The sequence below is a fragment of the Streptomyces sp. NBC_01520 genome (assembly GCF_045040375.1).
GTDB lineage: Bacteria > Actinomycetota > Actinomycetes > Streptomycetales > Streptomycetaceae > Streptomyces.
In genome coordinates this window covers 1201578-1259248 of sequence record NZ_CP109404.1, presented here as the reverse complement: position 1 = coordinate 1259248, position 57671 = coordinate 1201578, and the positions used below count along the sequence as shown (strand labels likewise).

Annotated in this window: 47 protein-coding genes (2 of these 47 cut by a window edge); 26 read left to right on the top strand and 21 right to left on the bottom strand. The window is 70.2% G+C overall.

The features are described 5' to 3' along the window. A protein-coding gene (locus OG524_RS05735; RefSeq protein ID WP_405809342.1) for a polysaccharide deacetylase family protein crosses the window boundary here: on the top strand, positions 1–1088 show its 3' portion. It extends 1 nt beyond the left edge of the window; the window shows 1088 of its 1089 coding nt (coding positions 2–1089); its start codon straddles the left edge of the window (only 2 of its three bases are visible, at positions 1–2); the stop codon is at positions 1086–1088. A 53-nt stretch (positions 1089–1141) separates the two neighbouring features. On the opposite strand, the gene OG524_RS05730 is transcribed toward OG524_RS05735, so the two are convergent. Next, positions 1142–2401 carry an FAD-binding protein gene (locus tag OG524_RS05730; RefSeq protein WP_405809340.1) on the bottom strand — a complete coding sequence of 420 codons (1260 nt, stop codon included), beginning with the start codon at positions 2399–2401 and terminating at the stop codon, positions 1142–1144. A 518-nt stretch (positions 2402–2919) separates the two neighbouring features. On the opposite strand from OG524_RS05730, the gene OG524_RS05725 reads away from it, so the two are divergent. The 10 genes from OG524_RS05725 to OG524_RS05680 all read left to right on the top strand — a co-directional run bounded on the left by OG524_RS05725 (position 2920) and on the right by OG524_RS05680 (position 19889). After that, positions 2920–3690, top strand: coding sequence for a phytanoyl-CoA dioxygenase family protein (locus tag OG524_RS05725; RefSeq protein ID WP_405392023.1), 771 nt, complete (start codon positions 2920–2922; stop codon positions 3688–3690). 179 nt (positions 3691–3869) lie between these two features. Continuing rightward, a complete protein-coding gene (locus tag OG524_RS05720; RefSeq protein WP_405393311.1) occupies positions 3870–4760 on the top strand; it encodes an aminoglycoside phosphotransferase family protein in 891 nt (296 codons plus the stop codon). Further along, entirely contained in the window at positions 4760–6769 is a 2010-nt protein-coding gene (locus OG524_RS05715) for a S9 family peptidase (RefSeq protein WP_405392024.1), read from the top strand. Before OG524_RS05720 ends, OG524_RS05715 begins: the two co-directional genes overlap by 1 nt. 104 nt (positions 6770–6873) lie before the next feature. After that, positions 6874–8490 carry an MBL fold metallo-hydrolase gene (locus OG524_RS05710; protein ID WP_405392025.1) on the top strand — a complete coding sequence of 539 codons (1617 nt, stop codon included), beginning with the start codon at positions 6874–6876 and terminating at the stop codon, positions 8488–8490. A gap of 38 nt (positions 8491–8528) precedes the next feature. Then, positions 8529–9818 (top strand): acetyl-CoA carboxylase biotin carboxylase subunit family protein, encoded by a 1290-nt coding sequence (locus OG524_RS05705; protein WP_405392026.1) that lies wholly within the window; start codon positions 8529–8531, stop codon positions 9816–9818. Then, complete coding sequence (locus OG524_RS05700) at positions 9815–13024, top strand: non-ribosomal peptide synthetase (protein ID WP_405809337.1); 3210 nt, start codon at positions 9815–9817, stop codon at positions 13022–13024. Before OG524_RS05705 ends, OG524_RS05700 begins: the two co-directional genes overlap by 4 nt. Beyond that, complete coding sequence (locus OG524_RS05695) at positions 13021–15999, top strand: type I polyketide synthase (RefSeq protein WP_405392029.1); 2979 nt, start codon at positions 13021–13023, stop codon at positions 15997–15999. The genes OG524_RS05700 and OG524_RS05695 overlap by 4 nt, the downstream gene beginning before the upstream one ends. Beyond that, positions 15992–17809, top strand: coding sequence for an amino acid adenylation domain-containing protein (locus OG524_RS05690; RefSeq protein WP_405392030.1), 1818 nt, complete (start codon positions 15992–15994; stop codon positions 17807–17809). The genes OG524_RS05695 and OG524_RS05690 overlap by 8 nt, the downstream gene beginning before the upstream one ends. Continuing rightward, a complete protein-coding gene (locus tag OG524_RS05685) occupies positions 17806–18573 on the top strand; it encodes a thioesterase II family protein (RefSeq protein WP_405392031.1) in 768 nt (255 codons plus the stop codon). The genes OG524_RS05690 and OG524_RS05685 overlap by 4 nt, the downstream gene beginning before the upstream one ends. Before the next feature lie 29 nt (positions 18574–18602). Beyond that, positions 18603–19889 (top strand): condensation domain-containing protein, encoded by a 1287-nt coding sequence (locus OG524_RS05680; protein ID WP_405392032.1) that lies wholly within the window; start codon positions 18603–18605, stop codon positions 19887–19889. Between the two features lie 79 nt (positions 19890–19968). Here OG524_RS05680 and OG524_RS05675 read toward each other — a convergent pair whose 3' ends face one another. The 3 genes from OG524_RS05675 to OG524_RS05665 are packed head-to-tail and all read right to left on the bottom strand — an operon-like array spanning position 19969 to position 23011. Beyond that, entirely contained in the window at positions 19969–21243 is a 1275-nt protein-coding gene (locus OG524_RS05675; RefSeq protein WP_405809334.1) for an ATP-grasp domain-containing protein, read from the bottom strand. Next, positions 21243–22730, bottom strand: coding sequence for an AMP-binding protein (locus tag OG524_RS05670; protein WP_405809332.1), 1488 nt, complete (start codon positions 22728–22730; stop codon positions 21243–21245). Before OG524_RS05670 ends, OG524_RS05675 begins: the two co-directional genes overlap by 1 nt. A gap of 26 nt (positions 22731–22756) precedes the next feature. After that, positions 22757–23011, bottom strand: coding sequence for an acyl carrier protein (locus OG524_RS05665; protein WP_405392035.1), 255 nt, complete (start codon positions 23009–23011; stop codon positions 22757–22759). Positions 23012–23413: 402 nt separating this feature from the next. On the opposite strand from OG524_RS05665, the gene OG524_RS05660 reads away from it, so the two are divergent. Next, a complete protein-coding gene (locus OG524_RS05660; RefSeq protein ID WP_405392036.1) occupies positions 23414–24328 on the top strand; it encodes an aminoglycoside phosphotransferase family protein in 915 nt (304 codons plus the stop codon). Between the two features lie 88 nt (positions 24329–24416). Here OG524_RS05660 and OG524_RS05655 read toward each other — a convergent pair whose 3' ends face one another. Continuing rightward, positions 24417–25223: an LLM class F420-dependent oxidoreductase gene (locus OG524_RS05655; protein ID WP_405392037.1), complete on the bottom strand. Its 807-nt coding sequence runs from the start codon at positions 25221–25223 to the stop codon at positions 24417–24419. Positions 25224–25500: 277 nt separating this feature from the next. Between OG524_RS05655 and OG524_RS05650 the strand changes: the two genes are divergently transcribed. Further along, positions 25501–26415, top strand: coding sequence for a class I SAM-dependent methyltransferase (locus OG524_RS05650; protein ID WP_405392038.1), 915 nt, complete (start codon positions 25501–25503; stop codon positions 26413–26415). A gap of 69 nt (positions 26416–26484) precedes the next feature. Here OG524_RS05650 and OG524_RS05645 read toward each other — a convergent pair whose 3' ends face one another. From OG524_RS05645 to OG524_RS05630, 4 genes are read right to left on the bottom strand one after another with little or no spacing between them, the layout of a single operon-like run. Next, positions 26485–27429, bottom strand: a complete 945-nt coding sequence (locus OG524_RS05645; RefSeq protein ID WP_405392039.1) for a hypothetical protein — start codon at positions 27427–27429, stop codon at positions 26485–26487. A gap of 9 nt (positions 27430–27438) precedes the next feature. Beyond that, entirely contained in the window at positions 27439–28224 is a 786-nt protein-coding gene (locus tag OG524_RS05640) for an ABC transporter permease (protein ID WP_405392040.1), read from the bottom strand. Positions 28225–28231: 7 nt separating this feature from the next. After that, on the bottom strand, positions 28232–29023 hold the full coding sequence (locus tag OG524_RS05635; RefSeq protein WP_405392041.1) for an ABC transporter permease: 792 nt from the start codon (positions 29021–29023) through the stop codon (positions 28232–28234). Beyond that, a complete protein-coding gene (locus OG524_RS05630; protein ID WP_405809328.1) occupies positions 29020–29988 on the bottom strand; it encodes an ATP-binding cassette domain-containing protein in 969 nt (322 codons plus the stop codon). Before OG524_RS05630 ends, OG524_RS05635 begins: the two co-directional genes overlap by 4 nt. A gap of 193 nt (positions 29989–30181) precedes the next feature. On the opposite strand from OG524_RS05630, the gene OG524_RS05625 reads away from it, so the two are divergent. From OG524_RS05625 to OG524_RS05615, 3 genes are read left to right on the top strand one after another with little or no spacing between them, the layout of a single operon-like run. Then, positions 30182–30904 carry an HAD family hydrolase gene (locus tag OG524_RS05625; RefSeq protein WP_405392044.1) on the top strand — a complete coding sequence of 241 codons (723 nt, stop codon included), beginning with the start codon at positions 30182–30184 and terminating at the stop codon, positions 30902–30904. A gap of 47 nt (positions 30905–30951) precedes the next feature. Further along, entirely contained in the window at positions 30952–31944 is a 993-nt protein-coding gene (locus OG524_RS05620; protein ID WP_405392045.1) for an aldo/keto reductase, read from the top strand. Between the two features lie 55 nt (positions 31945–31999). Then, complete coding sequence (locus tag OG524_RS05615; protein WP_405392046.1) at positions 32000–33319, top strand: valine--pyruvate transaminase; 1320 nt, start codon at positions 32000–32002, stop codon at positions 33317–33319. Between the two features lie 321 nt (positions 33320–33640). Here OG524_RS05615 and OG524_RS05610 read toward each other — a convergent pair whose 3' ends face one another. The 4 genes from OG524_RS05610 to OG524_RS05595 form a co-directional block, all read right to left on the bottom strand. Beyond that, entirely contained in the window at positions 33641–34999 is a 1359-nt protein-coding gene (locus OG524_RS05610) for a glutamate decarboxylase (protein ID WP_405812430.1), read from the bottom strand. A gap of 504 nt (positions 35000–35503) precedes the next feature. Next, entirely contained in the window at positions 35504–36898 is a 1395-nt protein-coding gene (locus OG524_RS05605; protein ID WP_405809325.1) for an alpha-amylase family protein, read from the bottom strand. Between the two features lie 308 nt (positions 36899–37206). Continuing rightward, the gene (locus OG524_RS05600) at positions 37207–37899 is read right to left on the bottom strand and encodes a sigma-70 family RNA polymerase sigma factor (RefSeq protein ID WP_405809323.1); all 693 of its coding nucleotides are present in this window, start codon (positions 37897–37899) and stop codon (positions 37207–37209) included. Between the two features lie 139 nt (positions 37900–38038). Then, positions 38039–38716: a hypothetical protein gene (locus OG524_RS05595; RefSeq protein ID WP_405392050.1), complete on the bottom strand. Its 678-nt coding sequence runs from the start codon at positions 38714–38716 to the stop codon at positions 38039–38041. Between the two features lie 522 nt (positions 38717–39238). Here OG524_RS05595 and OG524_RS05590 point away from each other — a divergent pair. Then, positions 39239–39388 carry an SCO1431 family membrane protein gene (locus OG524_RS05590; RefSeq protein WP_405392051.1) on the top strand — a complete coding sequence of 50 codons (150 nt, stop codon included), beginning with the start codon at positions 39239–39241 and terminating at the stop codon, positions 39386–39388. A gap of 121 nt (positions 39389–39509) precedes the next feature. On the opposite strand, the gene OG524_RS05585 is transcribed toward OG524_RS05590, so the two are convergent. After that, on the bottom strand, positions 39510–40775 hold the full coding sequence (locus OG524_RS05585; RefSeq protein ID WP_405809321.1) for a glycoside hydrolase family 18 protein: 1266 nt from the start codon (positions 40773–40775) through the stop codon (positions 39510–39512). Positions 40776–41120: 345 nt separating this feature from the next. Between OG524_RS05585 and OG524_RS05580 the strand changes: the two genes are divergently transcribed. Beyond that, a complete protein-coding gene (locus tag OG524_RS05580) occupies positions 41121–42329 on the top strand; it encodes an acyl-CoA dehydrogenase family protein (RefSeq protein ID WP_405392053.1) in 1209 nt (402 codons plus the stop codon). 407 nt (positions 42330–42736) lie between these two features. Here OG524_RS05580 and OG524_RS05575 read toward each other — a convergent pair whose 3' ends face one another. After that, complete coding sequence (locus OG524_RS05575; RefSeq protein ID WP_405392054.1) at positions 42737–43138, bottom strand: hypothetical protein; 402 nt, start codon at positions 43136–43138, stop codon at positions 42737–42739. A 203-nt stretch (positions 43139–43341) separates the two neighbouring features. On the opposite strand from OG524_RS05575, the gene OG524_RS05570 reads away from it, so the two are divergent. The 4 genes from OG524_RS05570 to fxsA all read left to right on the top strand — a co-directional run bounded on the left by OG524_RS05570 (position 43342) and on the right by fxsA (position 47499). Beyond that, positions 43342–43782, top strand: coding sequence for an Lrp/AsnC family transcriptional regulator (locus tag OG524_RS05570; RefSeq protein ID WP_056787292.1), 441 nt, complete (start codon positions 43342–43344; stop codon positions 43780–43782). Between the two features lie 88 nt (positions 43783–43870). Then, complete coding sequence (locus tag OG524_RS05565) at positions 43871–45511, top strand: amidohydrolase (RefSeq protein ID WP_405809319.1); 1641 nt, start codon at positions 43871–43873, stop codon at positions 45509–45511. A 536-nt stretch (positions 45512–46047) separates the two neighbouring features. Continuing rightward, the gene (locus tag OG524_RS05560; protein WP_405809317.1) at positions 46048–46815 is read left to right on the top strand and encodes a polyprenol monophosphomannose synthase; all 768 of its coding nucleotides are present in this window, start codon (positions 46048–46050) and stop codon (positions 46813–46815) included. Positions 46816–46896: 81 nt separating this feature from the next. Then, a complete protein-coding gene (gene fxsA / locus OG524_RS05555) occupies positions 46897–47499 on the top strand; it encodes an FxsA family membrane protein (RefSeq protein WP_405392057.1) in 603 nt (200 codons plus the stop codon). 171 nt (positions 47500–47670) lie between these two features. On the opposite strand, the gene OG524_RS05550 is transcribed toward fxsA, so the two are convergent. The 4 genes from OG524_RS05550 to OG524_RS05535 all read right to left on the bottom strand — a co-directional run bounded on the left by OG524_RS05550 (position 47671) and on the right by OG524_RS05535 (position 51159). Then, a complete protein-coding gene (locus OG524_RS05550; RefSeq protein ID WP_078598328.1) occupies positions 47671–48045 on the bottom strand; it encodes an RNA polymerase-binding protein RbpA in 375 nt (124 codons plus the stop codon). 265 nt (positions 48046–48310) lie between these two features. Further along, positions 48311–49675 carry an MFS transporter gene (locus OG524_RS05545; RefSeq protein ID WP_405392058.1) on the bottom strand — a complete coding sequence of 455 codons (1365 nt, stop codon included), beginning with the start codon at positions 49673–49675 and terminating at the stop codon, positions 48311–48313. Between the two features lie 45 nt (positions 49676–49720). Continuing rightward, on the bottom strand, positions 49721–50494 hold the full coding sequence (locus OG524_RS05540) for a glycerophosphodiester phosphodiesterase family protein (protein WP_405392059.1): 774 nt from the start codon (positions 50492–50494) through the stop codon (positions 49721–49723). Continuing rightward, positions 50491–51159 carry a YitT family protein gene (locus OG524_RS05535; protein WP_405392060.1) on the bottom strand — a complete coding sequence of 223 codons (669 nt, stop codon included), beginning with the start codon at positions 51157–51159 and terminating at the stop codon, positions 50491–50493. Before OG524_RS05535 ends, OG524_RS05540 begins: the two co-directional genes overlap by 4 nt. A gap of 103 nt (positions 51160–51262) precedes the next feature. Here OG524_RS05535 and OG524_RS05530 point away from each other — a divergent pair, with 103 nt between their 5' ends. Next, positions 51263–52759 (top strand): PLP-dependent aminotransferase family protein, encoded by a 1497-nt coding sequence (locus tag OG524_RS05530; protein WP_405392061.1) that lies wholly within the window; start codon positions 51263–51265, stop codon positions 52757–52759. Between the two features lie 12 nt (positions 52760–52771). Here OG524_RS05530 and OG524_RS05525 read toward each other — a convergent pair whose 3' ends face one another. Then, positions 52772–54364: a hypothetical protein gene (locus OG524_RS05525; RefSeq protein WP_405392062.1), complete on the bottom strand. Its 1593-nt coding sequence runs from the start codon at positions 54362–54364 to the stop codon at positions 52772–52774. Between the two features lie 37 nt (positions 54365–54401). After that, positions 54402–54596, bottom strand: coding sequence for a hypothetical protein (locus tag OG524_RS05520; protein WP_014044751.1), 195 nt, complete (start codon positions 54594–54596; stop codon positions 54402–54404). A 318-nt stretch (positions 54597–54914) separates the two neighbouring features. Between OG524_RS05520 and OG524_RS05515 the strand changes: the two genes are divergently transcribed. From OG524_RS05515 to OG524_RS05505, 3 genes are all read left to right on the top strand, one after another. Then, positions 54915–55307: an ankyrin repeat domain-containing protein gene (locus OG524_RS05515; RefSeq protein WP_405392063.1), complete on the top strand. Its 393-nt coding sequence runs from the start codon at positions 54915–54917 to the stop codon at positions 55305–55307. Between the two features lie 237 nt (positions 55308–55544). Further along, positions 55545–56963, top strand: a complete 1419-nt coding sequence (locus tag OG524_RS05510) for a HEAT repeat domain-containing protein (protein ID WP_405392064.1) — start codon at positions 55545–55547, stop codon at positions 56961–56963. Between the two features lie 156 nt (positions 56964–57119). Next, positions 57120–57671, top strand: partial view of a glycosyltransferase family 4 protein gene (locus tag OG524_RS05505; RefSeq protein WP_405392065.1) — the start only. It continues 612 nt past the right edge of the window; 552 of the gene's 1164 nt are visible here — the first part of the coding sequence; the start codon lies at positions 57120–57122; the stop codon falls past the right edge of the window.

Sequence of the window (57671 nt, the reverse complement as noted above, 5' to 3'; positions counted from 1 at the left end):
TGGCGGCTGTCCGCCAGAAAGGACGAGATTTGATGCTGTACTCCGGAGTTTCCTGGGGAGCCACCGGTTACGAAGTCGAGGTGCTGGATCACGAGGGGAACCACGCGGCGGCACCCGCCCGCTTCAGTGTGAGCGAGACGGACGCGATGATCGTCTATCTGCGGGACCTCGGCGGGAAGGCCGCCCACGTGGTGGACAGCACGAACGGCCTTCTCGACGGCCGCATGATGGCAGCCGGACTTGCCGTGTACCGAGCGGATCCCCACGTACTACCCGAACGCCCGCTCTTCGGCTCGGTCGAGGCTGCCGACCTCGCCCGGGCGGCGCAGCGGGACCTGTCCGCCCTTACTCTCCTGGAACGTGACCGGGGCACGCAGACCGGCCGGGAGGACGACCTCGAAGCCGGCATCGCAGCGAGCACCCTGGCCATCGACGCCCTTACCGGGGCAGGCCGTTGTCTGGGAGCTGGCACGCGGGACCGGCTGGAAGTTGCACTCACCTTCGACGACGGCCCCAACCCGCCCTACACCGGGCAGATCATGGACGTGCTCGAGCAGTACGGCATACCGGCGACGTTCTTCTGCATAGGGCTGAATGCCGGTGGCCAGGCCGAGGAAATCTCACGGATGCGGGACCAGGGGCACGGACTGGGCAATCACACCTGGTCGCATCCCTTTCTGCCGGAGCTCTCCCGCAAGCAACTGGAAGAGCAGATCACCCGCACCGGCGACACCATCGCGCAGGCCGGCGGGGGGGCTGCGCCGACGCTGTTCCGGCCGCCGTACGGATCACGGACTCCGGACGTGACGCGCTGGCTCGGAGATCTGGACTCGACGATCGTGTTGTGGGACGTGGACCCGTCCGATTGGTCGATGCCCGGCGCGGGCGTCATCGCCCGTACGGTGCTTGAGCAGACGCGTCCCGGATCCATCATTCTCCTCCACGACGGCGGCGGCGACCGCTCGCAAACCGTCGCCGCGCTGCCGATGATCATCGAGGGTCTGCTGGCGCGCGGCTACAGCTTCGCTCTCGTGGATGATCTGGTCACCCCCACCGGCAGGACGGTGCGCGCGGGGAACAGGATCTGACGGCCCGCGGCGCGGGTGCCGCTGCGCAGAGGGCGGCGGCACCCGCACGTGGCTCATCGAATCGGGAACAGGGCGTCCACATAGGAGTTGGCGAATTTCCGGGCGGGATCGCACTCGGCCATCAGTCGGGCGAAGTGGCCGGCGCGGTCGTAGCGTCCGACGACCTGCGCGGGGGCGGAGGCGGTCAGCTTCCCCCAGTGAGGGCGGGCCCCGAGCGGCATCAGGGCCTCCTCGACTGCCGCCATGGCCGGACGTATCTCCGTCTCGGAGTTGATCCAGGTGAAGTGAAAGGTGATGCTGTCCTGCCCGTACGCGGGGCTGAGCCACAGATCGTCCCCGCGAACGCTGCGCACCTCCGAAATGTGGATGACCGGCGCGATCACCGAACCGATGCGGCCGAGCGCCTCAAAGGCCGCCCGAGCTGCCGCACGCGGTACGAAGTACTCGGACTGCAGCTCCTCCCCCGCGCCCGGAATGAACTCCGCCTTGAAATGGGGCAGCCGCTCGTGCCACCACCCGGCGACTCCGAGCTGTTCGGTGCAGAAGTCCGTGGGCATGCCGGGGCAGGGGTGAACCGGCTCTGCCGCCTCCCGGCCACCCGCCCAGGAGGAGATGGGACGGTCGGTGCGATCCTTGAGGTACACATGACACTCGCCGTCGAGCCAATCCGTGAACAGGCTGACGCTGTAGGCCGCGCCGAACACGTCGTCCAGTCGTTCGGCGGCCTCGTCGAGCCCCACTCCGACCCGCACCCGCTGGGTCATCTTGTATGCGGATTCGATCCCCAGGGTGAGTTTCGTTACAACCCCCAGTGCGCCGAGCGATATGACCGAACCTGCGAAGCGCTCCCCATCGGCGTCTCGCCGCACCTCGAAGACATCGCCTTCCGGGCCCACGAACTCCATCGCCTGGACCGTGGCGGCGAGGCTCCGAAGGGTGTCGCCGGAGCCGTGAGTGCCGGTGGCGACGGAGCCGGCGACGGAGATGTGTGGCAGTGAGGCCATGTTCGGCAGGGCGAAGCCCGCCTGATGCAGCCCCTCGACCACGTGGGCGTACTTCATCCCGGCCGCGACCGTGACGGTGCCGGCCACAGGGTCCAGTTCCATGCGCCGCGGCAGACCGTCCAGCAGCACCAACTCGCCAGTCGTGTCCGCGATGCGACTGAAGGAGTGTCCGCTGCCCAGCGCCCGGATGTGCCGACTGCCGGCCACCAGGCGGCGGAGTTCATCGACGGAGCGTGGACGGTGGATGCGTGAGGTGCCGAATGTGACGTTGCCCGCCCAGTTCGTCGTGGGAGTGGGTGCTGTCGGCATGGTTGCTCCGATCACTGATGTCTAACCTGACAGAGGGACTCGAACAGCGGTTCTGAGACAAAGCAAGATGGCTTGATCTGGCGGCCGTCGGCTCCACAGATCGCCTCGCGAGGCCGGTCGGCCCGTACGGTGCAACCGGAATAAATTCCTCCGAATTCGCTTGAGCAACGACCGTGACGCCCTGCGAGGTTCAATGTGTAGCCCATTCCTGTCCGGCAATCGGACGTCTGTTCCGTGCCGGTAAGGAGGCTTCCGACGCTTTGCCGCCGAAAATTCACCTTGATCCATCTTTTCTGTCGGAACCGTGCGTCAATTGAACACCGCCTCATCGCAGGAGAGTTAGCCCCGGTCAGGGCTATGGGGAAACTTGATCGACAACGTCGAGAAGCCTTGCCAGACTCCGAAACGTTGTGTCAGAGTCTGGCGATCCCAAGATGCGCGAAGCGGAGTGAGTACTCTTGACGTCCATATCCTCCTCCACACTCGAAAATCAACGGGAGTTGTGCGCGGCGCAGCCGGTGCTGCCCGAGAGCGACCTGCGCAACTTCGTGGAGCGTGGATTCCTGGTATTTCCGAGTTTCCTTCCCGATAACCTTGTCCGCCAGCTCAGACTGGAGACGGATAAGTGGGTTGACGCAGGGCTGCGTGCACAGTCCATCGCGTGCGCCGTCGATCCGGAGGTCAATGGAGTGCCGGACCTGCTGGAGTTCGAGATGGGCGCTCACGGTGAACTCCTCGCATATCCGCCGCTGATGGACATCCTGGCCCAGGTGATGGGGCCGTCTTTCGTGTTCCATCACATGCACAGTGACCGGCAGGCGCCCGAAGTGCCCGGTAAGGCCTGGCATCACGACTACGAGCAGAGTCCGCAGGGTGAGCGGAAGTTCGCGATGGTCCACGCCCTCCACTACCTTGACGGGCTCGACGAGGAGACCTCCGCCCTTGTGGTTCTGCCCGGATCGCACAAGGAGGTGGCGGGAAAGCTGAGCCGGGCACACCTGGCGGAAGACGTTCTGCCGGGCGAGGTGGTCTTCGGTGAACTGCCGCCCGGATCCATGGTCCTGTTGCACTCGGCGCTGTTCCACACCCGCCGCGCCCGGCCTGACGGCGTGGGCAAGAACCGCTACTTCCTGGATGTCTCGTACTGCCAGACGGGCACCCTCTGGCCACCGGTCAAGCCCTATTGGCGGCACATGCTCCAGCGGGGTCGGGAGCTCGGGCTCGGCGGCGACAAGTGGCCCGAACTGTTCGCCGAGGAACACTTCTTGGAGTACGGGCAGTCGTCCTGACGTGCCACTTCACCTGTTGATTTTCGGTCACGGCCGCCGGTAGCGTGCCGGACGAAGCGCTTGTGCAGGCAGAGGGTGCAACTCACCTTCGGCCACGGAGAGTCTGCGTTCCAAGAACAACGCGGCAGGTCCCGCAGGAGCGCTCCACACAGAGGGGGATCGCCTTGTCCACTACGAAGATGCACGCCGACGAGATCGACATCGATGAGCCGCTTGTAGGACGGCTGATCGCAGCTCAGTTCCCGCAGTGGGCTCACCTTCCCGTTTCCAAGGTGGCCTCCGCCGGCACCGACAACGCCATGTACCGGCTGGGTGACGACATGGCCGTGCGGCTGCCGCGCATTCCGGGGGCGGCCCGACAGGTCGACAAGGAGCAGCGCTGGCTGCCCCACCTGGGCCCGCACCTGCCGATCGCCGTTCCGGTGCCTCTCGGCCTGGGTGTACCGGGTGAGGGTTTCGACCTGCCCTGGTCCGTGTACGGGTGGCTCGAGGGAGCCAACCTTTTCGACGAGCCCGTCACCGAACTCGCCGACGCGGCCGCGGAGCTGGGCCGCTTCGTCGCCGCCCTGCGCAAGGTCGACGCCACGGGCGGGCCGACCTCTTTCCGCGGCGGCCCGGTCGCCACCCGTGACACCGATGTCCGTGCGGCGATCCGCGACTTGGGTGCCGACGGCACCGTGAACGCGGATGCGGCCACGGAGGCGTGGGAGTCCGCCCTGCGGCTCCCGCAGTGGCAGGGTGACCCGGTCTGGATCCACAGCGACCTGCTTCCGGGGAACATGCTGGCCAGCAAGGGCCGGCTGACCGCCGTCATCGACTTCGGCGGGCTCGGTGTGGGTGATCCCGCCGTCGACGTGATGGTCGCCTGGAACCTGTTCACCGCCGAGACGCGGGGACTGTTCCGCGAGGCGGCCGAGGTGGACGACGACACCTGGGCCAGGGGACGCGGCTGGGCCCTGGCCTTCGGGCTCATGGCCGAGCACTACTACCACGTCAAGAACCCGGTACTTGCGAGCGTCGGCCGACGTTCGATGTACGAGGCCCTGGCCGACTTCCACGGCACGTCCTGATGTCCGTGCACAGAGGAGACCGGGGGCGAACGGCTGCCGCGTACGGCACATGGCGGTCGGCGATCACCGCGGACGACATGGTCCACGGGGTGAGCGACCTGGGATACGTGAGCTGCGCGGGGGAGCGCACCTACTGGGTCGAGACGTCGCGGTCGACCCCTTCGGACCCGCGGCTGGTGTACGCGGACCCCGACGGCGTGGTGCACCAGGCGCTGCCGCCCGGTCATCCGGTCCGCTCCGGCATGAACGGCTACGGGGCGCTGCCCTACGCGGTGCACGGGGCTGCAGTCTTCTTCGTGAACGCTGCCGACCAGGGCCTCTACCGGTACGAACCCGGTGGTGACGCCCTGCTGCTGGCCGCGGCGGCGGACGGGCGGACCACCCGCTACGGCGCCCCGGTCCCCGGCCCCCGGGGCGAGCAGGTCTACTGCGTCCGCGAGCGGGACTTGGGTTCGCAGACCGTGCACGACCTGGTCGTGGTGCCCGCCGACGGTTCGGGACGGGTCCGTGTGCTGTCGAGCGGCCACGACTTCTACGGGGCTCCCGCCCTGCACCCGGACGGCGGCCGGATCGCTTTCACCGCGTGGGACCATCCCCACATGGCGTGGGACCAGAGTGTCCTGAGGGAGATCCGCCTGGACGCGTCGGGCGCGGTCGCCGAGGACCGGATGGTCGCCGGAACGCCCGAAGAATCGATAACCCAGCCCCGGTACAGCCGCGACGGCCGACTGCACTTCGTGGGCGACCGCACCGGATGGTGGAACCTCTACGCCGAGGACAGCGACGGTCGGCACGTGCCGCAACTGCCCATCGCCGCGGAGTTCGGCCGCCCCGACTGGTCCATCGGCCTGCAGACGTACGGATTTCTGGGCGACGGAACCCTGATCGCGGCATGCCGCCGACGGGGCAAGGACACCCTGATGCGGATTCCCGCAGAGGGCTCCGCCTCGGCGCTCCCGGGTCCGTACGACGTACTCGACGTCCTCTCGGTCTCGACCGACGGCATCGCGGCCGTGGCGGGATCCACCAGCACGGCGCCCGCCGTCGTGCGCATCGCCGGGCACGGCCGTAGCGCCGCGACGGTGGTCAGGGAGAGCCGCACGGATCCCGTCGGAGCCGAGTGGATCAGCGTCCCGCGGCCGTTCGCCTTCCCCACCACGGGCGGGCTGACGGCACACGCCTTCCACTACCCGCCGGTCAACCCCCACTTCACCGGCCCGGCCGGCACCCCGCCTCCGCTCATCGTGTTCTGCCACGGCGGTCCCACCACCGTCGCCAGCGCTGCTCTGAACTACCAGATCCAGTACTGGACCAGCCGCGGGTTGGCGGTCGTCGAGGTGAACTACGGCGGCAGCTCCGGTCACGGGCGTGCCTACCGTGAGCGCATCCGCGGGCAATGGGGCGTCACCGACATCGCGGACTGCGTGAATGCCGCACGGCACCTGGTGTCCTTGGGCGCAGCCGATCCCGGACGCCTCGCGATCCGCGGACTGAGTTCGGGCGGGCTTACCGCCCTGGGAGCCACTGCTGTCGCAGCCTCCGAATTCACCGCGGTCATCAGCTACTTCGGCGTTACCGACCTCACCGAGATTCCGGCGCGCACGCACAAGATGGAGTCCCGCTACCTTGACGGGCTCATCGGCCCGTGGCCCGAGCGGCGAGACGTCTACGAGGCCAGGTCCCCGCTGCACAACGTGGCCCGCATGCGCACTCCCGCCCTGCTCTTCCACGGGCGAGGGGACAGCGTGGTGCCGGTGGAGCAGACCGAACGTCTGGCCCGGTCGCTGATCCGCGCCGACGTGCCGGTGTGTCAGGTCACGTATGAGGACGAAGGGCACGGATTCTCCTGTCCGGAGAATGTGATAAATGCGGCATCGATGGAACTTCTCTTTCTGGGTAGAATTCTGGGATTCGAGCCGGACTTGGCAGACCGTGATCTGTCCGTCGAAATTGCCAACAGTGGTCGGATTCGATGTGTCAGTCATCATCCGACCCTGAGCGGCGTATGAATTCCTTGCTCGACCAAGGCGCCTTGTAATAGCGTGTAATTGTTCGCTCGACCTGGCAACAAGCTGTCAAGAACCAGTACTCTGGCAGCAGCGTGGAGGCCTGCATGTGCGCTTATCTTTCCCCGTCCACCGTCGTGCAGCCGCTCATACACAGGTGGTATGCCGTTCCCTATGTGGCGGCACCGCACACGGGTGCATTGAATCTCACCAAGAGGCATTTGCCCGCATTGCGCGCCTATTTGGACGGCCCGGAAAAGCACGCCCGTGCTCTGGCCAACCCTTCCATGTTCGGCGCACCGTTCATCGACCCGGGCCACGCCGGCCCGCGGGACGTCGAGGATCTGCTCCAGCAAACGCTGGAGACCGGTGAGCCTCGGATACGGATGGCCGAGGACATCGAGACGATGCGCGCGATGCTCGCCAAGTTCGCTGACGGCCGTGCCCTGAGCCCTCTCTACAACGAACTGCCCGCCTCGCTGCGCGGCACCAGCGAGCTCGTGTACGACACGGCGAACCACCCGAGCCTGCGCTTCTTCGAGAGCCTTCTGTACCGGACGCCGGCCACCCAGCCCGAGGCCCAGGTCGTCTCACTGCTGGAGCGTCACGACCCGCAGCAGCCCTTCATCTACAGCTCCCCGGTACTCCCCGGAGCCCCGGACCGTACCGATCTGGAAGTGCCCTTCGCGTCCGAGCTGCTGGACGAACTGTTCGCCGCACGGCTGCACCCGGTTGACGTCGAGGAGCTCGCCGACCGGTTCGGCCTCACCGAGGAGCAGCGCGTCGGGTTCCGCCGGCTGTTCACGGAGGAGGAGCCGCGTTGCTACGCGCCCAACCTCACCGGCGACGTCCGCATGCAGTTCTTCGGCCACGCCTCGGTGCTGCTGGACTTCGGCGGGTTCACGGTCATGACCGACCCGACCGTCGGCTACGACGACGGCTTCGAGCAGCACTACAGCATCGCCGACCTGCCCGAGACGATCGACGTCGTCATCCTCAGCCACGGCCACTCCGACCACTTCTCCCTGGAGACACTGCTCCAGCTGCGCCGCCGGATCGGCACCATCATCGTCCCGCAGGCCTCCGGCGGCAGCCTGGCGGACATCGGCCTGCGCGCGATGCTGGAGCACTATGGCTTCCGTAACGTGGTCGAACTCGCCGACATGCAGGTGCTGGAGACCGGACCGGCGACCATCACCGCGCTGCCCTTCCTCGGCGAGCACGGTGAGCTCGATATCCGGGCGAAGATGGTCCCGATGGTGCGCATGGGCGGCCGAGGCTTCATGTTCGCCACCGACACCTCACCGCTGGACCCCACGATCTACGACCTCGTCGCCGAGGAGATCGGCACGGTGGACGCGCTGTTCATCGGCCTGGAATGCGTCGGGGCGCCGATGAGCTGGCTCTACGGGCCGCTCCTCGACGAGCCGATCAGCCGGGAGCACAGCGTGGACCGTGGCCTCAAGGGCTCCTTCGCAGCCCCCGCGGACCGCATCGCGGAGCAGCTGGGCGCTCAGCAGATCTTCGTGTACGCGCTGGGCATCGAGCCGTGGCTCAAGCACCTGACGGGCTGCTGGTACGACCCGGAGGCCGAGCAGCTCAAGCAGGAGGTCATCCTGCGTGGGCTCGCGGGAGCGCGCGGTGTGCCCTCGGAGCTGCTGTACATCACCGCGGAGCGGTTCTGGCCGGCCTGTGACGAGCAGTCGACTCCGGCCAAGCGGTAGACCGCACCACCGCACACGGACGGCCCACACTGCGACGGATGGATCGTATGCCCGAAGGACTGAGCGCCCCGCCGCGCCTAGGTGTCTTCTACGACGAGGGGGCGGCCGGGCCGGGCGAGATCGCGGCTGCGGCCCGTGCCTGCGGTGTCGCGCTCTTTCTGATTGTCGATCAGATATCCCCGCACGTCAGGCGGTTGCTGCCAGGTCTGCGCAACCGGTTCGACCTGTGTGACATCACCGGGCTCACGCCCGAGGGGGCCGAGGCTGCGGTGTCGGACAGGAGGCCGGACGGCCTGGTCACCTTCAGCGAGCCGTGCCTGACCACGACCGGCAGGCTGGCGGCCGCGGCCGGTGTCCGGCACTGGCATTCTCCCCGGGCCTGCCTGGCGCTGACGGACAAACACCGTCAGCGCCGAGCGCTGGCGGACGCGGGGATCGACGCCACGGCCTGCGCCGTGGTGAGGGACGACACGGAGATCGCGCGCGCCGTCGAAGCCGTCGGTCTGCCCCTTGTGCTCAAGCCGTGTACAGGCACCGGCAGCAGTTCGGTGCGGCGGGCGAACTCGGCCGCGGAGGCGGAGGCCGCCGCACGGGAGTACTTCCGGGACGGCACCGGGGGCGCCGTCCCCCTTCTCGTGGAGCGCCTGCTTGTGGGAGATCCCGGCCAGGCCGGCGCGGCCTGGGGGGACTACGTGTCGGTCGAGACCGCCGTGCACGACGGTGTGTGCCGGGCGCTGTGCATCACGGGCAAGTTCCCGTTGGTCGAGCCGTTCCGGGAACGGGGCTCATTCGTCCCGCACACGCTCGACCAGCCCTCGGCAGCCGCGGTCAACTCGATGGCCGAGGCCGCGATACGGGCCCTCGGCGTGCGGGACGGCATCGTCCACACCGAGGTGAAACTGACGGCGCAGGGCCCCAGGATCATCGAGGTGAACGGGCGCGTGGGCGGTCTCGTGGCCGATCTGCTGCGCCGCGGCGCCGGTTTCGACCTGGTCGAGGCCGCGATGCGGCTGGCGCTCGGGTCGCCCGTGGAGACGGCGCCCGTCTTCGACGGAGTCACCTATCAATACACGCTGGTGCCGCCCGCGGATGCGCGGAGCCTGGTGCGGGTCGCCGGAATCGACCGCCTCCGAGCACTGCCCGGCATCGACCTGGCCGACGTACGGACCACCCCAGGGCAGGCGCTCGACTGGCGGTCGGGCGCGGCCGGCCGGCTGGGCCGGCTGTACGGCCAAGTGGCGGACCACTCAGAGCTCGAACGGCTCGCCAAGGCGATCGAGGGCGCCTACGAGCCCACGTACGTGTACACGGAGGGAACAGAGAAGTGAACGCGGAGCAGGTACACAACGGAACCGGACGGATGCTTTCGTCCGCCCAGCTGAGGCTTTGGTTCGCCGGCAAAGTCGAGTCGGGCAGCGCGGAGTTCACTGCGCCGTGGGTCGGCAGGCTCAGCGGGCGGCTCGACGTCGACACCCTCGCCAGGGCCTGGCGGACCGTGGTCGCGCGGCACGCCGAGCTGCGACTGCGACTCTACGAGACCGGAGGCGAGCCCAGGCGTTCCACCTGGCCCGTCGAGGACTTCCCTCTCACGACACGGGTCGTCGCACCGGAAGAACTGGACGACGAGCTCGCGGCGGCCGTCACACGTGTCTTCGATCTGGTCGAGGGCCGCCTCGTCGCCGCCGAGCTGCTGACCCTCGGCCCCTCGGAACACGTCCTGGTGCTGAACGCGCACCACGCGGTCGTCGACGGGCGCGCCATGTCGGTCATCGTCAAGGACCTCTGTGCGGCCTATGCCGGACGGGACCTGGGTGCCCCCTCACGGCCCTACCTGGAGTACGTCGAGCAAGAGGGAGCCGCAGGGTACGCCTCGGACCGTTTCCACGCGTGGATCGAGGAACTGCGCATTCCCGAGATCGCCGAGCCCCTCGGTCTCGAGGCCCGCAAGCGGTCCGCCGACAAGCAGGGTGCGCTCGTCCGGGTGCCGTTGCCGCAGGCGACGTGGGAGGCGCTGCGCGCCTTCGGGCGTGAGCACCGCACCACGCCCCAGGTCCTGGGCCTGAGCGCCCTCGCCCTGACCCTGGGCCGCTACACCGACACCGACGACCTGGTGATCGGCGGCACGATGGACACCCGGTCCGGTGAATTCGCCGACACCGTGGGCATGTTCGTCAATCCGACGCCGGTGCGGGTGCGTATCACGCAGGACCAGCCGGTCCGGGAGTTCTGCCAGGCGACGCAGCGCAGCCTGCTACGCTCCTTCAGCCATCGCGGCGTCCCCTTCGAGGAGGTCGTCCGCCGGCTCCAGGTCACCCCCGACGTGACGCGCACGCCGGTCTTCCAGGTGCTGTTCAACTTCGAGGCCGCCCCGCCCGAGAGCGAGGTCCCCGGCCTGGAGATCGACAGTCTCGACCTGCCGGTGCGGGTCTCGAAGTACGACCTCACGCTCGTGCTGCGTGACAACGGCACCACCGGTGAGCTGCTGGCGACGTACCGTACCGCCCGGTACGACCACGCACAGATCGCGCAGCTCACGGCGCACGTCGCCGTGATGCTCGAGCGTTTGCTCGCCGACGGCGAGGCCGCGGTGGGTTCGCTCGAGCTCCTCTCCGAGGAGGAGAAGGCACGGCAGCTGGCCACCAGCCGTGGCCCCGCCGTCACCGAGGCCTTCCGTCCCGTCCACGACGTGGTCGCCGAGATCGCCGCCACCGATCCCGACCGCACCGCCGTCGTCTCGGGTTCCACCACCCTGACCTACGCGGAACTCATAGCGGGGGCCGACGCCCTCGCCGCGGAACTGGCGGGCCGAGGTGTGACCCCGGGTACGCCGGTGGCCGTCCTCATGGAGCCGTCGGCAGACACGGCTGTCGCGGTCCTGGGCATTCTGCGCGCGGGCGGCTACTACGTCCCCCTCAACCCTGGTCACCCGGTGGCACGGCTGGCTTCCGTCCTGGCGGACGCCGGGGTGGAGATCCTGGTGGGCGACGACGGCTGGCAGGAGCGGCTCGCCGTGCCGGTCCTCTCCCCGTGCCAGGCCGTGGGTGACGGGTCGGTGCCCTTCGCGCCGCACGCCGCCGCGCACGGCGACGCGGCGTACGTGATCTACACCTCCGGAACCGCCGGCGAACCCAAGGGTGTGGTGGTCGAGCACGGTTCCCTGGCTGCCTCGACCGCGGCCCGGCGCATGACGTACGGAGGCTACGACACCTTCCTGCTCGTCTCGCCGTTGTCGTTCGACTCCTCCGTCGCCGGCCTCTGGGGCACGCTGACCACCGGCGGACGGCTCGTGGTCGCCCAGACGGACGACATCCTCGACCCCGAGCGCACGGTGCAGTTGATCGAGAAGCACGGAGTCTCCGCCCTCCTGTGTGTTCCCGCCCTCTACGCCGGCCTGCTGGACCTGGCCATGCGCACCGCCCCGGAGCGCCTCGGCACGCTCGAGGTCGTCATCACGGCGGGCGAGGCACTGCCCGAGACGCTGCTGACCCGCCACTTCGACCTGCTCGGCCCGACGCGGCTGGTGAACGAGTACGGGCCGACGGAGACGACGGTCTGGTGTACCCACCGCCCCTTCGACCGGCCGGAACCGGTCGGCATCGGAGGGCCCGTCCCGGGCGCTGCCCTCTACGTCCTGGACCGGCAGGGCCGTGTCATGCCGCACCGCACCGGCGGTGAGCTCTACGTCGGCGGCGCCGGTGTCGCCCGCGGCTACCTGGGCCGTTCCGACATGACGGCCCAGGCGTTCCTGCCCGACCCGTTCAGCGCGGACGAGGACGCCCGGATGTACCGGACCGGCGACTGGGTGCGCTGGGACGATGACGGCTCCCTGAGGTTCCTCGGCCGGCGCGACCAGCTGGTCAAGGTCCGCGGCCACCGCGTGGAACTGGGCGCGGTGGAGGCCGCGCTGCGGTCCGCGGAGGCCGTTCTGGACGCGGCGGTGCTGCTCACACCGGGTGACGCGAGCCTGACGGCCTTCCTCGTCGTCGGCCCCGGGTTCGACGCTTCGACGGTTCGGGCCCAGCTGACGCAGATGCTGCCGCCGCCGGCGGTGCCGGGTGTACTGCGGGTGGTTCCGCAATTGCCGCGCAGTGCGCACGGCAAGGTCGACAAGGACGCCCTGCTGGCCCTCGGCCCGGCGGCCGACGAGTCCACCGCCGAGCCGGGTCCGGCGCAGGCAGCTGCCGGTCCCGCCGGTGAGCCGGCCTCGGTGACCGCTCTGCGGGCCGCGGTGGTGGCGGCGTGGTGCGACGTACTGGCCGTCTCCTCCGTGCCCTCGGACGTCAACTTCTTCGACGCGGGCGGCCATTCCCTGCTCGTGCCCTCGCTGCAGGCGGAGATCGAGGACCGGGCCCAGGCCAAGGTGGCCATCGTCGACCTCTTCACCGCCACGACAGTCGACGCGCAGGTGGCACTGCTCGCCACGGACGCCGCCCCTGCGGCGCCGGCTGTGGCCGCACAGCCGGCCGACGCGCGCCGTGCCCGGCTCGCGGCGGGCCGCTCCCGCCGGGTGACCACGGCGGAGGACGGCTCGTGAGGGACCAGTCCCTCGACGTCGCCGTCACCGGGGTGCACGCCCGGCTGCCGGGTCCTGAGGACACCGAGAAGTGGTGGGCGGCCGTCTGTGCCGGAGAAGTGCTGACCAGCCGCGTCGATCTGCGGGAGCTCGAGGCGGCGGGCGTACCCCGGCGCGTCCTGGAGTCTGCGTCCTACGTGCCGGTCCGCGGCCGGATCCCGGACAGCGAGCGCTTTGACGCCGAGCTGTTCGGGATCAGCCCGCGGGAGGCGGAGCTCATGGACCCGCAGCACCGGCTGATGCTCGAGGCGAGCTGGGCGGCGCTGGAGGACGCGGGCCGCAGTCCCCTGGTGGACACGCTCCGTACGGCGGTCTTCGCGTCGTCCAGCACCAGCAAGTACATGGCACGGATCCTGGGCAACCCGGAGGAGGTCTCCTCCGACGCCATGGAGGCCCTGACCGTCGGCACCGGCCGGGACTTCATGGCCAGCCGCGTTGCGTACAAGCTCGGCCTGCAGGGCCCCGCGGTCAGCGTGCTGACGGCGTGTTCGTCCTCGCTCGTCGCGGTCCACCTGGCCGTACAGGCGCTCAACAACGGTGACTGCGACCAAGCCGTCGTCGTCGCCGCGTCGGTCGGATTCCCGCAGGGCGGCTACACCTACGTCCGTGGCGGGATCATGGCGGCCGACGGCCGCTGTCGGCCGTTCGACGCCCAGGCCGGCGGCACCGTCGGCGGGTCGGGTGTCGTCGCGGTGGTCCTGCGCCGCCTGGAGGAAGCCGCTGCGGACGCCCCGGCGTACGGAGTGATCATCGGCTCGGCCGTCAACAACGACGGCTCCAGCAAGGCGGGCTTCAGTGCTCCCTCGGCAGCGGGCCAAGCCGCCGCCATCCAGGCCGCCTTGCAGGCGGGCGACGTTCCGGCCGACTCCCTCGGGTACATCGAGACCCACGGCACCGGCACCTTCATCGGTGACCCCATCGAGTGGACCTCCACGTCCAAAGCCCTGCGGGCGGCCGGGGCGGGCGACGCCCGGATCGCCGTGGGCGCGGTGAAGGCGAACATAGGCCACCTCGACGCTGCGGCCGGGCTGGCCTCCCTCTTCAAGGCCCTCCAGGTGGTCGGCCGCGGCCAGGTGCCGCCGGTCGCGAACTTCGGCGCGCTCAACCCCCACCTGGTGGACATCGACTCCCCGCTTTACGTCCCGACGCAGACGCAGGAGTGGCGCGGTCCCGAACCGCGCCGGGCGGGCATCAGCTCGTTCGGCATCGGCGGCACCAACGCCCACGTCGTCATCGAGGCGTCGCCGACTCCGGCTCAGCCGCTGCCGTCCGCGGCGGACCGAACCCCCGTCGTGCTGCTCTCCGCTGTCCGCCCCGAAGCGCTCGAGCGCAGCGCGGCCGGCCTCGCCGAACATCTGCAGGGCCACGAGTTGGCCGTCGCGGACGTGGCGCACACGCTGTCGGTCGGGCGGGCCCCCCTGCGGGAGCGGCTCGCCGTGACCGGCAGTACCCGTGGCGAGATCGCCGAGGCCCTGCGGGGCGATGGCCGGCAGGCGGTCCGCGGCCGGGTACCGCTGACGGGCGCGAGGCCCCTGGTCTTCGTGCTGCCCGGCCAGGGATCCCAGCGACCGGGCATGGCGCTGCCGTTCCGGGAGCGGCTGCCCGGATTCGACACCGCCATGCGTGAGTGCCTGGATGCCATGGAGCCGGCTCTGGCCCAGGCGGTGCGCAGCGCCCTGCTCGACCGGGACTTCCCCGCCTCCCGGCTTCAGCAGACCGACCTGGCACAGCCCGCGCTCTTCACCGTGGAATACGCCGCCGTGCGGGCCCTCGCCGGAGTCGGACTGCGGCCGGTGGCCCTCGCCGGTCACAGCCTCGGTGAGGTGACGGCGGCCTGCCTGGCCGGGGTCATGGACCTGCGCACCGCGATCGAGTTCGTCGCCCTGCGGGCCCGGTCCATGCACGACTGCCCACCCGGCGCGATGCTTGCCGTCGCGTGCTCGGAGGACGGTGCGCGCGCCCTTATGAGGGAGGCGGACACCACCGGTGCCGTCGGGCTGGGGATCGCTGCGGTCAACGGTCCGGAGAACTGTGTGATCAGCGGTCCGGTCGATGCCGTGGACGCCTTCGCGCAGCTGATCCGGGACCGGGTTGTGAGCCGCAGGCTGCACACTGCGCACGCCTTCCACTCGGCCGCCATGGAGCCGGCGGCTGCCGCGCTCCGCGCCTGCCTCCCGAGCGGTGCGGCCGGGGTGTCGCTCCTGCCCTTCGTCACCAACGTCGACGGATCGGTGGTCCCGCAGGGCACGGAGGTGCCGCTGACGCGGTTCGCCGACAGTGTCCGGGCCCCGGTCCGCTTCGGCGACGGCCTGGCCGCCCTGCTCGCGGTCTTCCCGGACGCCCTCGCGGTCGAGGCGGGGCCCGGCCAGGCGCTGTCCGCGATGGCCGTCGCCACCGGGATGGACGCGATGGCGCTGTCGCCGGGCAAGGACCCGCGGCCCGGGGACGAGTTCGCCATGGCGCTCGCCACCCTGTGGAGCCAGGGGCAGCCGCTCGACCCGGCCGTGCTCGTCCCGGCAGGGCGCCGCCTCCACCTGCCCGGCACCGTCTTCGGCGGCGCCCGGCACATCGCCCCCGAGACCAAGTGGCCCGCCGCGGGGGCGGCCCCCGTCCCGGAACCGGGCGCACCCGCCGTGCCCACCCCGGAATCCGCGCCCGCGGCAGAGGCAGGGTCCGGCGCAGCGCCGGTGCCCGCCGAGGAGGTCGCGGCCGCCTGGCGCGACCTGCTGGGGCACACCCACCTTGCCGAGGACGCCGGATTCGTCGACAGCGGCGGGGATTCGCTGCTGCTGATCCGAATGGCCCGCAGCCTGGAGCAGACGTTCGCCTTGGAGATACCGCTGCGCGAACTGATGCTGGCGCAGTCCTTCGGTGACCAGGTCCGCCTCGTCGAACGGCTCGTGAAGTCGTCATCTCCGGAGGTATCGGATGAGTAACAGCAGTCATCAGCAGCATTTCGAGTGCATCGACACCGCGTTCCGGCGGCAGGTGGCCGCCCATCCCGACAAGATCGCGGCCTGGGACGCGGACGGCAGTTCCACCTTCGCCGAACTGTGGGAACAGGCGGTACGACTGGCCGGCGCCCTGCGGTTGCGGGGGGTGGATGCCGGCGATGCCGTCGGTCTCCACGGCGTCGGCGACCGCGACTCGATCGTCGCCATGCTCGGCATCCTGCTCGCCGGCGGCCATTTCGTGCCCGTGGACCCCGCGTATCCCGCCGAACGCGTGGAGCGCATGATGGCACTCTCGGGTGCGTCACTGCTGCTCCGCACGGCGGCACACCCGCCGCCGGGCACGGTCGGCCTCGGGACTCCGCACGTGCGCGAGCTCATCGCGCAGACCCTCACGGGCGAGGCGGATCCCGCCGGACTTCCCGCGGGTTCACCCGACCGGCTCGCCTATGTGCTCTTCACCTCGGGGTCGACCGGTGTCCCCAAGGCCGTGGGAGTCCCGCACGGGGCACTCACCGCGTTGTGTCTGCGGGACGGGCCGGTCCGCCGGAGTCCGGACGAGGTCTTCCTCGTCAACACCATCCTGACCTTCGACCCGTCGATGCTGGAGATATGGTCGGCGCTGCTCGTGGGCGCCTCCGTGCTGTGCGCACCGCGCACGGCGCTGAGCCTGCACGAGACCGCGGCCCTGCTGGCCGACCCCCGGGTGACCACCGCCGTCCTCACGCCCGCCGTCTTCGCGCTCGTGGCCGAAAGCCATGTGGAGGCCTTGCGCGCACTGCGCTGCCTGATCGTCGGTGGCGACGTGATGCCGTTCGAGCACGCGGTGCGGGTCCGGAACCTGTGCCCCGAGCTCGAACTCGTCAACTGCTACGGGCCCACCGAGAACACCGTCGTCAGCACGGCCTTCTCGCTCATGGACTGGGAGCCGTCCGGGACCTCGGTCCCGATCGGCGGGGCCGTCGCGGGCTCGACCTGCTACGTGCTGGACGAGGAACTGCGGCCGCTGCCGCCCGGTGAGGTCGGTGACCTCTACGTCGGAGGCGACCGGCTGGCCGTGGGGTACGTCGGTGACACCGGCCTCACACAGGAGCGCTTCGTCACCGATCCCTTCTCGGCGTCGCCCGGCGCCCGCATGTACCGGACCGGTGACCGGGCCTGCCTGAACACCGACGGAACACTGGAGTTCCGGGGCCGTGAGGACGCGGAGATCAAGGTGCGCGGCTTCCGAGTGAACCTCGCGGAGGTCGAGGCACTGGTCGTGGAGGACGAGGACGCCGCCGAGGCGGTCGCCCTTCCCATGGGCACCGGGCATGACCGCCGGGTCGTGGCCTTCGTACGCCCCCGAGTGGTCACGGCGGATGTCAAGGAGATCCGGGCGCGGGTCGCCGAGCGAGCACCACAGCATCTGGTACCGGACGACATGGTCCTGGTGGCCGGCTTCCCGCTGAAGGCATCCGGGAAGACCGACACGGCGGCTCTGGCCGCCGGATACCGCCCGGCGGAGCCGGCCGGGGCCGTAGCCGCGGCGGGCGAGGGCGCCGGAGCCGTCGGGGACGCCGACGTGAAGACGCGGCTGGCCCGGATGTGGGAGGAGCGCACGGGTGGCGCCTCCGCCCACGACGGCTACGACTTCTTCAGCGCAGGCGGTTCCTCGCTCGACCTCATCCGCCTGATCGACAACATCTCATCGGGCTTCGGCGTGTTCCTCGACTTCGAGGACGTCTACGGGCTGCGCGACTTCGATGAGCTGCTCGTGATGGTTCAGGACCGTTCGCAGCAGGAGCGCGTATGAAGTCCGTTCGTGTCCTCAAGGCCCGCCCCCAGGCCTCGCAGCGCCTCGTGTGCTTTCCGCACGCCGGCGGCTCGGCGAGCTTCTACCGTGGCTGGGGGGCCGGCCGCGAGGACATCGAGGTACTGGCGGTGCAGTACCCCGGCCGCGCGGACCGGCTTGCCGAGCCGACCCCAGGGGACCTGCTCGAACTCGCCGAGGAGAGTGCCGCCGCACTGCTGCCCCTGCTGGACGGCCGGCCGGTCACCTTCGTCGGCCACAGCATGGGCGCGATCGTCGCCTTCGAGGCCATCCGCCGGATCGAGGCGGCAGACGGCGCGGTCCGCCGCCTGGTGGCCTCGGCCGCGCGGGCACCGCACGACCCCGACCACGTCTCGGCGCCCGGAACCGAATGGGACGACGAGGCGGCGGTGCGCAGCATCGTCGCCATGGGACAGACGGACGCGGCGCTGATGGCCGACCCCCGGGTCCGGGAGCTCGTTCTTCCCTATCTCAGGGCCGACTTCGAGCTCTTCCAGCGCTACGAGTACCGGCCCGCGACCACCCTCGCCTGCGAGGTACTCGTCGTGCACGGCGTGGAGGACGACCACGTGCGCGCCCACAAGGCCGACCTGTGGCGGGAGCTCACCCAGGGCCGGTTTGCACATGTGGAAGTCCCGGGCGGGCACTTCTACCTCTCTCCCGAACCGCCGCTCGACCTGTTCCTGGGTGAACTGCCGGTCACCGCCGATAACAGCACTGTCTCATTGGAAGTTGACCTGCCTTGACCGTATTCGAGCCTGTAGGGGACTGCGGCATGACCCGGATACCCACCAGCACCACCCAGACCAAGCGCCTGGCGCTGCTGCACGGACCGGACCGCTGGTGGAAGCCGCCGCTGGTGCACGCCATGTCCTACCCGGGCCGCTTCGACGTCCCCCGGCTGCAGACGGCACTGCGCCTGCTGGCACGCCGGCACAGTGGGCTGCGCACCCACTTCCTGCCCGACGGGTCGATCGACGAGGCCGGCTGCCTGCCCGCGCAGGAGGCCTCCTGGCCGTTCACGTTCGTCGAGGCCGACCCCGACGAGACGAAGGCCGAGGCCCAGGAGGCCGAGGCGTACTCCTGGCTGCAGGCCGACTTCGACCCGTACGAGCGGCCGTTGGTCCGTGCGCTGCTGCTGCGCCGGGCCCAGGACGACGTCCTGGGCCTGTCCGTCGAGCACAGCCTCTTCGACGGTCACTCCGCCCGCATCCTGATCGACGACCTGTCCACCGTCTACGAGGGCTTGGAGAGCCGGCCCGAGTCGGCGTTCGACGTCCTGGCCTCGGACGCCGTGGCGTTCGCCCGGGACGAGCGCCGGTGGCTGGACGGCGACGAGGGCGGTGCCGCCCTCGCCTGGTGGGACGAGCACAACGCCGGTCTCGGCCCGTACCCGCGGCTCCAGATCCCGGAGACCGGGCCGTTCGACCCCGACGAGACGACCATCTACTACTCGGTCCCGCTGGCCGAGGACGAGGTGGCGAGCCTGCAAGCGCGCAGGCTCGGCCTGCGGCTGTCGCCCTTCATGCTGGCCGCCGCGGCCGTGACGGTCACGTTGCGCGAGTACGCCCCCACGGACGACGTGGCGTTCCTGTTCTCCAACTCCCGCCGCTCGTGGCCCTCCACGAAGGAGCTGGTGGCCTACTGCGCCAACCGCTCGCTGCTGCGCCTCGACGCCGCCCGGACCGATTCGGTCGCCTCGGTGGCCCGGAAGGTGCGCACCGCGTCCATGAAGGCGATACACCACAGCATGTACAGCCACGAGGAGTACATGCGCACCCGGTTCCCCGACTCGTGGGAGCGTCAGCCGCACACCCCGTACCTGCTTCTCAACGTCATGGAGCAGCGCACCGTCCCGACGATCGCCGGACTGCCCTCCCCGCGGGTGTCGCTGCCCACCCGGCCGGGCGTGTACAACCCGCCCGGCATCGGCCTCAACCTAGCCATCCACCGCGACGGTACGGGGGTACTGCTCAGCTTCCACCCGCAGGGCATGTACGACCGTTCCTTCATCGAGGAGCTCACGCGCACCGTCGCGAGGCGGTGCGTCACCGGCGAGTGAGTGGCGGCGCACCATGACGAACTGGCCGGAAGGAGCCTCTGAGCTCCTCCCGGCCAGTTCTCCGTGGTGCGCCGTGTGGTCAGCGCCGCGCGGCCGGCACCGCCGTCTCGATCACGAACCGCCGGGCAACTCGAACCCGCAGCTCCTCCAGCTCCTCGGGCGTCTCGGCCCCGAACACGACGAACAGGTACCACTCGGAGGGGTGGCTGAGCCGCACCCGGTCACCGACCTTCCTGGAACACCGCCAGCTGATCACGCCGGGGAACGAGGCGAACTCCTCGTCCGAAGGGATGGAAGTGATCACGCCCGGCTTCTCCGGCCGCAGGTGCACACCGGCGACGTAGCGGTGCTTCCGGTCCGGTGGCGGGCAGGTGCCCGTGGCGGCAGCCCGGCCCACCAGGCCCCAGATGGAGTGCCCCAGATGGGCGCTGAGCATGTCGGGGATCCAGCCGCCGCTGACCCGGGTCGCGATCTCCGAGAAGACGAGCTCGCCGTTCGGCCGGATGAAGGTCTCCATGTGCGTGGCGCCCTCCTTGATGCCCAGCACGCCGTTGATCCGCCGGTGGATCTCGCGTGCCTGGCGCACCAGGTCCGGGTGCTCCTCGGGCAGCAGCACCCGGGAACCGTCCATGCTCGCCGCGTCCTCGTCGTCCGCGATGGCGAGCCTCGGTGTGTGGTACTGGTGCAGCACGAAGGTGAGCGGTTCGCCGTCCGCCCAGATCGCGTCCACGCACAGCTCGCTGCCGGTGACGAACTCCTCCACGATCAGCTGCTTGGAGTTCAACAGCGGCTCGAAGGTGAAGTCGGCCGTCACCGCCGCGAGTTCCTCGGCGTCCTTGGCACGCACCGTGCTCATGGAGCCGTAGCCGGCCGCGGGCTTCACGATGACGGGCATGGTGAGCGCCTCGGCCACGGCCGCGACTGCCGCCCGGTCGGTCGCGTCCGGCAGCGACATGAAGCCGGTGACCGGCACTCCGGCGTCCCGCACCCGCTGCTTCATCAGACGCTTGTCCCGGTGCGAGACGGGGAACAGCGGGTCGGCCACGGTGCCCAGGAGAACCCCGAGATAGCCGGCGCCGAACTGGCACAGCTCACCGTGGCCGATCACGAGATCGACCTCCCGGTCGCGCAGCCGGATGTCGACGGCGACCCCGGACAGCTCCTCCAGGGAATCGAAGCTGCCCACGCGGTACACGCCCAGACAGCGGTCCAGCAGCTCCTCGTCGAGGTCTTCGTGCCGCAGGTCGTAGCGGTCGAGCACCATGTAGACGCCCGCGCCACAGTCCAGCAGAGAACTCAGGATCTCCGCCTGCCACTTGCAGACCACGACGGTCCGTCTGCCGTTCGCCAGCATCAATGCTCCTCTGGGGCGGTACGAAGGAGGGGAGCGCGGGGCACCCGTGAGGAGGAGGCCGTGGGCTCGTCCCCCTCGTCGAGCACAGCACGCAGTGCCCGGCGGTCCACTTTGCCGCTGGGCAGGAGGGGAAGAGAAGGGAAGGCGAGGATGCGGTCCGGCAGTTCCGTGCCCAGAACCGGCTGCAGCCTGCGGCGCAGTGCCGCCGCGGGTCCTTCGACCCCTTCGACGGCCAGCACGATCCGGCCGCTGGGGGTGAGCTGGAAGCAGCAGGCCGCGCGCACACCGTCCAGGTCGACGGCGGCCGACTCGATACGCGCGATGTCCACGAAGGTGCCGTTGCGCTTGACCAGCGTGTCCAGCCGGCCGGTGACCACGAGGTCGCCGTGCTCGTCCAACTCGCCGCGGTCCTGAGTCCGGAAGCGGGTGATCCCGTCCCTTCGTCGCAGCCGCAGCTCGTCGTCGGCCGAGCAGCTGCCGGGGAGGTACCCCAGGGAGCCGTGCGGCGTGCTGATGGTGATGCTGTGGGTCCGGACAGTCCGGTCCTGGGCCGCGACCGGTTCCAGTTCGACCTCGGTTCCGGGCAGCGGCCTGCCCACGGGCTGCAGCCCGTGGCCGGGGTCGTCCACCACCAGGTGGAAGAACTTGGCGAGCGTGGTCTCGGAAGGCCCGTACAGGTTGATGACGGCGGTGCCGGGTGCCGCCGAGCGCCACCGGGTCACGTGTTGCCCGTAGAGCGGCTCACCGGCGAACAGGGTCCAGCGCAGCTCGGGCATCCGTGTGGCGGCCGCGGAGATCCACCGGGCACTGAGACTCGGCACGAGGTGGACGACGCTCACCGCGTGCTCGGCGATCCACGGCAGCACGGCGTCGGGCCTGGAGCGGACATCGGCCTCCGCGATGTGCAGTTCGCCGCCCGCCATGAGCGGCAGCAACAGGTCCCGGAAGACCACGTCGAAGGAAGGCGAGGTCAGCATGCCGGTGCGGGTCCCCGGACGGATGCCGAGCGTTTCGATCTCCCAGTCCAGGAACTGCAACAGGCCGCTCGCCAGCCCGATGATCCCCTTGGGAGTGCCCTGGCTGCCGGAGGAGAAGACGACGTAGCCGGCCCCTTCGGGCAGGATCCGCGGCTCCACCCCGGGCACGGGCTCGACCTCGGTGCCGGGCAGGCGGATCACGGCGCTCGGACGGGCCGCGTCGATGGCGGCGGTCACCCGGGACGCCGATTGCGCGGCGTCGATCAGTACCGGTACCAGGCCGGCGGCCCGTACCCCGAGGAAGGCCCCGGGCAGTTCGGGGTGGCCGTCACAGAGGATGACGACGGGCGAGCCCGGTGGCAGACCGGGCCCGGAGCATCGGCGCCGCCATTGTTCGGCCTGCTGTCCCAGCTCTGCGTAGCTGAGGCGTTGCTGCGCGCCCACGATCGCGGTGAGACCGCTGTGCCGGGCGGCGACGTCGCGGAACCGGGTGACGATGGGACACGTCATGGTCGCTGTCACGGGACCGGCCCCTGTTACCGGGCGCCGATCTCTTCGATGCGCTGCTCCAGTATCCGGGCGAGCTCGCCCAGGGAGGTGGTCTCGAAGACGTCCTCGATCGAGCAGGTGACCCCGAGCTCCTCGCTCAGCCGGCCGGCGAGCTGGATCATCTCGATGGAGTCGAAGCCGAAGGCGATGAGGTCGGTGTCCACGGCGAGTTCGGCGTCGCAAATGCCCGAAGCGACGGACACCACCGTGTCGACCGTCCGCTCCGCACCGGTGTTGGTCATGAGGTCTCCTCGTTGTACGGACGGCTGGCGGCACTCACGGGATGGAGGCGTCGCAGGGGTCGACAGGGCGCGCGACAGGGCCGGTCGGGCCGTATGAGGGGAGAACAGCCGCTGTCTGTGCCGGCGGGTGTGGCCGGGGAACCCTTCACCGTCAGATCGCGTGTGTTTCTGGAATCTAAGAGAGGGATCGGGAGGTTGTCAATGGATCTCCACTGCGGCAAACATCGCAGCTGGCAGCGCATGTGACACATGGTCAGAGACCATTTTCGGCCGAAGTTCCCGTTGTGCCGGACAAGATCCTCATCAACCTCACAGACGTCGGCCGGACGTTGACCGGCGCGCTGTGCGTCGGCGTATCCTGCGCTCGTTCCGCACGGCCTCCGGAAATTCAGGGAGTTACCCATGTCAGGTGCCGACGCGTCCGCCGACGGAGTCGACGTAGACGCCGCTCTGGTCCGGCGGCTGCTTGCCGCACAGTTCCCGCAGTGGGCGCACCTGCCCGTGGAGCGGGTCGATTCCGCGGGAGTCGACAACGCGCTCTACCACCTGGGTGATGACAAGACCGTGCGCCTGCCCCGGTCGCCGTGGAGCGCCGAACACATTCGCAAGGAGCAGCGATGGCTGCCGGTCTTCGCCCCGCAGCTTCCGCTGGCCATACCCACTCCGCTCGGCAAGGGGACACCGGGCGAGGGCTATCCGTGGCACTGGTCGGTCTACCAGTGGCTGGACGGCCGGGACGGCATCGACACCCCGCTGGCCGACGAGCACGAGGCCGCCCGCGCGCTGGCCGGCTTCGTCGGAGCCCTGCACGGGATCCGCACCGCCGACGGCAACCGCTCGGGCCTGCACAGCGGACTGAGGGGAGTGCCGCTGCCCGTCCGAGACCCGGTCGTCCGGGAGTCCATCGCCAACCTGCGGGGCATCGTGGACGTGGACGCGGTGACGCAGGCCTGGGAGAACGCCATCGCGGTGCCCGCCTGGCGTGGCGCGCCCGTCTGGACCCACGGCGACCTGCACCCCGGCAACCTGCTCGTCCAGGACGGCCGGATCGGTGCGGTGATCGACTGGGGGCTGATGAGTGTCGGCGACCCCGCACTGGACGTGATGGTCGCGTGGACCTACCTGTCGGCCTCGGCACGCGTCACCTTCCGGGAGCACCTGGCCGTGGACGATGACACCTGGGCACGCGGACGCGGCTGGGCCCTGTGCGTCGGGGTGATCGCCTACGCGTATTACATGCGGACGAACCCGGTGCTCGCCGGATTCAGCAAGCGCGCCGTCGACGAGGTTCTCGCGGATCTCCAGCCGGCGGTGTGAGCGGCTGCGGCAGGCGCCGCAGCCCACTGCGGCCGCGCCGGGCGGCGGGGTCGGCAGGGACCGTCCCGAGCCGCTCGGCCGCGCGCCTTCAGCCCTGCTCGGCCCGGTCCCGGTCGCGCCAGGCGATCCACTTGCGCAGGACGCCGAGGTCGTAGTCCGGCCCGCCGATCCCCACGGTGAAGAGCGAGACGCCCAACTTGCGCAGGCGCGGCCCGAGCACATCGGGATCACCTACGTGGGAGGGACCGCCCCACACGCCGGTGGACACCTCGATCTCCGCGATGTCGCGGCCGATCGCGGTGCAGTGCCCTCGCAGTACGGCCAGCTTCCTCTCGATCGTGTCCGGGTCGGCGAAGCTGTGCCAGATGTCCGCGTGCCGGGCGACCAGCGGGAGGGTCTTCTTCTCCCCCTCGCCGCCGATCAGAACGGGAATCTTCCGGGTCGGTGTCGGATTCATCCGGGACATGCGCGATTCGATGCGCGGGAGTGCCTGCGCGAGATCGTCCAGCCGCTTGCCGTCCGGCGGGAAATCATATCCGTACTCGACGAAATCCCGCTCGCACCAGCCGGCGCCGACGCCGAGAATGAGCCGCCCGTCACTGATGTGGTCGACCGTCCGGGCCATATCGGCAAGGAGCTCGGGATTGCGGTAGCCGTTGCAGCTCACCAGGGGGCCGAACTCCGTTCTGCTGGTTGATTCGGCCCAGGCGGCCAGCATCGTCCAGCATTCGAAGTGCATTCCATCGGGGTCGCCGGTCAGGGGAAAGAAATGGTCCCAGTTGAAGATGACATCGACGCCGAGATCCTCCGCCTCGGCGACGGTGTCGCGGATCTTCCGGTAGTTGGCGTGCTCCGGCTGGAGCTGAAGTGCAACTCTGGCAGGCTTGGTGATCATGCAGGTCAGCGTAACTCAGAATGCGGCCCAACGGCTTCCCCCGATTTGCCGGTTGAGCATTTCGGGAGCATCCTTGACGCTCTTCACGCTCCGCGACTAGGGTCGCCATGCAGCCCTTTGGTGTCATTACCCATTTCCACGCGACGGAGATGAGACCCGGACGGCGTACGGCTCGTCAGGGATACTCTCGGCCGCGTCCGCCTTATTGCCCCTGCCGCCACGAATTTCTCGCGGCAGCGCGCGGCGCCTACGACTTCGATCAGGAGCTTCTTCGCTTATGTCTGCAATATCCGGTACCCCTCACATCGGAATCGAAGCACAGCACATATACCTGCGGTTCAACGGCAACACCGAGGCGTACGACCTGCTTGAGGACATGCTTCCGCTGTCCTACGAGCTCCACATGGGCCGGGAGGTCCGTGAACTCATCGCCGACGGGCTCGCCGCACTCCGGAAGTGCACCACCGAGGAGGAGGCCGACGCCGTCTTCGCCGCCTCCAGGGAGGCGTACGAGAGGCAGGGCTTCGCCTCGCTCCTGACGAAGGAGAAGGAAGGGGGCTGGACGCGCACGATGAGGAACGCCGGCCTGGACGCCGCCTCCGGCCACTTCGTGGACGTCGGCAACCCCAACAACAAGTTCGGCGACTTCCTCCTGCGGCACAACAGCCGGTTGGAGAAGGTGACCGGTGTCGACCACCGCATCGACCCGGGTGTGCTGACGGGCGAGCGCCTGCACTTCGCCCACCAGGAGGACGAGTCCGCCATTCCGCTGCCGGACGCCGTCGCCGATGTCGTCGGGTTCCGGCTCGCGCTGCACCACATGACGACCGACGTGCAGGAGGCACTGCTGCGCGAGGCGAGCCGGATCCTGCGTCCGGGCGGCGAGATCCTCATCATCGAGGATTCGTACACGGATGCCCCGGCCCTCAACGACAACGCACTCACGATGCGTTTCAACCGCCTCGGGGACGAGGACAAGTACGCCCTGATCGCTCTGCTCGACGCCTCGTCGTGCCTGACGACGTACGAAACCATCCCCTTCCCCTTCACCTACCGCTCCATCACGCAGTGGGAGGAGCAGCTCCGCGCTGTCGGCTGCGGGGAGGTCCGCAGCATCTACTGGGGCTTCCCGATGTTCACCCAGTACAACGCCCCCATGGGCATCATCCGCGGCTCGAAGGCGAGCGTCTGACGAAATCGCCACCGCGGAACAGGGCGGCACACACCTCGGGTGTGTGCCGCCCCGTTCCGATTCGGCCGGTCAGGGCACGAGGACGATCCGCCGGTGGTCCGGCAGCGATTCGAGCACGGCGTTGCCGGATCCAGCCGGCATCACCGAGACCAGCCGCAGGGCCTGCGCCCCGTCGATGAAGTCGGGCAGCTCCGCGTCTGGCTCCCGCGGGCCCGCGTACTCGAAGCGCAGCACCGGAAGGTCCATGTCGCGTACGTCGACCAGCCGTTCCGCGACGGTCCGGCAGGAGCTGTTGCCGAACAGGTCACCCGGTACCGGCCGGAACCCGAGCCGCAGCTTGAACGCGCACAGCCCGGGGTGGGTCACCGTCCCGTACAGGTTGATGTCGTTGCCCAGCGAGAGCCAGCGCATACCGCGCGACGCCGCCAGGTCGGCCAGCGCGAGATACATCCCGCGCGGGATCTCAGCACCGCGTCGGCCCGGCGCCACCGCGCTGAACCGGGTCACGAGTGCGGAGAGTTCGGGGTCGAAGCGGACGACGACGCCTCCGGCCAGTTCGCCGTCCTCCCGCCAGGTGACGAGCAGGAACGGCGAGTCCGGCGCCAGGGTTCCCGAGCGGTACCGGGCGGCGAAGTCGTGGCCGAGCCGCATCCCCTTCACCTGTGCCGAATAGAGCTCGGCCCATTCGTCGTAGCGTGACTCGTCGATGGGTTCGGAGATCTCCATCGTCATCCGGTCCAGCCGGCTCAGGGCCGTACGGCTGCGCCTGCGCTGCTTCGGGCTCTGCCGTTCGACGAGGGCGGCCGAGCCGCCCGACGCCGACGCCACCCAGTGCAGCCACGTCGGCCGTACGACCAGGTCCGGATCGCGCAGGGCCTCCCAGCGCCGGTCGTCATCGAGCGTGAGCTGCACCATGTTGGGCCGCTCGGGTCCGGCATGCTCAAGCTCGGCCCGGAGCTCGTCCGGGTGCGCGACCTCGGTGACCCTCAGGCCTGCGGTTTCGAAGGATGACATGGGCCGCCCTTACATCCGGTCGAGCGAGGCGGTTCGGCGGCTCTGGTCCTCGAGGAACCGCAGGGCCACGAGACCCAGCACGCAGAACACCGTGCCGATCAGCGCTTCCTTGGCCAGCAACGAGCCCACGGTGCCCAGGTCGGAGCCTGCGACGACGGCACGGGCCGCCTCGATGGCATGAGTGAGCGGAAGGACGGAGCTGATGTGCGCCATCCAGTCCGGCAGCACGTCCAGCGGCACATTCACTCCGCAGAAGATGAGGAGGATGCCGAACGTGATGTTGGAAAGCACCGAGGTTTCACGGACCCGGAGTGCCACCGCGGCGTTGAGTAGGCCGAGTCCGGTGCACGAGGCCGCAGCGACCAGCGCGATCAGCATGATCTTCGGCCATGCGGAACCGGGTACCGGCACACCGAGCAGCAGGGAGCCGACCGACAGACCGAACAAGGCGACGACCCAGCCGTTGGCCAGCGTGGGGAGGGCACGGCCGAGGAACAGGGGGATCCGGCGCGCAGGGCTCGCCAGGATGATCCCGAGTGTGCCGGTGAAACGCTCACCGGCGATGGTGTTCGCGATGCCGAACAGGCAGGGGATCGCGATGTACTGGATGGCGTTGCCGACAAGATAGAACGAGTCGGAGCCGACGTTGGCGGCACGCCCGAGGTTGACGAACAGCAGGATCTGGAAGATCGGGGCGATCAGCAGGCTCGGGATGTAGATCCACGGGCTGAGCCAACTGAACAACGCACGGAAGCTGATCAGTCCACCGACAAAGAACAGTCGGATCGAGGACACGACACTCCTAGGTGAGCGAAAGGGTGGCTTGCCGGCGGGCGGACCGCAGGATGTTCTCGGAGAGCACTGCCGCGACGATGCCGTAGACCAGGCCGAGGGCTGCGCAGATGCCGAGAGAGACCCACGGGGACTCGCCGTTCGCCGACTCGCGGATGGCCTGGACCGCCCACGTGGGCGGCAGGACCCGGGAGATGCCGGCGACCCAGTCGGGGAACATGCTGAGCGGGACCAGGAAGCCGCAGAGCAGCCAGCCCGGGTACTCCAGCACGTTGCCCAGTGCCCAGGCCGTGCGGTAGCGGACGACCGTGACGGAAAGCATGAAGCCGACCATGGAAACCGAGATGATCGAGAGCAGGACGCAGGCCACGAAGGCCACCGGGCTCGCGATGTGCAGCGGGATGTCGAAAACCAGCCAGCCCCAGAGCAGCGTCGCGCCCATGCTGTAGAGCCCGAGCGAGGCCATGGCCCCGGTGATGGGGATCAGGGTCAGTGCGAAGGGTGTCGGTGAGGAGACCATCAACTCCAGTGTTCCACCGAAGCGTTCGCGCTGCAGGGCGCTGCTGGCCGTGGTGGCGATGGCGGACCAGACACCCATCATGGACGCGCCCAGTGCGGCGTACACCATGACGTCGGGATCGGGTGAGACCCGGTAGACCAGGAAGGCCGAGGTGGCGAAGAACAGCGGCCACACCACCTGGAGGAAGCCATCGAAGGCGGAGGTTGCGATGATCTTGATCTGGATCCACCAGGCCACCATCAGGAACCGGGGGACGGCGAGCAGGGGTGAGCGGTGGTTCATGAGGCGGTCACGAGTTCCACGTAGGCGTCCTCCAGCGTGGGCTCGCGCCAGGCGACCCTTCCCACGCGTGTCGCCGTCAGGGCCGCGAGCACCTCACTCGTGATTTCGGCGTCGGCCTCTGCCTGGATGTTGAGGACCTGGGTGGTCTCCCGCTCCTCAACCGCCACGCTGCGTACGCCGGCCAGGGCACGGACGGCCTCGAGCTCGCCCTCGGCCAGGCCGAAGGTCTCCACTTCCAGCACGCGCCCCGCGGAGACGCGCTTCTTGAGTTCGTCGGGCTTGCCCTCGGCGACGATGCCACCGTTCTGGATGACGGCGATGCGGTCGCAGAGCTCGTCGGCCTCGAACATGTAGTGCGTGGTGAGCAGGATCGTCTTCCCGGACTCCTTGAGTCGGGCAATGGTGCCGCGAAGCTCGCGTGCGCCGACCGGGTCGATGCCGATCGACGGCTCGTCGAGGAAGATGAGTTCCGGGTCGTGCAGCAGGCCGCGCGCGATGTGCAGGCGCTGCTTCATACCGCGGGAGAACCCCTCGACGCGTTCCTTCTCGCGTCCGGCCAGGCCGACCAGCTCGAGCAGTTCGCCGATACGGGCACGCTGGGTGGCGGGCGGCAGCCCGTAAAGCTCCGCGAAGTAGCGAAGGTTGTCCCAGGCGGAGAGCCGGTCGTACAGACCGCGGTCACCACCGAAGACGTACCCGATGTCGCGCCGGACCTGGCGCGCCGAGGTCACGACGTCGTGGCCAAGTACCTTTGCAGATCCTTCGGTCGGAAGGAGCAGTGTGGTCAGCATCTTTATCGTCGTGGTCTTGCCTGCGCCGTTCGGGCCGAGCAAGCCGAACAACTCACCCTGCTCGATGGTGAAGTTCACGCCACGTACGGCGTCCACCACCTTGCGTTCCCGGCTGAAGATGCCGGTGCGAGTCCGATATGAGCGTTTAAGATTGTTAACTTCTACGATGGACACGGCGCGACCATATCTAGATCGACTGGCAACGTAAAGAGTCGATCCTGGATCCGACCTGCAAGATCCGCAAGGTCCCAACCGCCCTGTTTCAGAGGCTTTTCGGGCAAGTCGATGACTGTTGCCATGAAGTCCGCGGTGGCTGAGACTAGCCGCTCCGAAACGATCGCCGGACAGGGAACGGGGTTGCGTATTCATGACCACAGGCAAGTACGGCATGGTGGCGCTGGACATCGACGACACGCTCATCAACTTCGACGACGAGGCGACGAGGCCGGTCATCGAAGCAGTGCACAACGTGGTCAAATCGGGTGCGCACGTGGTGCTGGCGACCGGGCGGGGAATGTTCGCCGCCCAGAGCGTCATCCGCATGTTTGACTTGGAAACCGGCCATTGCGTGGCCAGTAATGGGGCGGTGACCTTCTCGTATCAGCCGTTCGAGGTGGCGAGAGCCCTCACGTTCGACCCCCGCCCCGTCGTCGAGGACGCCCTGCGCAAGCTTCCCGAGGCGCTCGTCGCGGTGGAGGTCGTAGGCCGCGGCTATCGGGTCAACCAGCCTTTCCCCAGTGGGGAGATAGGCGGGAAGATGTGGGTCGAGCCGGTCGAGAAGCTGATGGCCGAGCCCGTCACCAGGGTGCTCGTACGTGACCCGGCGGCGGCACCCCACCGGCATCAGGAGTTCGCGCCCGAGGGCGTGTCGAAGATCTCCGGACTCGCGGTGCTCGCCGAGAGTTTCGGTCTGGGGCCCCAGGACGTGCTAGCCATCGGTGACGGGATGAACGACATCGAGATGCTCCGGTGGGCGGGCCGTGGCGTCGCCATGGGACAGGCCAAGGACGCCGTGAAAGCAGCCGCGGACGCCGTGACCGGCTCGATCACCGAGGACGGCGCGGCCATGGAGCTGAACCACTGGTTCTGATCAACTCCCTTGCGGAACCGGGTGCGGCGTGGATTAGTGTGCCCGGCGTGGAGCAGCGAGAGTTCAACAGAATGGGCAGGTCGGCGTCGGTTGTCGGGCTTGGGACCTGGCAACTGGGCGCAGACTGGGGCGTGGTCGACGAGCAGGATGCGTTGGCGATCCTGACGGCCGCGGTGGACAGCGGTGTGACGTTCCTCGACACCGCGGATGTGTACGGGGACGGCCGCAGCGAGAAGTTGATCGGGCGGTTCCTGAGCGAGCGCCGGAGTGCCGGGGGCGAGGAGATCTTCGTCGCGACGAAGATGGGTCGACGGGCCCCGCAGGAACCGGACGAGTTCACCCTGGACAATTTCCGGACGTGGACGGATCGTTCGCGCACCAATCTCGGCGTTGACATGCTGGATCTTGTGCAGTTGCATTGTCCGCCCACGCCGGTGTTCTCGAGGGGCGCTGTCTACGATGCGCTCGACGCCCTGGTGGCAGAGAAGGCGATCAGCGCATACGGGGTCAGCGTGGAGACGTGCGACGAGGCACTCGCCGCGATCGCGCGTCCGAACGTGGCCAGCATCCAGATCATTCTCAATCCGTTCCGCCGGAAGCCTCTTGAGGAAGTGCTCCCGGCGGCGTTTGCCGCTGGGGTTGCGGTCATTGCCCGGGTGCCCCTGGCGTCGGGAATGCTGTCCGGCAGATTCCGGTCAGATTCGGTCTTTGCCGCGGACGACCACCGCAATTACAACCGGCACGGCGAGTCGTTCGACATCGGGGAGACGTTCTCCGGTGTCGACTACGACAGGGGCCTGGCGGCGGCGGCGGAATTTGCCGCACTGGCTCCGGAGGGTGCGACCACCGCGCAGACGGCACTTCGCTGGATCACGCAGCAGCCTGGTGTGACCACGGTGATCCCGGGCGCGAGCAAGGTGGAGCAGGTACGGGCCAACTCTGCAGCCGCGTACCTGCCGGACCTGCCGGAGCACACGCTCGCAGCCGTCGAGGACCTGTACGACCGCCGGATCCGCGGGCAGGTGCACCACCGCTGGTGACACGGCCCGGGGGTCGGACCCGATGCCGGATCGTCCGGATGACGAGGAGAGCTACATGCAGTTGTCACACAGCGGGGCCAAGATGGCCGGCGTCTCCGGATTGCGCAGCATCATGGATGACGTCGCCGCCAGCACGGCGGGAGTCTCGGCAGACGATTGGCTGAACCTCAGCGTGGGCAATCCGGCCCCCATTCCCGCGGCACGTGAGATGTGGCAGGCCGCGCTGGCGGAATCGCTGGCCGAAGACTTCAGCCGGGCCGGCTGCCACTACGGCCCCTCGCGCGGCAGCCAGGTCCTCGTCGAGGCCATCGCCGGCTACTTCAACCGGACGTACGGCTGGGAGCTGGGACCAGAGAACATAGTCGTCGGCCCCGGCAGCCAGATGGTCTGCTTCGCCGCAGCCTCTCTCTTCGCCGGGCCAGGGCCCCTCGGGGATCGGCGGGTGGTCCTGCCCATGGTCCCCGACTACACCGGGTATCAGGGCCTGTGTATGCATGACGGTGGCATTGTGGGGATCGCGCCCCTGATCCAGCGGGAGGGAAGCCATCGCTTCCGCTACGCGCTGGACCTCGACGCGCTGCACAGACAGTCGGACATCGGCATGCTGCTGGTTTCCAGCCCCGGCAATCCCACCGGCCGGGCCCTCGAGCGGTCGGACGTGGACGCACTGACCGCGCTAGCGGTGGAACGTGACGTCCCGCTCTTCATCGACCATGCCTACGGTTCGCCGTTTCCGCAGATCGCCGAGGTGCACACCGAGCCGATGCTGCACAGGCAGGTCGTCCACTGCTTCTCGGCGTCCAAAGCGGGCCTCCCCGGCGAACGGATCGGCTTCGCGATCGGCGCGCCGCAGTACATCGATGCACTGGCGTCGTTCATGTCCAACTCCGTCCTTCACGCACCGCAACTCACACAGGCGGCGCTGGCCCGCACCCTGCGGGACGGACGGCTGGATCACGTCACGCGCACGGCGATTGTGCCGTACTACCGTCAGAAGAAGCGCTTTGCCGAGGAACTCCTGTCGGAACTGATGCCGAAGGATATCGACTGGCGGATGCACTCCGGCGTCGGCGGAATGTTCTGCTGGCTCTGGGTGGACCATCCGTGGTTCGATGACGTCGTCCTCTACAACCGCCTTAAGGAACGTCAGGTATTTGTCGTTCCGGGTCGGCACTTTTTCGTGGACCAGCTCTTCTCCCCTGGCCTGGGTGCCCATGCAACCCAGTGCTTCCGCATCAGCCTCAGCGCAGATGAAAAGGTGATCACCGAAGGTGTCCACCGCCTGGCGGAGGTCTTGACGGAACTACGTGACAGCTCCGCCGGTATCCGTCGTCATGGATCAGGCGTCGTCGGTTCCGGTATTGCGAGGCGGTGACTGGGCAGACGCTGTGACGGGCTCGCCGTAGGGCAGCAGCACCCTTCAGCTCGCCGTCTGCGAGTTCCGCGACCACGGAGTAACGTCCGTGCAGGTCTGCCGGTGGCTGCGTGCGATGCCCGACGGGCTGCTCGAAAGCCTGCCGGCCGCCCACCATCCCGCGGTTCGGGCGGAGTCGGATCTGCTGCGCGAATCGGTGGAACGGGCGTTCCCCGACGCGGCCCGTCGCGCAGACGGCCGACAGCCAGGGCGTGGGCGGCAGGTCCGGACCGCCCCGACAGCTCGGGGGAGACGGCCTGCGTCACGGGGGACGGCGGTGCGTCAGTACCCGGTCCCGCGCTTGACCTGGGAACGCTCGACCCCGTGTGTCGCACCCTTGTCGTCCAAGGTCCGACACGCTGCGGCGATGTCCTGGCCCAGACGGTCGATCTGCTCGCGGCTCAGAGTTTCCTTGACCAGGGCACGCATGATCTTCACCCGCTCCGCGTTGGGCGGAAGGGTGTACGCCGGCACCATCCAGCCGCGCTCGGCCGAGAGCTGCCAGGCGACGTCGGACTCGTCGTAGGAGTGCTTGCCGGCGAGGCGGAAGGCGACGAGGGGCAGCTGCTCGAGGTCGCTGCCGATCACTTCGAAGCGGCCGCCGGCACGCAGGTTGTCCGCCAGCGCCCGGGCGTTCTCCTGCATGATCTTCATGACGTAGGTGTAGCCCTGGCGGCCGAGACGCACGAAGTTGTAGTACTGCGCGAGCACCATCGCCGAGCCGGTCGAGAAGTTGAGGGTGAACGTCGCATCGGTCTTGCCCAAGTAGTTCTCGTAGAACACGAGATGCTGCGCCAGGTCGGACTCCTCGCGGAAGACCAGCCAGCCGACGCCGGGGTAGACCAAGCCGTACTTGTGTCCCGAGACGTTGATGGAGCGGACCTGCTCCAGCCGGAAGTCCCATTCCGAGTCCGGGTAGAGGAAGGGCCACACGAAGCCGCCGCTGGCCGCGTCGACGTGGATCGGGATGTCGAGGTCCCGCTTCTTACGGATGTCCCGCAGGAGCTTGTCGATCCCGACGACGTCGTCCTTGTGGCCGGTGAACGTCGTACCGAGGACGGCGACGACACCGATGGTGTTCTCGTCGAGGTGGGGCTCCACGTCCTGCGGACCGATCGTGTACTTGCCCTCTTCGAGCGGCACGATCCGCGGTTCGACGTCGAAGTAGCGACAGAACTTCTCCCACACGACGTGGACGTCGCCGCCGAAGACCAGGTTGGGCCGGTCATTCGGCAGCTTGGCCGCCTGACGGCGCTCGCGCCATTTCCACTTCAGGGACAGCGCGCCGAGCATGATCGCCTCGGACGAGCCCTGGGTCCGGCATCCGGTCGTCTTTCCCGGCGCGTGGAAAAGATCGGCGAGCATGCGCACGCAACGCTGCTCGATCTCGGCGGAAATCGGGTATTCGGCGTGGTCGATGAAATTGCGGTGGAGATTCTCGGTGATGAGCCGTTGCGCCTCCGGCTCCATCCAGGTGGTCACGAACGTCGCGAGGTTGCGTTGCGGATCGCCCTCCATGGCGAGATCGACATCCACGAGCCTCATCGCATCCGTCGCGGCCATTCCTTTGTCGGGAAAAGAATCCGAGGGGGAGGGCGCGGTGAGGAATCGGTTGCCGAAAAGGGCCACATCGTCGCGCATTGTCATACGACGATTCAAACAGTGTCGCGCTTTCCTCCGAGAGGGACACGCCGGGACATGACATGCGCGCCCCGACGGTGGACGTGACCGGGCGGGGCGGCAGTTGGAAAACCTCCCCCAGGCCTTCACACATCTGGCCCTGATCGACGCGGCGATCACCTTGGACGCGAAGCTCAATGGCGCACGCGGGGGGGCGGGACCTGGTCACCGCTCGGCCCGCCGTGCCCGCCGCCCCCGGAAGTACGTACCGCTGTCCGGGAAACCACGGACGCGCGGCGTCGAACCGACGGGCAGAGTCGTGGTCATGCCGTGACCGCCAACGGCACAGGGGGCGGCGGGGCGGCCCGGAGGACGGTGTGGTGGGCGCGGGGCGGCGGTGAGCCTCACCGTCACCGGCCGGTCCGCCGATCTTCCGGGCCCCTACCGGGGGACGCCGACGCACCCGGGGCCTGCGGGACGGAACACTCCCGTCGCGCGGGCCCCGGGTGCGCGCGTTGACTCCGGTCAGCCCGCCTGGGCGCCTGTGTGCAGGGCGAGGGCTCCGTGAGCGGGGAGGGCGGCCTGGATCGTGCCGTCGTCCCCGACGGTGACGGTGTTGCCGTCACAGTTGTCCGGGGCGGCAGCGGCGACGTTGCAGTAGGTGCCCGCGGGGAGGGAGGTCGTCAGCGTCTCGGAGAGATCGCCGTCCCCGTTGTTGAGGGCGACGAATCCCTTGTCGCCCCGGCCGAACGCGATCGCGTTGCCGCCGTTGTCCCACCAGTGGGTCAGCTCCGCCTGGCCGACCGCGTTACGGAAGCCGACGAGGCCGGTGATCGCCCGCTGGGTGTGGGCGTTCGTCCAGCCGTCGGTTCCGCTCGGCGGGCCCGCGTCCTTGCTGGACCACTCGTAGCCGGAGTACACGTTCGGTGAACCGTAGGGCGAGGCCAGCATGAAGACGTTGGCGAGGGTGTAGGTCGCGCCGTCCTTGTAGGTCAGCGTCGAACCGTTGCGCTCGGTGTCCCAGTTGTCGACGAACGTGCGGGCGGCGTCGCTGCCCAGCTTGCCGTCCGCGACCGACTTCAGCTGTGCGATGCCGCCGCCCTGGAAGGCGCTCTTGAGGTGGCCGCCGTAGCGGAACTCGTCCACGTCACCGATGCCCGTGTACTCCTCGGGCTGCACGGCCTCGCCGCCGCCGTGGATGACCTCCGAGACCCAGAATCCCGGATCGCTCATCTTGCCCTTGATGGCAGCGATGTCGTCCGCCGCCATGTGCTTGGCCGCGTCGATACGGAAGCCGTCGACGCCCAGTGAGCGCAGGTCGTCGAGGTACGCGGCGACGGTGGACCGGACCTGGTCGTTCCCGGTGTCGAGGTCGGAGAGACCCACCAGTTCGCAGTTCTGCACGTCGTCGCGGCTGGTGTAGTCCTTGATGTCGGCGCGGCAGGTGTGGAAGCCGGAGTCCTGGAAATAGCCCGGATAGTCATACTTGGTGTAGGCCGTGCCGCCCGTTCCGGTCCCGGAGCCGGCGGCCATGTGGTTGATGACGGCGTCGGCGACGACCTTCACCCCTGCTGTGTGGCAGGCGGCGACCATTCCGGCGAACGCGTCACGGTCGCCCAGACGGCCGGCGATCTTGTAACTGACGGGCTGGTACGAGGTCCACCACTGGTCACCCTGGATGTGCTCGCTCGCGGGTGACACCTGTACGTAGCCGTATCCGGCAGGGCCGAGCTCGTCGGTGCAGGCCTTGGCCACGTCGGCGTACTGCCGCTCGAACATGGTGACGGTGACGGTCTTCTCGCCGGGGGGTGTCGCCTGGGACTGCCAGGGGGCGACCGTCGCCAGGGCTGCAACGGTCATGACTCCGGCGACAGTTCCGCCGAGCAGACAGAATCGGTGCTGAGTGGTGCGGTGGTGCATGGTGCGGCTCCTTCGACGACAGGGCACAGCTGTGCCCTCGAAGACAGCCACGCGCCAGGCTGTCGTGGGGGGAACGCCTCAGACCATGCCGCCCGTCCGTGTACACGTCAAGGACTTCTGCAAGGCCTTGCGAAAGATTGCGCAAGGTGCGTCGGGGTGGCGGGGCGCTCCGCGGACACGGCGTCCGGTGGGTCTCGGACGGCAACGTTCCAGGTCGGGGAAGCCGTGCCGGTCGGGCGGTCGGCAGGGCTGCGTGGGCCGCCAGGGGCACCGGCGCGCGGTCGGGCCGTGCCCCTGGCGGCGTGCGGTCAGGCCACTGCCGCGGCGGCCGGTACCAGGTGCGGCCCGGCCCCGGCCCCGTGGTGATTCCTCGTGACGGGCCGGTGCGGGGCCGCGGTGGTCTCCGCGTCCCTGAGCAGTGCGACCAGCGCGGACCTGGCACGGGCGACGCGTGAGCGCACGGTTCCGATGGGGGTTCCCGTGACCGCGGCGGCCTCCGCGTAGGAAAGTCCCAGGAGTTGGGTGAGGACGAACGCCTCGCGGCGCTCGGCGGGGATCGTCGCCAGGAGATCGGCGAGAGCGATGCCGTCGTCGAAGCCGGGCAGGCCCCGTGGCTGCGACCGCTCGACCGCGGACTGCCAGTCGTTCCGGTCCGCAGGTCTGGGCCTGGCGGCGGCACGGCGCAGGCTGTCCACGACGGTCCGCCGGGCGATGGAGAGCAGCCAGGTGCGCGCCGACGAGCGGCCCTCGAACCGGTGGAGGCTGCCGAGCGCGCGCAGGAAGGTGTCCTGGGTGAGGTCGTCGGCCGCCTGGGGGTCGGGGCTCAGGAAGGCGACGTAGCGCCGTACGTCGTGGTGCAGGACGCGTATGAAGCGGTCCATCGCTTCGGCGTCCCCGGAACGCGCGGCGAGGGCCAGTCGCGTGGCCCGTTCGTCGGCGCCACGCGTGTCCCGCGGCGTTCTCTTCCCGACGGCCGGGCGTGGGGGCAGGGCAGGAGTCATCGCCTGATGTCCTTCTGGGAGTCCGGGATCGTCCCGCGCGGGGGCGGGGCCGGTGCTGTGTACGACGCGGCCGGAGGAGGCCGCGCCGGTGCCCGGGGCACACCTGGTCGGGCCAGGGCGCCGGACGGGGAGCCGGCTGTCAGACGACAGCGATCCGGGGCGGCGGACCTCGGGTGCCGAGGGCGTGGACCAGCAGCAACTGCCGCAGCGTGCGGGCCCGGTGGGAACGCCGGGCGCGGACCCGCGGCCGGTCGGCAGGCAGGGGCAGCCGGAGGACGAGCCGGAGCGGAGCGACCAGCCATCCCGCGCAGGCGCGCAGCAGACGGAAGGCGGCCCGCTCCCCGCAGGCGAGCCAGAGGCCGCACAACAGGGCGGCCAGCAGGTGCGCGAGGAGCATCCCCGTCAAGGACCGGCCTGCCATCTCGTGCCCCGCGGACATCATCACCGCGTGCTCCGTCAGGCCGTCCGGGCCGGGGTGGTGCATCTCCCCGGTGCCGGGCACGGGCATCCCCGTCGAGGCGGAACCGTGCGTGTCGCCGAGCAGATACCGGGTCCACCGCCGGGTGGGCGAGGCACCGCCCGGCATCGAGGGGTGGACCGCGGCCTGAGCCAGCGAGAAGGCTGTGTGCAGGACCGCCTGGACCACGACCGCCGCCGGGACGACGAAGGCAAGGCCGCGCTCCCGGCGGGTGAACACCCAGGCCGTCGCACCCGTCACGGTGAGAGCACCGGCCAGGGCCCACCAGGGGAGAGGAGTCGCGGACATGACGATGTGGCCGAGGGCGGTGAGCAGCACACAGGCGGCTGCGAACACCACGGCCCTCACCGCGCGACAGCACCGGCCGGGAGTCATGGCGCGTTCATCCTCGCACCCCGTCCCGTCCACGACGGGGGAGTACGCGAACTTCCCGGCCCGCCGCCCGGTTTCGCCGCCGGGTTTCGCTCCCCGGCCTCGCGGACCCGGGCGAGGCGGGACCCGTGCTGCCGAACCGGGTTCGCCGCCGTCGTGCCCGCGCTCGACGAGGACCTGCCCGCCTCGGGCGTCACCCCGGTCCGCGAAGCCGTCCATCCGCGCCTCCTCCCGATGACGGCCGAGACCGGCCGCTGACGGCCCGGCGCGCGGCGCACCCCGTGAACCGTGTGGTGTCCGGCACAGGTGATGGCCCCGCGCCGGGCGGCCCGGCCGTGGATCCCTTGCCGCAGTGGGGATCCGGGGCTCAGGTCGTGCTGTGCGAGGCCGGCCGCCGGTGACCTGGATCTCTTCCCGGGAGGGCGTATCGGCTGGCACAGTGGTCGCGTCCCGGGGGAACGTCCATTGCCGACCGATGGGTGAGATGCCATGACCGCGACCGCCGCCGAGAACGCGCGCCACGCCCGCCGGGCCCGCACCGGGGGCCCCGAGGACGGGCCGAAGCTGCTGGAGCACATCCTGGGCTGGACGCTCGTCGTCGTCCTGGCGGTGTTCGTCACCCAGGCCGGACTCATGTGACGTACCCCGCGAGGGGCCGGACGGTCGCAGCGATGGAAGCCCCGCCGGGAGGCAGAGGGGCGGGGCGCCCGCCCGGCACCCCGCCCCCTTCCCGCCCTGCCGGGCGTGTACCCCGTCGGCGCTAGTTGATGGCCTTGATCAGCTCGCCGTCGGTCGTGTCACCGCTGAGCTCCCAGAAGAAGGTGCCTCCCAGGCCCTGCTGGTTCTTGTAGTCCATCTTCGTGGCGATGGTGGACGGGGTGTCGTAGCTCCACCAGTTGGTGCCGCAGTGGGCGTACGCCGTGCCGGCCACGGTGCCCGTCACCGGGCAGCTGTTCTTCAGGATCTTGTAGTCCTCGATGCCCGCCTCGTACGTGCCCGGGGCCGCCCCGGTCGCCGTGCCGCCCGGCTCCGACTGCGTGACACCGGTCCAGCCGCGGCCGTAGAAGCCGATGCCGAGCAGCAGCTTCTCGGGCGGGATGCCGAGCCCCTTGAGCTTGGAGATCGCCGCGTCGCTGTTGAAGCCCTCCGTCGGGATGCCCGGGTAGGACGTCAGCGGGGAGTGCGGGGCCGTCGGGCCCTGGGCGGCGAACGCGCCGAAGAAGTCGTACGTCATCGGGTTGTACCAGTCGAGGTACTGCGCCGCTCCGGCGTAGTCCACGGCGTCGATCTTGCCGCCGTCCGAGCCGTCGGCGGTGATCGCCGAGGTGATGAGATTCCCGGTGCCGAACTTCGAGCGCAGCGCGGCGAGAAGGTCGCCGTAGGCGTCGCGGCCGCTGGTGTCGCAGGTCAGGCCACAGGCGTTCGGGTACTCCCAGTCGATGTCGATGCCGTCGAAGACATCGGCCCAGCGCGGGTCCTCCACCAGGTCGTAGCAGGACTCGGCGAACGCGGCGGGATTCTGCGCGGCCTCGCCGAAGCCCCCGGACCAGCTCCAGCCGCCGAAGGACCAGACGATCTTCAGGTCCGGGTGCAGCTTCTTCAGCTTGCGCAACTGGTTGAAGTTGCCTCGCAGTTCCTGGTCCCAGGTGTCCGCGACGCCGTCCACCGACTGGTCGGCGGTGTAGGCCTTCTCGTAGTCGGCGTAGCTGTCGCCGATGGTGCACTTGCCGCCCTGGACGTTGCCGAAGGCGTAGTTGATGTGCGTGAGCTTGTCGGCCGAGCCCGACGTCTCGATGTTCCTGACGTGGTAATCGCGCTGGTAGACACCCCAGTTGGTGAAGTATCCGACCACCTTGTCGCCGGCCGCGGTGGGGGCGGCCTCGGCGGCTGCCGCAGGCTCCGCGGCAGGGGCCGCTCCCGCCGCAGACGTCCCCGCGACGCCGAGGAGAGCGGCGCCGAGAGCGACGGTACAGGCGGTTGCGGCGAGTGCCCTCAGGCGGGCGCGGGGACGGTGAAGTCCGGTCATTGTGGCTCCTCGTGGGGGAGGGCTTGGGCGTGGGGGCCCCTCGCTCCATCGTTTGGCATGGACGCGATGAGGCATTGGGGGAGACCGTAGAAGGACTAGACCAGTTGGGTCAATGGTGCGTACCAATTTCCGTGACCGTCCGGCCCCCGCACCCGGTGACGCAAGCGCTCCGATCGGGCATACTCGACCCGCCACAGCCGCTGGCCAGCGCCTCTCGTGATCCGAGAAGGCAGGATCGGCTGGGGAGTCATAGATTTCCGGGCATCGCCCGGGACCACCCGGCGGCGCCGCTCACACCCCGCGCGCGCGACCGCCGCAACGCCCGACAGGGAGGAGAGCGCCGTCATGTCCGACCGTGCCCCGCAGCCGGTGGAACGCCGTCTGCCCACCGAGGAGTCCCGGCAGCTCATGGAGCTGGTCCGCGACCTGGTGTCCAAGGAGATCGCTCCCCGGGCGGCCGAGGAGGAGGAATCCGGCCAGTTCCCGCGCGCGGTCTTCACCCTGCTCTCCGAATCCGGACTGCTCGGACTGCCGTACGACTCCGCGTACGGCGGCGGGGACCAGCCGTACGAGGTCTACCTCCAGGTCCTCGAGGAGCTGGCCGCGGCGCGGCTCACCGTAGGCCTCGGCGTCAGCGTCCACTCGCTGGCCTGCCACGCGCTCGCCGGATACGGCACCAAGGAGCAACAGGCCGCCCACCTCCCGGCGATGCTCGGGGGCGGGCTGCTGGGCGCCTACTGCCTCTCCGAGCCCTCCTCGGGCTCCGACGCCGCCTCGCTGCGCACGAAGGCCGTACGGGACGGAGGGGGTGCCTCCCGTTCGAGCGGGGCCGACGGTGGGGGAAGCTGGGTCCTCACCGGCACCAAGGCCTGGATCACGCACGGCGGGATCGCCGACTTCTACACCGTCCTGGCGCGCACCGGCGTGGAGGGCCCTCGCGGCATCACCGCGTTCCTGGTGCCCGGCGACGTCGACGGGCTCAACGCGGCCGTCCCCGAGAAGAAGATGGGCATGAAGGGCTCGCCCACGGCCCAGCTGCACTTCGACGGCGTGCGGATCCCCGACGCCCGCCGCATCGGCGAGGAGGGGCAGGGCTTCGCCATCGCCCTGTCCGCGCTCGACTCGGGCCGGCTGGGAATCGCCGCCTGCGCCATCGGCGTCGCCCAGGCGGCCCTGGACGAGGCCGTCGGATACGCCACGGGGCGGCACCAGTTCGGCCGGCCAATCGCGGACTTCCAGGGACTGCGCTTCATGCTCGCCGACATGGCCACCCGGATCGAGGCGGGACGGGCCCTCTACCTGGAGGCCGCACGGCTCCGCGACGCGGGCCTGCCGTTCTCGCGGCAGGCGGCGATGGCGAAGCTGTTCTGCACCGACGCGGCCATGCAGGTCACCACGGACGCGGTCCAGGTGCTCGGGGGCTACGGCTACACCCTCGACTTCCCCGTCGAGCGGCTGATGCGCGAGGCCAAGGTGCTGCAGATCGTCGAAGGCACCAATCAGATCCAGCGCATGGTCATCGCCCGCCACCTCGCGGGCCCCGAGACGCGCTGACCCGCACGGGCAGGTCCGACCACACGGGTGTCGTCATGATCCGGTTCCACTCCTGGTCATGGCGGCCCGGCAGTGTCCGGCCCGTACTCTCCCAATGACGTAGCAGCGCGAGGTAGACGGGCGGATCGGTGGTGTGCGGCACGGACTGCCGCGGAGCCTCCCGGGACGGCGGGCCGGGCTGCTGAACCGATTCTTCGGACGTCGGAGCGGCGAGACGGCGGCGGACGGGGCCAGCCGTTGAATGCAGCGTGGTCATACAGGACCAACGCCCGGGCGGGGTCCCGGGTCACTGTCCGGCCGATTCGCGCGCCCGTTCCTCGGGTGCCGCGTCCACCGGCCGGCCGGTGGGACTGCCCGCACCACGCCGGCGGAACCGTAGTGGTGCACCAGGAGCGTGCGTCCGTACGTCAGGCGGCGTGGCGCCGCGTCTGCGGTACCTGCTGCAGGGGGCGCGAGCCCGGACCCACGGCGTGCGAGAACGGCTGCATCCGCCAGTCGAGGCCCTGGGGGAGCGTCAGCAGCAGCGCCGTCTCCTGCTCCTGGACCTCGAGCGTCTCGTCGGCCGGACGCGCCCGGGAGGCGTCGCGGCTCGTGCCGGCGCACACGGTGAGGACGAACGGGTTCCACGGAGTGGGGCACAGCGCGTGCTCGGGCAGGACGTCCTCGTCCGCCAGCAGCGCGATCGGCTGCGCACAGTCCGGGCAGATCACCCGGTACATCTCGAATGTGTCGTACGCGTCGGAAGCGAGGTCCTCGTCGAGATCGACGGGCTCCGGTTCGGTACGTCCGGTGAGCTTCAGGCTCTGCATGGGATATTCCCCCCTCGGGTGGGCCGGCCAGGCGCCACGGCCTCGGCCACAGCAAGCACTTCCCGTGGGATGTCGGCCGTAACCGCGAGGTCGTCGGCTACTGACGCGTAAACCTGTGGCATTCGTCACATGCCCCCCGAACGTGCAGTTCCGGAGCCCCCACGACTGTGCCTGGAGGGACCCGGGGCCATAGGTTGATCCGCATGGAGGAGCTGGACCGTCAGATTGTGGAGTTGCTCGTCAAGGACGGGCGGATGAGCTACACCGACCTGGGCAAGGCCACGGGCCTGTCCACCTCGGCCGTTCATCAGCGCGTCCGCCGGCTGGAGCAGCGCGGGGTGATCCGCGGCTATGCCGCGGTCGTCGACCCCGAGGCCGTCGGCCTGCCCCTCACCGCGTTCATCTCGGTGAAACCCTTCGACCCGAGCGCCCCCGACGACATCGCCGAACGGCTGGCCGACGTGCCGGAGCTGGAGGCCTGCCACAGCGTCGCCGGCGACGAGAACTACATCCTCAAGGTGCGGGTCTCCAGCCCTCTCGAACTGGAGCACCTGCTCACCCGGATCCGCTCGCTGGCCGGCGTCTCCACCCGTACGACGGTCGTCCTCTCCACCCCGTACGAGGCGCGCCCCCCGCGCATCTGAGCCGCGCCCCGGTGTGTCCGAGGCGCGCACGGCGCGTATCGGAGGGGGTGCGGGCGGAATCGTCCCGGGCAGGCGCGAGACTGGTGTCATGACCGAGAGCACCGCCCCCCAGAGCGAACACCGCACCGTGCTGCTGCGCGGTGGAGACGTCCACAGCCCCGCCGATCCGTTCGCCACCGCGATGGTCGTCGAACGCGGCCATGTCGCGTGGGTGGGATCGGAAGGGGCGGCCGACGCCTTCGCGAGCGGCGTCGACGAGGTGATCGACCTGGAAGGGGCCCTGGTCACCCCGGCGTTCACCGACTCCCACGTCCACACCACATCGACCGGACTCGCCCTCACGGGGCTGGACCTCTCCGCCGCCCGCACGCTCACCGAGGCACTCGGCCTCGTGCGTGATTACGCGAACACCCACTCCGGCGAGCGGGTCGTCCTCGGCCACGGCTGGGACGCGACCCGGTGGCCCGAACAGCGGCCCCCGTCGCGCGCCGAGCTCGACGAGGCGGCCGGCGGCCGGCCCGTCTACCTGCCCCGGGTGGACGTCCACTCCGCCGTCGTGACGACGGCGCTCCTGGACATGGTCCCGGGTGTCACGGCGCTGACCGGCTACCACCCCGACGCCCCGCTGACCGGCGGCGCGCACCACGCGGTGCGCGCCGCGGCGCACGGCGCCGTCACCCCCGGCCAGCGGGCCGAGGCCCAGCGCGCCGCCCTGGCGCACGCCGCCTCGCTCGGCATCGGCACCGTGCACGAGTGCGCCGGTCCCGAGATCTCCGACGAGGAGGACTTCACCGGCCTCCTGAAACTCGCCTCCCAGGAGCCCGGCCCCCGGGTCTTCGGATACTGGGCGGAGCGGATCGAGGACGAGAAGGGCGCCCGGCGCATCCGTGAGCTCGGCGCCATCGGTGCGGCCGGAGACCTCTTCGTCGACGGGTCCCTCGGCTCGCACACCGCCTTCCTGCACGAGCCGTACGCCGACGCCCCGCACACCGGCACCGCCCATCTGGACGCCGCACAGATCGCCGCACACGTGACGGCCTGCACCGAGGCCGGACTGCAGGCCGGATTCCACGCCATCGGGGACGCGGCCGTCTCCGCCGTCGTGACCGGCGTCCGGGCCGCCTCCGAGAGCCTCGGACTCGCCCGCGTCCGTGCCGCCAGGCACCGGGTGGAGCACGCCGAGATGCTCACCCCCGAGACCGTCGCCGCCTTCGCGGAACTGGGGCTCACGGCCTCCGTCCAGCCCGCCTTCGACGCGGCCTGGGGCGGCCGGGAAGGCATGTACGCCGCCCGGCTGGGCGCGGAGCGGGCCGCCACCCTCAACCCGTACGCGGCCCTCCTGCGCGCCGGGGTGCCGCTCGCCTTCGGCTCGGACAGTCCGGTCACCCCGCTGGACCCGTGGGGAACCGTGCGGGCGGCGGCCTTCCACCGGACCCCGGAGCACCGCATCTCCGTACGGGCCGGATTCACCGCCCACACCCGGGGCGGCTGGCGGTCCGTCGGCCGCGACGACGCGGGCGTGCTCGTGCCCGGCGCCCCCGCCGACTACGCCGTCTGGCGTACCGGCGAACTTGTGGTCCAGGCCCCCGACGACCGGGTCGCCCGCTGGTCCACCGACCCCCGCTCCGGCACCCCTGGCCTGCCCGAACTCACACCGGGAGCAGCACTTCCGGTCTGCCTGCGCACGGTGGTCTTCGGACAAACTGTCTACGTAAGGCCGAACGAGTGACGTCGCAACTTCCCGTACCGCCGATCGAAGGCGCCGAGACTCTGCCGCGACCTGCGAGTCCTCAGCGCTGACCAGGCGATTCAGGAGAAAATCGCAGGTCGCACGGCTGTTGACAGGGAGCGCCCACCGGCCGGTAGGTTCGGCCGGGTCCACCACTGGACGTCCGACCGGTCAAACCTCCACGCAGTCGTCGAACGCCGCTGGGTCATGGGGCGGTGTGCCGCACCGGCGCACCACCCCTGACAGCCAGGTTCAGCGCCCGCGCCTCGGGGCGAGGGAAGGTTTCGTCCGGACGGCAGGTGCGACCCGGGTGGGGCCCGGAGGTTCAGTAGACAACGGCTTTCGGTCGACCCGCAGCCAGCGGGTCCCAGGTCGGCCCGAAGGACACCGGGCCCCGATCCGCAGTTCTGTCCGCAGTTCCACACTTCTGTCCGGCCCGGCCGGACGCGTGACGCGCCCCCTCACGACCGCGTCGGAGCCCGGTGGCGGCACGCTGGATATGGTGTGCACCTGCGTACGGACTTTAAGGGGCAGTAGTGAACGACGGCGGTCAGAGGCAGTTCGGCCCGCTCGGCACAGTCTTGGTGATCATTCCGACCTACAACGAGGCCGAGAACGTCAAGCTGATCGTCGCCCGGGTGCGCGCCGCCGTTCCGGAAGCGGACATCCTGGTCGCGGACGACAACAGCCCCGACGGCACCGGCAAGGTCGCCGACGAGCTCGCGGCCGCCGACAGTCAGGTGCACGTCCTGCACCGCAAGGGCAAGGAAGGGCTCGGCGCCGCCTACCTCGCCGGCTTCCGGTGGGGGGCCGAGCACGACTACGGGGTCCTGGTCGAGATGGACGCGGACGGCTCGCACCAGCCCGAGGAACTGCCCCGCCTCCTGACCGCGCTGAAGGGTGCCGACCTGGTTCTCGGCTCGCGCTGGGTGCCCGGCGGCCGGGTCGTCAACTGGCCCAGGCACCGGGAGATGATCTCCCGCGGCGGCAGCCTCTATTCCCGGATGCTCCTCGGCCTGTCGGTGCGGGACGTCACCGGCGGCTACCGGGCCTTCCGCACCCCCACCCTGGAGGGCCTCGGCCTCGAAGAGGTCGCCTCGCAGGGCTACTGCTTCCAGGTCGACCTGGCCCGCCGGGCCGTCGAAGCGGGGTACTACGTCGTCGAGGTACCGATCACCTTCATGGAGCGGGAGATCGGCGACTCCAAGATGAGCCGCGACATCCTCGTCGAGGCGCTGTGGCGGGTCACCGGCTGGGGCATCTCCAGCAGGGCCTCCAAGGTCCTGGGCCGCAAGCCCTCCTGACCGCCTCCGGGCCCGCCCGGCCCGGAGAGTCATGATCACCCCCTTACGCCGCTTGCACGCCCGTCCAGGCACACTGGGTGCATGACGACCGGCACACCGCCTCCGAACCGTCCACGGCGCTCACGCGCCCGTACCTTCCTGCCGCTGGGCCTCGCCGCCTGGGTGGTGCTGGAGATCTGGCTGCTGATCGTGGTGGCCGACGCGGCGAGCGGGTTCACCGTGCTGCTGATCCTGATCGCCGGCGCCGTGCTCGGAGCCGTGGTGATCAAGCGGGCGGGCCGGCGGGCCTTCCGCAACCTCACCGAGACCCTCCAGCAGATGCCGGGGCAGCCCGGCGCGCCCGCCACCCCGCCGGCCGCCCCGTCGGGCAGCCGCGGAAACGGTTTCCTGATGCTGGGCGGCCTGCTCCTGATGATCCCCGGCATGATCTCCGACGCCGCCGGGCTGCTGCTCCTGCTGCCCCCGGTCCGCTCGGCGCTCAGCCGGTACGCGGAACGCTCCCTGGAGCGCCGCATCATGCGCGCCGCGGCGCCGGGCAGCCTCTCCGACGCCTTCCAGCAGGCCCGTATCCACCGGCCGGACGGAAAGGTCGTCCAGGGGGAGGTCATCCGCGAGGACGGCACCCGGCAGCACCCCGGCCATGACGACGGCCCAGGATCCCCCCGTCCGCCGCTGACCCCCTGAGCCGGCCCCCTACGGGCAGGCGCCCCCGAGGCCTTCGAGGAACCCGGGGGCGCCTGCCCGTGTCCGGGGGAGGCCTGAACCGGCCCCGTACGCGCACGTGAAGAGCCGCGGGCCGTGACACATGTTCTGTGTCACGGCCCGCGGCTCTTGTATCTGTGCGGTGATACGCGGTCAGGCAGACTTCCTGCTGTCCCGCGGGTGCACGGCGATGTTCATGGCTCCGGAGCGCAGAACCGCCAGCCTCTCGGCCAGCACCTCTTCAAGCTCCTCGCGGGTGCGCCGCTCCATGAGCATGTCCCAGTGCGTACGCGCAGGCTTGCCCTTCTTCTCCTCGGGGCCATCCCCGTCCACCAGGAGTGCCGTGGCGCCGCACGCCTTGCACTCCCACTCCGCCGGAATTTCCGCCTCTACCGAGAACGGCATCTCAAATCGATGGCCGTTCGGGCATGCGTACTCCACCGCCTGGCGCGGGGCCAGATCGATGCCGCGGTCCGTCTCGTAGCTGGTAACCACGAGTCGCGTACCGCGGAGAGCTCGCTCACTCATGAATCGTGCCTCCCGGGCTTGTCGCCCACAGGACAGGTGTCGCTGTCGTCGTCATCCGTTCAACGTCCGGTCGGCGGTAAAGATTCCCGTTGCCGGTCATGCGTCGCCCGTCGTGCCGCTGCTGTATCTGGGTTTGATTACCCATCGGTGCCCGGTTTGTCACCTGTGGGAGAAGTTGTCACCCAACGGTTCGGCTTCTTCCACTCGCGGTAACGGTCCGCCGGGCAGACCAAAGGCGTACACTACCGGCCTTTCACTTCGGCGTCTAAATCCGGTCCGGCACGGGGTTGCCCGCGGCGGCCACCGCGGCCCGTAGCGGGACCCGCGCGAGCAGCACCGAACCCAGCGCGAAGAAGATCACCAGGGACAGGATCGCATCCCGGTAGCTGCCGGTCAGCTGGTAGCCGAGACCGAAGACCAGGGGCCCCAGCCAGCTGAGTCCCCGGTCGCTCATCTCGTACGCCGAGAAGTACTCCGCCTCCTTCCCGCGCGGAACCAGGTGCGAGAACAGCGAGCGCGAGAGCGCCTGGCTGCCGCCCAGTACCAGGCCGATCGCGGCCGCGAGACTGTAGAAGAACACGGGCGCGTCGGCGGGCAGCAGGTAGGCGGCGGCGAGGATCAGGGTCCAGACGACGAGCGAGGCGAGAATCGTGCGCTTCGCTCCGTACACCCGGGCGAGCCGTCCCATCCCGAGCGCGCCCGCCACCGCGAGCACCTGGACCAGCAGGACGGCGGTGATCAGCGTCGTCTGGTCGAGCCCGAGCTCCTCGGAGCCGTACAGCGAGGCCTGCGAGATCACCGTCTGGATGCCGTCGTTGTACACGAGGTAGGCGAGCAGGAACGAGAGCGTGAGCGGGTGGCGGCGCATGTCGCGCAAGGTCGCCATCAGCTGCCGCCAGCCCGAGCCGACCGCACCCTCACCCCCCGGCGGCACCCGCCGGTCACGCAGCCGCCGCAGCGGTACGAGCGTGAAGGCACCCCACCACACACCGGCCGAGGCGAGGCAGATCCGGACCGCGTCGGACTCGGAGAGACCGAAGGACTCGTGGCCCGTGTACAGGGCCAGATTCAGCAGGAGGACGAGCGCCCCCGAGGTGTACCCGAAGGCCCAGCCCCGCGAGGAGACCGCGTCCCGTTCCTCCGGCGCGGCGATCTGCGGCAGGTACGCGTTGTACAGGACCATGGACACGGAGATCGACGCGTTGGCCACGATCAGCAGGAACGCGCCCAGCAGATAGCGCTGGCCGTCCAGGAAGAACATGCAGGCCGTCGCCGTGGCACCCACGTAGGCGGCCGCCGCGAGCAGCGGCTTCTTGCGCCCCGTGCGGTCGGCGGCGGCGCCCGCGATCGGCATCACGATCACGGCGACCAGGACCGAGGCCGAGACGGCGTAGGCGAAGAGGGAGCCCGCTCGCACCGGTATGCCCAGCGGATGGACGAAGCCCTCCGCGTCGGCGGCGGCCTTGGCTATCGACGTCAGATAGGGGCCGAGGAAGACCGTGAGGACGCTGGTCGAGTAGACGGAACAGGCGAAGTCGTAGAAATACCAGCCGCGTTGCTCGCGTCTGCGGTCGGCGTCCCCCGGGAGGTGTTCTGCCGGGTCGGCCGTATCTGCGGTACCGGTGCTCACGCCGAGTCCTCTCGTTCGTGCCGTACGGACGCGGCCGGGCCGGCGTCAGGCCCAGGCCCCCCGCTCGCTCAGCACCGTTCGCAGCGTCTCGATGTGATCGGTCATGATGCCATCCACTCCCAGGTCCAGGAGCGCGGCCATCCTGTCCGGTTCGTTGACCGTCCAGACATGGACCTGCAGACCGCGCGCGTGTGCCGCGCGGACGAAGCGCCGGTCGACCAACCGGATCCCGTTCTGGCTCTCCGGGACCTGCGCGCACACCGCTCCCGCGCGAAGCGCCGCCGGGATGCCGTACGAGCGCAGCCGCAGGCCGAGCACGCCGCGCACCCCGAAGGAGGTGGCCAGTCGCGGGCCCGCGAGGCGGTGCGCCCGCGCCACCCGCGCCTCGGAGAACGACCCCACGCACACCCGGTCCCAGGCGCCGGTCCTGCGGATCAGCTCGACGAGCGGGACGAGGGCGGGCTCCGCCTTGATGTCCACGTTCCACCGGGCGTCGGGGAACTCCTCCAGCAACTCCTCGAAGAGCGGCAGCGGTTCACTGCCCGACACCCTCGCCCGGCTGACCTCGCGCCACGGGAGCTCGGCTATCCGGCCCCCGGAGTCCGTCACACGGTCCAGGGTCGGATCGTGGAACGCGACCAGGCGGCCGTCCGCCGTGGTGTGCACATCGGTCTCGAAGTACCGGTAGCCCGCGCCGGCCGCCCGCCGGAAGGCGGCTGCCGTGTTCTCCAGCCCGTCCGCGGCCCCACCGCGGTGGGCGAACGGGATCGTCGAGGGATGGTCCAGATACGGATGGCGTCCGGAAGTCGCTGTGGTCACCGCCGAAGTATCGCCCCTCGCGGTGTCCGGCCGGCAACGTCCGGGGTGCCGGCGTCCGGCGCGGGGAGGGCGAAGACGCGCAGGAAGAACTGCGCGAGCGGGCCGATCGCCAGGGCGTACAGCACGGTTCCCACGCCGAGCGAGCCACCGAGCACGAAGCCGGTCGCCACCACGGCCACCTCGATGGCCGTGCGCACCAGCCTGATCGAACGCCCGGTCAGCCGGTTCAGGCCGGTCATCAGCCCGTCGCGCGGCCCGGGGCCGAAGCGCGCCGAGATGTACAGCCCCGTGGCGACACCGTTGAGCACGATGCCCGCGGCCGCCACCGGGATCTGTGCGCCGAGCCCGTGTACGTCCGGTACGAGGGCGAGGGTGCCGTCCATCGCGATGCCGACGGCGAAGACGTTGGAGACGGTGCCCAGGCCGGGGCGCTGCCTGATCGGGATCCACAGGAGCAGGACGACCGCCCCCACGATGATCGAGACGACACCGATGGAGATACCGGTCCGCTCGGCGAGCCCCTGGTGCAGCACACCCCACGGTTCGAGTCCGAGCCCGGCGCGGACCAGGAGCGCCGAGCTCGCCCCGTACAGGGCCAGACCCGCGTAGAGATGGGTCAGCCGCCGGGGGAGACGGGTCCTGCTCCGGGTGGTGGTGTCGGACAAGTGGTGCCCCTGTGAGGTGGTGTCAGTGGACTGATGCGTGTCACTCTGTGGCAGGGGATTGGCTACCAACTATGGCCAATCCGAGGAAGGTGGACTGATTTCCATGGCGCAGTGGACTTCGACGGTCGGTGCGGCACAGCTCGCCCGGCAGCTCCGGGCGCAGCAGCGCCCCGTCGCGCAGGGCAGCCGCAAGCCGCCCGCCTACCGCGCCCTCGCCGACGGGGTGCGGCTGCTGGTGCTGGAGGGCCGGGTCCCGGTCGCCGCCAGGCTCCCCGCCGAACGGGAACTCGCGCTCGCCCTCTCGCTAAGCCGCACCACCGTCGCGGCGGCCTACGAGGCGCTGCGCGCGGAGGGCTTCCTGGAGTCCCGGCGCGGGGCCGGCAGCTGGACCGCCGTACCGGCGGGCAATCCGCTGCCCGCCCGCGGCCTCGAACCCCTGCCCCCGGAATCCCTCGGCTCCATGATCGACCTGGGCTGCGCCTCGCTGCCGGCCCCGGAACCGTGGCTGACCAGGGCCGTGCAGGGCGCCCTGGAGGAACTGCCGCCGTACGCGCACACCCACGGCGACTACCCGGCCGGGCTGCCCGCGCTGCGGCAGATGATCGCCGACCGCTACACCGAACGCGGCATCCCGACGATGCCGGAGCAGATCATGGTCACCACCGGCGCGATGGGTGCCATCGACGCGATCTGCCACCTCTTCGCCGGGCGCGGCGAGCGCATCGCCGTCGAGTCCCCGAGCTACGCCAACATCCTCCAGCTGATGCGGGAGGCGGGCGCCAGACTGGTGCCCGTGGCGATGGAGGAGGGGCTGGGCGGCTGGGACATGAACCGGTGGCGGCAGGTGCTGCGGGACGCCGCGCCCCGGCTGGCCTACGTCGTCGCGGACTTCCACAACCCCACCGGGGCGCTGGCCGACGAACAGCAGCGCCGTGCCCTGGTCGAGGCCGCGCGTTCCGCGGGAACGGTCCTGGTGGTCGACGAGACCATGATCGAGCTCGATCTGGACGCCGATGTCGAGATGCCCCGCCGGGTCTGCGCCTTCGATCCGGCGGGAAGCACCGTCCTGACCGTGGGATCCGCGAGCAAGGCCTTCTGGGCCGGCATGCGGATCGGCTGGGTCCGGGCGGCGCCGGACGTCATCCGCAGCCTGGTCGCGGCACGCGCGTACGCCGACATGGGCACCCCGGTCCTGGAGCAGCTCGCCATCAACTGGCTGATGCGCACCGGCGGCTGGGAGCAGGCCGTGGCTGTCCGGCGCGACCAGGCGCGGGAGAACAGGGACGACCTCGTACGGGCGGTGCGACGGGAGCTCCCCGACTGGGAGTTCGAGGTGCCGCGCGGCGGCCTCACCCTCTGGGTGCGCACCGGCGGACTCTCCGGCTCGCGGCTCGCCGTCGCGGGCGAGCGGGTCGGCGTACGGGTCCCCTCGGGGCCCCGCTTCGGGGTCGACGGCGCTTTCGAGGGCTATGTGCGGCTGCCGTTCACCGTGGGAGGCCCGGTGGCGGAGGAGGCGGCGGTGCGGCTCGCCGCTGCCGCGGAGCTGGTCGGGTCGGGTGCGGGAGCGGGAGCCGAGGCACCGCGGACGTTCGTGGCCTGAGGCTCCCCGCCCTCATCCCTCGGCGACGGCCGGCGCGGTGACCAGGGGATCCCTGCGCACCGGCTCGGCGAGCTCGGCCTCCACCGGAGCGGCCGTGGCCGGTGTGCCCGGCAGCAGGTCGAGGACCGCCTGCCGGTGCGCCTCGCTCGTGGCGTCGTCGTACGGGTCCGGGGTGGCCGGCACCTGGAGGCGCAGCACGGGTCCGCTGCCGAGCCGGGCGTAACCCCGGCCCGGGGGCACGTCCGGTGTCGGCGTGGTGTGCGGCGCGGTGCCCAGGACGGATTCGACCTCGTCGCCGGTGGCCGGGCCGAGGACGGCGCGGGCCCTGGTGTGCGTCCGTACGGTCTCGGTGAGGGCGTCCATGCTGTCGAACTGGTCCGCGACGACGACCGTGACGCCGGCGGCCCGGCCGTGCCGCAGCGGCACCTGGAGCAGCTCCTGGGGGTCGGGCCTGCCGTCGGCCGCCGCCAGGTGCCCGAGCGCGCTCGGGCGGTCCAGCAGGATCCAGAGGGGGCGCCTGATGTCCTCCGGTTCGGGGTGGCCGGCCTGGCGGGCCCGGTTGGCGGCGATGAGCCTCCGCTCGGTCTCGTGCGCGGCCCATTCGAGCGTCGCGAGGGCCCCGGCCAGGCCGCACTCCACGGCGAGCACGCCGTCGCGTCCGGTCAGGAAGCCGTACTCCCCGGTGCCGGCGCCCTCGACGACGAGGATGTCGCCGCACTGGAGCGCCTGGAGGGCGAGGGAACGCATCAGGGTCGTGGTGCCGCTGCCGGGATGCCCGACGGCCAGCAGGTGCGGCTCCGTCGACCGGGAACCGGTGCGCCAGATCACCGGGGAGGCGTCACGCGTCGCGTCGCCGTCCCGCACGGGGACGGTGCGCCGTACCGCGTCGGCGTCGGTGAAGCCCAGCACGGTCTCCCCGGGGGCCGTGACGAAGCGCTGGGCGGCGATCGTGGTGGGGAGCGCGTCGAGGACGGTCATGAGGAGGTGGTTGTTCTCCTCGTCCCAGGCGAAGTGGTACTCGCGGCCCCGGCCCGACTTGGCGTGCAGCACCTGTTCGATCCGGGCCCGGCAGGAGGCCTCGCCGTCCGTGAAGTACGCCGGGTAGCGCACCTGGAGCCTGGTGAGACGGCCGTTGGCGTCGAAGGCGTACGACGTGCCGAAGGCCTCCTCCCAGTCGCCGCCGTGGGAGAACAGCGGACCGGGATCACCGTCCGTGGAGAAGTGCGGCACCAGCGCCTCGTAGACCGCCCGGAGCCGGGCGGTCTCCGCCTCGTCGGGGCCGGTCTTCACGGGTGTCCGCTCCCGCCCCCTCCATGCGGCGGCGCCCATCACCGCGATCAGGGCCAGCAGGGGCCCGTACGGGATGAGCGCCACCACCAGTACGCAGGCCGCGACGAGGAACAGCACGTGCCCGCGCCGGTCCTTGGGCGTCGCGGCCCACTTCTGCCGTCCTGTTCCTGCCAGCAGCCGCAGACCACGGGTGACCGTGATCAGCGGATGGAGGACGTCGGTGGCGCTGTCGGCGGCCGTGCGCGCGATCTCGCGACTGCGAGTGATCGATGCGCCGCCGCTGCTCAGAATGCGGGGAAGTGGTCGCCGGGCCACGTCGGTCTCCTGAAGGGGTGGGAGCGGTTGTGGAGCGTCAGAACTTGATCCCGCCCAGCATGCTGGCGAGGCTGGCCCCGCCGGCCGTGATGCTCGGCGCGATGGCGGTGCCGGCCAGATAGAAGCCGAACAGGGCGCAGATGAGGGCGTGGGACGCCTTGAGCCCGTCCTTCTTGAAGAACAGGAAGACGATGATGCCGAGCAGTACCACGCCCGAGATGGAGAGGATCATGAGCGGTTCTCCTGGTTGAAGGGGACAGTCACCATGAGTACTTCCAGGATCACAAGATGTGTCTATACGATAAAAGGTGCAATTGAGTGAAAAGCCTTGATTTTCACTCGATCGGCGGGCAAAAAGGGGTCGGCCGGGCCGAGGGGGCCGGGAATCGGCACCGAACCACCGGCCTCCGGCTGTGATCTTTCGCCGCTTCCGGGCAGGCTCAGGTCGGCTCTCCGGAGCAGTACTCTGTCGATTCACTCGTACGGCCCCGCGCCGTACTCCCCACCAGGTCGGCAACGGCGACAACGGCTATGGAAGGCGGCCCGTCCGATGAGCGAACTCCCCGATCCCGAGGTGGTCGAGCTGGCGACCAAGGTCTTCGACCTGGCCCGCCGCGGCGAGACCGGCACGCTCGCCGCCTACGTCGACGCGGGTGTCCCCGCGAACCTCACCAACGACCGGGGCGACTCGCTGCTGATGCTCGCCGCGTACCACGGGCACGCCTCCGCAGTCACCGCCCTCGCCGGCCGCGGCGCCGACCCGGACCGGGCCAACGACCGGGGGCAGACCCCGCTCGCCGGAGCCGTCTTCAAGGGCGAGCGCGAGGTGATCGACGCACTGCTCGCCGCGGGCGCCGATCCGGCCGGCGGAACACCGTCCGCGGTGGACACCGCGCGCATGTTCGGCAAGGACGACCTGCTGGAACTCTTCGGTGTGCGCTGACACACCCTCCTGGCCGCCGGCTGACCGGTGCGCCGTAAATGTGGTCGCGTCGGCGAAATGGCTGGGTCATCATGACGTCGCGGGTCCGCTCAGGACCACCGACGAGAGGCAGAGGAAGATGAGCACCAGGCAGAAGACGGCGGTCGGCCGATCATGTTGCTGCGCGACCTAGTGCCTACCGGCACTCGGAACAGCACAGTCCCGGTTGCGTCGACAGCTTGATGTGAGGCTTTCCCCATGTTCGATCCGTTCATAGCGCCGAGCGGCACACTGCTCGGCCTGTTGCAGAGGGGCCGCGGCGACGGCACGCTCCACGCACTCGCCGCGCCGCGCCCCGAGGCCCTCGCGGCCCTCAACCACTGCGTCCTGAGCGATCCGCGTCACGACTGGCAGGTCGAGAACCGCTCCCTCTACTACGCACGCCTGTACCTCGACCTCGACGGCGGTACGGAAGAGATCGAGCGTCACCTCTGGGACCCCGAGGACCACCTCGACACCGAGGACTCACGCACGGGCCTGGCCCTCGCGGTCCTCGGCCACCTCGCCTCGTACGGACGCGACGACGCCCTCGCGCTCCTGCGGCGGTACGCCGCCACCGGGTCCAACTGGGCCTGGGCGCTCGACGAGCTCGCCCTGCGCGACGACGACGCCGGGCTGCGCTCCCTCGCCGAGCAGGTGCTCGGCCGGTTCCCCGACGACCCGGCGGGCACCGCCGAGCTGGCGGCCGCCGTGCGCGACGCCTTCGAACCGCGCCCCTGGCGGCTGTGGGCCGACGACCCGCGCGAGACCGTCGGCGCCCGGGTCAGGGCGGCGCGGGAACAGGGCTCCTTCGACCGATGGCAGCGTCAGATGCGGCCCGGCGGCCCCCGCCCCGGCTGGAGCGTCCAGGCCGTGTTCGACTGGGCCCAGCAGGGACTGGAGCGCGGCAGCGCCCTCCACGTACCCGCCGCCCGCTGCCTCGCCGCCGTCGCGGGGGCCGAGGACCGGCCCGCGATCGTCGACGCCGCCCGCAGCGGCCCCGAGGGCGCGCGCTGCGCGGCCCTGCACTATCTCGCCGAGGCCCGGGACCCGGCCGTACTCGACCTGATCGAACGGGCCGCCGCGGGACCGTCCCCCACCGTCGCCGAAGTGGCAGTGGCCGCCTTCGAGCGCATGTGCGGGGACGAGGCCGTGGACCGGGCCCGGGGCTGGGCCCACCGGCCCGACGCCCTCGGAGCGTCGGCGGCGGGCGTGCTCGCCTGCCGCGGTGCCGCACAGGACGCCCCGCTCGTCCTCGCCGCCCTGCGCGAGGCCGTCCGTGGCGACGGCCCCGACGCCCAGCGGCTGTGGACCCTCGTCGACGGCACCGGCCGCCTCGGCATCGCCTGCGCCGCCCCCGTCCTGCGCCACGTCTACCGGGAGACGTCCTCCTCGCACCTGCGCGGACGGGCCGCCCGCGCCCTGGCGGCCACCGATCCGTCCTTCGCCACCGGCTTCGCCGTCGAATGCCTGTGGGACTGCGAGGAGACCACCCGCGAGCTGGCGGCCCGCCACGCGGAGACCGGGGACATCCGGGTCGCCGAACGCCTGCGACGGCTCGCCGCCGACCCGGCGGAGGAGGTCGAGGTGCAGACGGCGGTACGCAGCAGGATCGGGCCCGACGCGCCCGCCGTCTGACCCGGTTCGTCCGCCGACGGTGACCAGCGCGCGGGTGAGGCCCGGAACCCGGGAAGCCGCGCGCCGGGGGCGCGCGGCTCAAACGCTCACGGGACGTTCCCCGGGCCGAAAGATCCAAGTCGGCAGAGTCACTCCCGGCGGGGCGACAACACGGTTATGCGTGTCGTCATCGTCACCGAGTCCTTCCCGCCCGACGTCAACGGTGTGGCCCACTGCACCCTGCAGACCGCACGACACCTCGTCGCCCGCGGCCACGAGCCCCTCGTCATCGCCCCGGCCGCGGCCGGGGCGACGGCCTCCGCCTCCAACGATCCCGCGTACGCCTCCAACGATCCCGCGTACGCCGGAGCACCCTGCCCCGTGGTGCGCGTCCCCTCCCTCCCCCTGCCCGGCTATCCGCAGGTCCGCGTAGCCCTGCCCAGCCGACGGCTCGCCGCCGCGCTCACCGGGCACCGCGCCGAACTCGTCCACCTCGCGGGTCCGTTCGTCCTCGGGGTGCGGGGCATGGCCGTGGCCACCCGGCTCGGACTCCCGGCCGTGGCCGTCTACCAGACCGACCTGGCCGGCTACGCCCGCACCTATCTGGGCGCCGGCGAGAGCGCCGCCTGGCGCCGCATGCGCGCCGTGCACAGCGCCGCGGACCGCACCCTCGCCCCCTCCTCCGCCGCCCTGCGCGACCTCACCGAACACGGCGTGCCCCGGGTACGC

What these genes read in the sequence shown, in the direction of transcription:
- OG524_RS05730 (WP_405809340.1), bottom strand. Translation starts at nt 2,401, where the DNA reads ATGCCGACAGCACCCACTCCCACGACGAACTGGGCGGGCAACGTCACA.
- OG524_RS05720 (WP_405393311.1), top strand. Translation starts at nt 3,870, where the DNA reads ATGCACGCCGACGAGATCGACATCGATGAGCCGCTTGTAGGACGGCTG.
- OG524_RS05715 (WP_405392024.1), top strand. Translation starts at nt 4,760, where the DNA reads ATGTCCGTGCACAGAGGAGACCGGGGGCGAACGGCTGCCGCGTACGGC.
- OG524_RS05710 (WP_405392025.1), top strand. Translation starts at nt 6,874, where the DNA reads ATGTGCGCTTATCTTTCCCCGTCCACCGTCGTGCAGCCGCTCATACAC.
- OG524_RS05705 (WP_405392026.1), top strand. Translation starts at nt 8,529, where the DNA reads ATGGATCGTATGCCCGAAGGACTGAGCGCCCCGCCGCGCCTAGGTGTC.
- OG524_RS05690 (WP_405392030.1), top strand. Translation starts at nt 15,992, where the DNA reads ATGAGTAACAGCAGTCATCAGCAGCATTTCGAGTGCATCGACACCGCG.
- OG524_RS05685 (WP_405392031.1), top strand. Translation starts at nt 17,806, where the DNA reads ATGAAGTCCGTTCGTGTCCTCAAGGCCCGCCCCCAGGCCTCGCAGCGC.
- OG524_RS05680 (WP_405392032.1), top strand. Translation starts at nt 18,603, where the DNA reads ATGACCCGGATACCCACCAGCACCACCCAGACCAAGCGCCTGGCGCTG.
- OG524_RS05675 (WP_405809334.1), bottom strand. Translation starts at nt 21,243, where the DNA reads ATGCTGGCGAACGGCAGACGGACCGTCGTGGTCTGCAAGTGGCAGGCG.
- OG524_RS05670 (WP_405809332.1), bottom strand. Translation starts at nt 22,730, where the DNA reads ATGACGTGTCCCATCGTCACCCGGTTCCGCGACGTCGCCGCCCGGCAC.
- OG524_RS05665 (WP_405392035.1), bottom strand. Translation starts at nt 23,011, where the DNA reads ATGACCAACACCGGTGCGGAGCGGACGGTCGACACGGTGGTGTCCGTC.
- OG524_RS05660 (WP_405392036.1), top strand. Translation starts at nt 23,414, where the DNA reads ATGTCAGGTGCCGACGCGTCCGCCGACGGAGTCGACGTAGACGCCGCT.
- OG524_RS05655 (WP_405392037.1), bottom strand. Translation starts at nt 25,223, where the DNA reads ATGATCACCAAGCCTGCCAGAGTTGCACTTCAGCTCCAGCCGGAGCAC.
- OG524_RS05650 (WP_405392038.1), top strand. Translation starts at nt 25,501, where the DNA reads ATGTCTGCAATATCCGGTACCCCTCACATCGGAATCGAAGCACAGCAC.
- OG524_RS05645 (WP_405392039.1), bottom strand. Translation starts at nt 27,429, where the DNA reads ATGTCATCCTTCGAAACCGCAGGCCTGAGGGTCACCGAGGTCGCGCAC.
- OG524_RS05635 (WP_405392041.1), bottom strand. Translation starts at nt 29,023, where the DNA reads ATGAACCACCGCTCACCCCTGCTCGCCGTCCCCCGGTTCCTGATGGTG.
- OG524_RS05625 (WP_405392044.1), top strand. Translation starts at nt 30,182, where the DNA reads ATGACCACAGGCAAGTACGGCATGGTGGCGCTGGACATCGACGACACG.
- OG524_RS05615 (WP_405392046.1), top strand. Translation starts at nt 32,000, where the DNA reads ATGCAGTTGTCACACAGCGGGGCCAAGATGGCCGGCGTCTCCGGATTG.
- OG524_RS05610 (WP_405812430.1), bottom strand. Translation starts at nt 34,999, where the DNA reads ATGCGCGACGATGTGGCCCTTTTCGGCAACCGATTCCTCACCGCGCCC.
- OG524_RS05605 (WP_405809325.1), bottom strand. Translation starts at nt 36,898, where the DNA reads ATGCACCACCGCACCACTCAGCACCGATTCTGTCTGCTCGGCGGAACT.
- OG524_RS05600 (WP_405809323.1), bottom strand. Translation starts at nt 37,899, where the DNA reads ATGACTCCTGCCCTGCCCCCACGCCCGGCCGTCGGGAAGAGAACGCCG.
- OG524_RS05590 (WP_405392051.1), top strand. Translation starts at nt 39,239, where the DNA reads ATGACCGCGACCGCCGCCGAGAACGCGCGCCACGCCCGCCGGGCCCGC.
- OG524_RS05585 (WP_405809321.1), bottom strand. Translation starts at nt 40,775, where the DNA reads ATGACCGGACTTCACCGTCCCCGCGCCCGCCTGAGGGCACTCGCCGCA.
- OG524_RS05580 (WP_405392053.1), top strand. Translation starts at nt 41,121, where the DNA reads ATGTCCGACCGTGCCCCGCAGCCGGTGGAACGCCGTCTGCCCACCGAG.
- OG524_RS05575 (WP_405392054.1), bottom strand. Translation starts at nt 43,138, where the DNA reads ATGCAGAGCCTGAAGCTCACCGGACGTACCGAACCGGAGCCCGTCGAT.
- OG524_RS05570 (WP_056787292.1), top strand. Translation starts at nt 43,342, where the DNA reads ATGGAGGAGCTGGACCGTCAGATTGTGGAGTTGCTCGTCAAGGACGGG.
- OG524_RS05565 (WP_405809319.1), top strand. Translation starts at nt 43,871, where the DNA reads ATGACCGAGAGCACCGCCCCCCAGAGCGAACACCGCACCGTGCTGCTG.
- fxsA (WP_405392057.1), top strand. Translation starts at nt 46,897, where the DNA reads ATGACGACCGGCACACCGCCTCCGAACCGTCCACGGCGCTCACGCGCC.
- OG524_RS05550 (WP_078598328.1), bottom strand. Translation starts at nt 48,045, where the DNA reads ATGAGTGAGCGAGCTCTCCGCGGTACGCGACTCGTGGTTACCAGCTAC.
- OG524_RS05530 (WP_405392061.1), top strand. Translation starts at nt 51,263, where the DNA reads ATGGCGCAGTGGACTTCGACGGTCGGTGCGGCACAGCTCGCCCGGCAG.
- OG524_RS05520 (WP_014044751.1), bottom strand. Translation starts at nt 54,596, where the DNA reads ATGATCCTCTCCATCTCGGGCGTGGTACTGCTCGGCATCATCGTCTTC.
- OG524_RS05515 (WP_405392063.1), top strand. Translation starts at nt 54,915, where the DNA reads ATGAGCGAACTCCCCGATCCCGAGGTGGTCGAGCTGGCGACCAAGGTC.
- OG524_RS05510 (WP_405392064.1), top strand. Translation starts at nt 55,545, where the DNA reads ATGTTCGATCCGTTCATAGCGCCGAGCGGCACACTGCTCGGCCTGTTG.